At 63.2% G+C, this 54,282-nt stretch carries 61 protein-coding genes and 1 tRNA gene (1 of these 62 only partly in view); 26 read left to right on the top strand and 36 right to left on the bottom strand.

Annotated elements, in window-relative coordinates; translation table 11 throughout:
• The 9 genes from BLR94_RS28075 to BLR94_RS23415 form a co-directional block, all read right to left on the bottom strand.
• A protein-coding gene (locus BLR94_RS28075) for a phage tail length tape measure family protein (protein ID WP_084308328.1) crosses the window boundary here: on the bottom strand, positions 1 to 1,536 show its 5' portion. The gene continues 798 nt to the left of window position 1, outside the view; the window shows 1,536 of its 2,334 coding nt (coding positions 1-1,536); the start codon lies at positions 1,534 to 1,536; its stop codon lies beyond the left edge, outside the window.
• Positions 1,537 to 1,815: 279 nt separating this feature from the next.
• A complete protein-coding gene (locus BLR94_RS28345) occupies positions 1,816 to 2,049 on the bottom strand; it encodes a phage tail assembly protein T (protein ID WP_084308327.1) in 234 nt (77 codons plus the stop codon).
• Positions 2,050 to 2,075: 26 nt separating this feature from the next.
• Positions 2,076 to 2,480 carry a phage tail assembly chaperone family protein, TAC gene (locus BLR94_RS23455; RefSeq protein ID WP_084308326.1) on the bottom strand — a complete coding sequence of 135 codons (405 nt, stop codon included), beginning with the start codon at positions 2,478 to 2,480 and terminating at the stop codon, positions 2,076 to 2,078.
• Positions 2,481 to 2,490: 10 nt separating this feature from the next.
• On the bottom strand, positions 2,491 to 3,009 hold the full coding sequence (locus tag BLR94_RS23450; RefSeq protein ID WP_084308325.1) for a phage tail tube protein: 519 nt from the start codon (positions 3,007 to 3,009) through the stop codon (positions 2,491 to 2,493).
• A gap of 69 nt (positions 3,010 to 3,078) precedes the next feature.
• Entirely contained in the window at positions 3,079 to 3,444 is a 366-nt protein-coding gene (gene gp17 / locus BLR94_RS23445; protein WP_084308324.1) for a tail completion protein gp17, read from the bottom strand.
• 587 nt (positions 3,445 to 4,031) lie between these two features.
• On the bottom strand, positions 4,032 to 4,364 hold the full coding sequence (locus BLR94_RS23435; protein WP_084308322.1) for a phage holin family protein: 333 nt from the start codon (positions 4,362 to 4,364) through the stop codon (positions 4,032 to 4,034).
• On the bottom strand, positions 4,357 to 4,719 hold the full coding sequence (locus BLR94_RS23430; RefSeq protein ID WP_084308321.1) for a putative holin: 363 nt from the start codon (positions 4,717 to 4,719) through the stop codon (positions 4,357 to 4,359). Before BLR94_RS23430 ends, BLR94_RS23435 begins: the two co-directional genes overlap by 8 nt.
• Positions 4,720 to 5,290: 571 nt before the next feature.
• Positions 5,291 to 5,656: a PA0613 family protein gene (locus BLR94_RS23425; protein WP_167359802.1), complete on the bottom strand. Its 366-nt coding sequence runs from the start codon at positions 5,654 to 5,656 to the stop codon at positions 5,291 to 5,293.
• A 359-nt stretch (positions 5,657 to 6,015) separates the two neighbouring features.
• Complete coding sequence (locus BLR94_RS23415; protein WP_084308318.1) at positions 6,016 to 6,336, bottom strand: hypothetical protein; 321 nt, start codon at positions 6,334 to 6,336, stop codon at positions 6,016 to 6,018.
• A 527-nt stretch (positions 6,337 to 6,863) separates the two neighbouring features.
• Here BLR94_RS23415 and BLR94_RS23410 point away from each other — a divergent pair.
• The 3 genes from BLR94_RS23410 (at position 6,864) to BLR94_RS23400 (ending at position 8,836) form a co-directional block, all read left to right on the top strand.
• The gene (locus tag BLR94_RS23410) at positions 6,864 to 7,574 is read left to right on the top strand and encodes a LexA family transcriptional regulator (protein ID WP_084308317.1); all 711 of its coding nucleotides are present in this window, start codon (positions 6,864 to 6,866) and stop codon (positions 7,572 to 7,574) included.
• Between the two features lie 477 nt (positions 7,575 to 8,051).
• Entirely contained in the window at positions 8,052 to 8,525 is a 474-nt protein-coding gene (locus BLR94_RS23405; protein WP_084308316.1) for a hypothetical protein, read from the top strand.
• A complete protein-coding gene (locus BLR94_RS23400) occupies positions 8,522 to 8,836 on the top strand; it encodes a pyocin activator PrtN family protein (protein WP_084308315.1) in 315 nt (104 codons plus the stop codon). Before BLR94_RS23405 ends, BLR94_RS23400 begins: the two co-directional genes overlap by 4 nt.
• Positions 8,837 to 8,985: 149 nt before the next feature.
• Here BLR94_RS23400 and BLR94_RS27610 read toward each other — a convergent pair whose 3' ends face one another.
• The 6 genes from BLR94_RS27610 to BLR94_RS23365 form a co-directional block, all read right to left on the bottom strand.
• Complete coding sequence (locus BLR94_RS27610; RefSeq protein ID WP_167359801.1) at positions 8,986 to 9,567, bottom strand: lysis system spanin subunit; 582 nt, start codon at positions 9,565 to 9,567, stop codon at positions 8,986 to 8,988.
• Positions 9,564 to 10,049 (bottom strand): glycoside hydrolase family 24 protein, encoded by a 486-nt coding sequence (locus BLR94_RS23385; RefSeq protein WP_084308312.1) that lies wholly within the window; start codon positions 10,047 to 10,049, stop codon positions 9,564 to 9,566. Before BLR94_RS23385 ends, BLR94_RS27610 begins: the two co-directional genes overlap by 4 nt.
• Positions 10,050 to 10,100: 51 nt before the next feature.
• On the bottom strand, positions 10,101 to 11,237 hold the full coding sequence (locus BLR94_RS23380) for a glycoside hydrolase family 5 protein (RefSeq protein WP_167359800.1): 1,137 nt from the start codon (positions 11,235 to 11,237) through the stop codon (positions 10,101 to 10,103).
• 168 nt (positions 11,238 to 11,405) lie between these two features.
• Positions 11,406 to 11,732: a phage holin family protein gene (locus BLR94_RS23375; protein WP_084308310.1), complete on the bottom strand. Its 327-nt coding sequence runs from the start codon at positions 11,730 to 11,732 to the stop codon at positions 11,406 to 11,408.
• Positions 11,725 to 12,084, bottom strand: a complete 360-nt coding sequence (locus BLR94_RS23370; protein ID WP_084308309.1) for a putative holin — start codon at positions 12,082 to 12,084, stop codon at positions 11,725 to 11,727. The genes BLR94_RS23375 and BLR94_RS23370 overlap by 8 nt, the downstream gene beginning before the upstream one ends.
• A 573-nt stretch (positions 12,085 to 12,657) precedes the next feature.
• Positions 12,658 to 13,014 carry a PA0613 family protein gene (locus BLR94_RS23365; protein WP_084308308.1) on the bottom strand — a complete coding sequence of 119 codons (357 nt, stop codon included), beginning with the start codon at positions 13,012 to 13,014 and terminating at the stop codon, positions 12,658 to 12,660.
• A 188-nt stretch (positions 13,015 to 13,202) separates the two neighbouring features.
• Between BLR94_RS23365 and BLR94_RS23360 the strand changes: the two genes are divergently transcribed.
• Together BLR94_RS23360 and BLR94_RS23355 are read left to right on the top strand one after the other, a co-directional pair.
• Complete coding sequence (locus tag BLR94_RS23360) at positions 13,203 to 13,865, top strand: XRE family transcriptional regulator (protein ID WP_084308307.1); 663 nt, start codon at positions 13,203 to 13,205, stop codon at positions 13,863 to 13,865.
• A gap of 52 nt (positions 13,866 to 13,917) precedes the next feature.
• Positions 13,918 to 14,229, top strand: coding sequence for a pyocin activator PrtN family protein (locus tag BLR94_RS23355; protein ID WP_084308306.1), 312 nt, complete (start codon positions 13,918 to 13,920; stop codon positions 14,227 to 14,229).
• A 2-nt stretch (positions 14,230 to 14,231) separates the two neighbouring features.
• Here BLR94_RS23355 and BLR94_RS23350 read toward each other — a convergent pair whose 3' ends face one another.
• The gene (locus tag BLR94_RS23350; RefSeq protein ID WP_084308361.1) at positions 14,232 to 14,894 is read right to left on the bottom strand and encodes a GntR family transcriptional regulator; all 663 of its coding nucleotides are present in this window, start codon (positions 14,892 to 14,894) and stop codon (positions 14,232 to 14,234) included.
• A gap of 290 nt (positions 14,895 to 15,184) precedes the next feature.
• Here BLR94_RS23350 and BLR94_RS23345 point away from each other — a divergent pair, with 290 nt between their 5' ends.
• Genes BLR94_RS23345 through BLR94_RS23325 form a run of 5 tightly spaced genes read left to right on the top strand, consistent with a single transcriptional unit; the run spans position 15,185 to position 21,363 of the window.
• Positions 15,185 to 16,420: an NRAMP family divalent metal transporter gene (locus BLR94_RS23345; protein WP_084308305.1), complete on the top strand. Its 1,236-nt coding sequence runs from the start codon at positions 15,185 to 15,187 to the stop codon at positions 16,418 to 16,420.
• A 16-nt stretch (positions 16,421 to 16,436) separates the two neighbouring features.
• On the top strand, positions 16,437 to 17,207 hold the full coding sequence (locus BLR94_RS23340; protein ID WP_084308304.1) for a LamB/YcsF family protein: 771 nt from the start codon (positions 16,437 to 16,439) through the stop codon (positions 17,205 to 17,207).
• Positions 17,204 to 18,010 (top strand): putative hydro-lyase, encoded by an 807-nt coding sequence (locus BLR94_RS23335; RefSeq protein WP_084308303.1) that lies wholly within the window; start codon positions 17,204 to 17,206, stop codon positions 18,008 to 18,010. Before BLR94_RS23340 ends, BLR94_RS23335 begins: the two co-directional genes overlap by 4 nt.
• A 9-nt stretch (positions 18,011 to 18,019) precedes the next feature.
• Complete coding sequence (locus BLR94_RS23330) at positions 18,020 to 19,633, top strand: 5-oxoprolinase subunit B/C family protein (RefSeq protein ID WP_084308302.1); 1,614 nt, start codon at positions 18,020 to 18,022, stop codon at positions 19,631 to 19,633.
• Positions 19,630 to 21,363, top strand: a complete 1,734-nt coding sequence (locus BLR94_RS23325) for an acetyl/propionyl/methylcrotonyl-CoA carboxylase subunit alpha (RefSeq protein ID WP_084308301.1) — start codon at positions 19,630 to 19,632, stop codon at positions 21,361 to 21,363. The genes BLR94_RS23330 and BLR94_RS23325 overlap by 4 nt, the downstream gene beginning before the upstream one ends.
• Positions 21,364 to 21,978: 615 nt before the next feature.
• Here BLR94_RS23325 and BLR94_RS23320 read toward each other — a convergent pair.
• Positions 21,979 to 22,344, bottom strand: coding sequence for a hypothetical protein (locus BLR94_RS23320; RefSeq protein WP_244158252.1), 366 nt, complete (start codon positions 22,342 to 22,344; stop codon positions 21,979 to 21,981).
• Positions 22,345 to 22,417: 73 nt separating this feature from the next.
• Here BLR94_RS23320 and trmL point away from each other — a divergent pair, with 73 nt between their 5' ends.
• Complete coding sequence (trmL, locus tag BLR94_RS23315) at positions 22,418 to 22,891, top strand: tRNA (uridine(34)/cytosine(34)/5-carboxymethylaminomethyluridine(34)-2'-O)-methyltransferase TrmL (protein ID WP_084308299.1); 474 nt, start codon at positions 22,418 to 22,420, stop codon at positions 22,889 to 22,891.
• Positions 22,892 to 23,020: 129 nt separating this feature from the next.
• On the opposite strand, the gene secB is transcribed toward trmL, so the two are convergent.
• From secB to BLR94_RS23300, 3 genes are read right to left on the bottom strand one after another with little or no spacing between them, the layout of a single operon-like run.
• Positions 23,021 to 23,485 carry a protein-export chaperone SecB gene (gene secB / locus BLR94_RS23310; RefSeq protein WP_084308298.1) on the bottom strand — a complete coding sequence of 155 codons (465 nt, stop codon included), beginning with the start codon at positions 23,483 to 23,485 and terminating at the stop codon, positions 23,021 to 23,023.
• Positions 23,486 to 23,532: 47 nt separating this feature from the next.
• The gene (gene grxC / locus BLR94_RS23305) at positions 23,533 to 23,787 is read right to left on the bottom strand and encodes a glutaredoxin 3 (protein ID WP_084308297.1); all 255 of its coding nucleotides are present in this window, start codon (positions 23,785 to 23,787) and stop codon (positions 23,533 to 23,535) included.
• A 1-nt stretch (position 23,788) separates the two neighbouring features.
• Entirely contained in the window at positions 23,789 to 24,202 is a 414-nt protein-coding gene (locus tag BLR94_RS23300; RefSeq protein WP_084308296.1) for a rhodanese-like domain-containing protein, read from the bottom strand.
• A gap of 146 nt (positions 24,203 to 24,348) precedes the next feature.
• Between BLR94_RS23300 and gpmI the strand changes: the two genes are divergently transcribed.
• From gpmI to BLR94_RS23280, 4 genes are all read left to right on the top strand, one after another.
• A complete protein-coding gene (gene gpmI / locus BLR94_RS23295; protein WP_084308295.1) occupies positions 24,349 to 25,884 on the top strand; it encodes a 2,3-bisphosphoglycerate-independent phosphoglycerate mutase in 1,536 nt (511 codons plus the stop codon).
• Between the two features lie 246 nt (positions 25,885 to 26,130).
• A complete protein-coding gene (locus tag BLR94_RS23290) occupies positions 26,131 to 27,375 on the top strand; it encodes a murein hydrolase activator EnvC family protein (protein ID WP_084308294.1) in 1,245 nt (414 codons plus the stop codon).
• Positions 27,376 to 27,407: 32 nt separating this feature from the next.
• Positions 27,408 to 28,718 (top strand): S41 family peptidase, encoded by a 1,311-nt coding sequence (locus BLR94_RS23285; protein ID WP_084308293.1) that lies wholly within the window; start codon positions 27,408 to 27,410, stop codon positions 28,716 to 28,718.
• Positions 28,719 to 28,856: 138 nt separating this feature from the next.
• Complete coding sequence (locus BLR94_RS23280) at positions 28,857 to 29,405, top strand: hypothetical protein (RefSeq protein WP_084308292.1); 549 nt, start codon at positions 28,857 to 28,859, stop codon at positions 29,403 to 29,405.
• A gap of 11 nt (positions 29,406 to 29,416) precedes the next feature.
• Here the strand turns inward: BLR94_RS23280 and BLR94_RS23275 are convergent, their stop codons facing one another.
• From BLR94_RS23275 to BLR94_RS23235, 9 genes are all read right to left on the bottom strand, one after another.
• A complete protein-coding gene (locus BLR94_RS23275) occupies positions 29,417 to 30,169 on the bottom strand; it encodes a substrate-binding periplasmic protein (RefSeq protein ID WP_084308360.1) in 753 nt (250 codons plus the stop codon).
• A 182-nt stretch (positions 30,170 to 30,351) separates the two neighbouring features.
• The gene (locus BLR94_RS23270; RefSeq protein WP_084308291.1) at positions 30,352 to 31,107 is read right to left on the bottom strand and encodes a substrate-binding periplasmic protein; all 756 of its coding nucleotides are present in this window, start codon (positions 31,105 to 31,107) and stop codon (positions 30,352 to 30,354) included.
• Positions 31,108 to 31,321: 214 nt separating this feature from the next.
• Positions 31,322 to 32,092: an imidazole glycerol phosphate synthase subunit HisF gene (gene hisF, locus BLR94_RS23265; protein WP_084308290.1), complete on the bottom strand. Its 771-nt coding sequence runs from the start codon at positions 32,090 to 32,092 to the stop codon at positions 31,322 to 31,324.
• Between the two features lie 22 nt (positions 32,093 to 32,114).
• Complete coding sequence (locus tag BLR94_RS23260) at positions 32,115 to 32,411, bottom strand: chorismate mutase (RefSeq protein WP_084308289.1); 297 nt, start codon at positions 32,409 to 32,411, stop codon at positions 32,115 to 32,117.
• 43 nt (positions 32,412 to 32,454) lie between these two features.
• Positions 32,455 to 33,192, bottom strand: coding sequence for a 1-(5-phosphoribosyl)-5-[(5-phosphoribosylamino)methylideneamino]imidazole-4-carboxamide isomerase (gene hisA, locus BLR94_RS23255; RefSeq protein ID WP_084308288.1), 738 nt, complete (start codon positions 33,190 to 33,192; stop codon positions 32,455 to 32,457).
• 37 nt (positions 33,193 to 33,229) lie between these two features.
• Complete coding sequence (locus tag BLR94_RS23250) at positions 33,230 to 33,484, bottom strand: DUF2164 domain-containing protein (RefSeq protein WP_084308287.1); 255 nt, start codon at positions 33,482 to 33,484, stop codon at positions 33,230 to 33,232.
• Positions 33,484 to 34,122, bottom strand: a complete 639-nt coding sequence (hisH, locus tag BLR94_RS23245) for an imidazole glycerol phosphate synthase subunit HisH (RefSeq protein WP_084308286.1) — start codon at positions 34,120 to 34,122, stop codon at positions 33,484 to 33,486. Before hisH ends, BLR94_RS23250 begins: the two co-directional genes overlap by 1 nt.
• The gene (hisB, locus tag BLR94_RS23240) at positions 34,122 to 34,715 is read right to left on the bottom strand and encodes an imidazoleglycerol-phosphate dehydratase HisB (protein ID WP_084308285.1); all 594 of its coding nucleotides are present in this window, start codon (positions 34,713 to 34,715) and stop codon (positions 34,122 to 34,124) included. Before hisB ends, hisH begins: the two co-directional genes overlap by 1 nt.
• A gap of 183 nt (positions 34,716 to 34,898) precedes the next feature.
• Positions 34,899 to 36,557: an OFA family MFS transporter gene (locus BLR94_RS23235; RefSeq protein WP_084308284.1), complete on the bottom strand. Its 1,659-nt coding sequence runs from the start codon at positions 36,555 to 36,557 to the stop codon at positions 34,899 to 34,901.
• 718 nt (positions 36,558 to 37,275) lie between these two features.
• Between BLR94_RS23235 and BLR94_RS23230 the strand changes: the two genes are divergently transcribed.
• From BLR94_RS23230 to BLR94_RS23210, 5 genes are all read left to right on the top strand, one after another.
• Positions 37,276 to 39,507, top strand: coding sequence for an AsmA family protein (locus tag BLR94_RS23230; RefSeq protein WP_084308283.1), 2,232 nt, complete (start codon positions 37,276 to 37,278; stop codon positions 39,505 to 39,507).
• Positions 39,504 to 40,571, top strand: coding sequence for an A/G-specific adenine glycosylase (gene mutY / locus BLR94_RS23225; RefSeq protein WP_084308282.1), 1,068 nt, complete (start codon positions 39,504 to 39,506; stop codon positions 40,569 to 40,571). Before BLR94_RS23230 ends, mutY begins: the two co-directional genes overlap by 4 nt.
• A complete protein-coding gene (locus BLR94_RS23220; RefSeq protein WP_084308281.1) occupies positions 40,568 to 40,840 on the top strand; it encodes an oxidative damage protection protein in 273 nt (90 codons plus the stop codon). Before mutY ends, BLR94_RS23220 begins: the two co-directional genes overlap by 4 nt.
• Positions 40,841 to 40,930: 90 nt before the next feature.
• A tRNA-Phe gene (locus BLR94_RS23215) sits at positions 40,931 to 41,006 on the top strand.
• A gap of 182 nt (positions 41,007 to 41,188) precedes the next feature.
• Positions 41,189 to 41,374, top strand: coding sequence for a hypothetical protein (locus tag BLR94_RS23210; RefSeq protein ID WP_084308280.1), 186 nt, complete (start codon positions 41,189 to 41,191; stop codon positions 41,372 to 41,374).
• Between the two features lie 268 nt (positions 41,375 to 41,642).
• On the opposite strand, the gene BLR94_RS23205 is transcribed toward BLR94_RS23210, so the two are convergent.
• From BLR94_RS23205 to BLR94_RS23185, 5 genes are read right to left on the bottom strand one after another with little or no spacing between them, the layout of a single operon-like run.
• The gene (locus BLR94_RS23205) at positions 41,643 to 42,017 is read right to left on the bottom strand and encodes a response regulator (protein WP_084308279.1); all 375 of its coding nucleotides are present in this window, start codon (positions 42,015 to 42,017) and stop codon (positions 41,643 to 41,645) included.
• A gap of 56 nt (positions 42,018 to 42,073) precedes the next feature.
• Entirely contained in the window at positions 42,074 to 43,276 is a 1,203-nt protein-coding gene (locus BLR94_RS23200; RefSeq protein WP_084308278.1) for a hybrid sensor histidine kinase/response regulator, read from the bottom strand.
• A complete protein-coding gene (locus tag BLR94_RS23195) occupies positions 43,270 to 43,857 on the bottom strand; it encodes a chemotaxis protein CheB (RefSeq protein ID WP_084308277.1) in 588 nt (195 codons plus the stop codon). Before BLR94_RS23195 ends, BLR94_RS23200 begins: the two co-directional genes overlap by 7 nt.
• The gene (locus BLR94_RS23190; RefSeq protein ID WP_084308276.1) at positions 43,854 to 44,672 is read right to left on the bottom strand and encodes a CheR family methyltransferase; all 819 of its coding nucleotides are present in this window, start codon (positions 44,670 to 44,672) and stop codon (positions 43,854 to 43,856) included. The genes BLR94_RS23195 and BLR94_RS23190 overlap by 4 nt, the downstream gene beginning before the upstream one ends.
• 1 nt (position 44,673) lies before the next feature.
• Complete coding sequence (locus BLR94_RS23185; RefSeq protein WP_084308275.1) at positions 44,674 to 48,147, bottom strand: response regulator; 3,474 nt, start codon at positions 48,145 to 48,147, stop codon at positions 44,674 to 44,676.
• Between the two features lie 353 nt (positions 48,148 to 48,500).
• Between BLR94_RS23185 and BLR94_RS23180 the strand changes: the two genes are divergently transcribed.
• The 6 genes from BLR94_RS23180 (at position 48,501) to BLR94_RS23155 (ending at position 53,466) form a co-directional block, all read left to right on the top strand.
• Positions 48,501 to 48,896: a response regulator gene (locus BLR94_RS23180; RefSeq protein WP_084308274.1), complete on the top strand. Its 396-nt coding sequence runs from the start codon at positions 48,501 to 48,503 to the stop codon at positions 48,894 to 48,896.
• 340 nt (positions 48,897 to 49,236) lie between these two features.
• A complete protein-coding gene (locus BLR94_RS23175) occupies positions 49,237 to 50,010 on the top strand; it encodes an ABC transporter ATP-binding protein (protein WP_084308273.1) in 774 nt (257 codons plus the stop codon).
• A gap of 18 nt (positions 50,011 to 50,028) precedes the next feature.
• Positions 50,029 to 50,781: an ABC transporter substrate-binding protein gene (locus BLR94_RS23170; RefSeq protein ID WP_042555479.1), complete on the top strand. Its 753-nt coding sequence runs from the start codon at positions 50,029 to 50,031 to the stop codon at positions 50,779 to 50,781.
• A 46-nt stretch (positions 50,782 to 50,827) separates the two neighbouring features.
• On the top strand, positions 50,828 to 51,523 hold the full coding sequence (locus BLR94_RS23165) for an ABC transporter permease (RefSeq protein ID WP_084308272.1): 696 nt from the start codon (positions 50,828 to 50,830) through the stop codon (positions 51,521 to 51,523).
• Positions 51,520 to 52,209 carry an ABC transporter permease gene (locus tag BLR94_RS23160; RefSeq protein WP_084308271.1) on the top strand — a complete coding sequence of 230 codons (690 nt, stop codon included), beginning with the start codon at positions 51,520 to 51,522 and terminating at the stop codon, positions 52,207 to 52,209. The genes BLR94_RS23165 and BLR94_RS23160 overlap by 4 nt, the downstream gene beginning before the upstream one ends.
• A 27-nt stretch (positions 52,210 to 52,236) precedes the next feature.
• The gene (locus BLR94_RS23155; protein WP_084308270.1) at positions 52,237 to 53,466 is read left to right on the top strand and encodes a methyltransferase; all 1,230 of its coding nucleotides are present in this window, start codon (positions 52,237 to 52,239) and stop codon (positions 53,464 to 53,466) included.
• A 30-nt stretch (positions 53,467 to 53,496) separates the two neighbouring features.
• Here BLR94_RS23155 and BLR94_RS27345 read toward each other — a convergent pair whose 3' ends face one another.
• Both BLR94_RS27345 and BLR94_RS23150 read right to left on the bottom strand, forming a co-directional pair.
• Positions 53,497 to 53,832, bottom strand: a complete 336-nt coding sequence (locus tag BLR94_RS27345) for a hypothetical protein (RefSeq protein ID WP_139207497.1) — start codon at positions 53,830 to 53,832, stop codon at positions 53,497 to 53,499.
• A 142-nt stretch (positions 53,833 to 53,974) separates the two neighbouring features.
• On the bottom strand, positions 53,975 to 54,282 hold a 308-nt coding region (locus BLR94_RS23150; RefSeq protein WP_139207451.1), incomplete at its 5' end, for an IS3 family transposase.

The following is a 54,282-nucleotide window of genomic DNA, read 5'->3' as shown; positions in this document are numbered from 1 at the left end:
CGCGTCCGCCCCCTGGTAATGGGGCGTCTGTGCAGTAGCATGGTCGACGATCCGTGCCGCCCTCTCGTCATGCTCGTCATGCTCGCCATCGCTCAACCCCTTGATGGCCTCCATCACCGCCAGGCGCTCACGCATCTGGTCGGTCAGCACATCCTCTTGAGAAAGCGGGCGAGTTGAGGTGGGTAGATCCGTTTGCGTCTGCACCCCGTGCGCCGTAGCCACCTGCGCGGCCGCGTCGCTCTTGCGTGGCAATGCCCGCAGCGGCTTGTCGGCCACCGCAGGGAGAGCGCTGGCCGCTGCCGCCGAGGCCTTGGGCCGATCAGGCACGGCAGCCTCACGTAGCACATGCTTCGCTTGCTCGGCCTGCTTCACCAGGTCGGCTATGGCCGAGCCTTTGAGCGGCCTCTCGAGGTTCTCGCGAATGGCTGCCGCCGCCTGCGCGGCAACCTCTAGGTTGAGCTTCGCATCGGCCCGGTATTGCGCGGCTCGCTGCGCGAATTCGGCTCCCCCCGCGAAGTCAGGGAGGTACGACAGCGCGGTGGCTGAATCGGCAGCCAGACTCTGTATTTTTGCCGCTGCCGTGGCATACATGCCGACCAGCGTGTTGCCGAGCACATCGAATACGCGAACCGCACCGTCACCGGCATCGATGATGAACGGGATGGACTCGATGACCTTGGAAGCCACGCCGGCCATGGCATCGGTGAGTGCCACCACGCCCGCCTTGGTCGCGGGGTCAGTCAGCGCCGCGTTGAGCGCCTCGATACTCAGGCGTGCAGCCTCAAGGCTACCGTCCTGCCCAGTCAGCAGGCCGTCGACTGTGTTCTGCAGAGCGGTCAGGGCGCCACTGAAGGTGTCGCGTGCCGCCTGTGCCGCACCACCGTATGACTCACTCAGCGCGTCCAGGATGATGCCTTGCGCATCGGCCATCTTGCCAGTGGTTTTGAACTGCCTGGCCAGCGCCTGTTGTTCATCGGTAACTTGCAGGCCTTGCTTGCTCAGCTCGCCAAGCCCTTGCGACGGCGCACGCAACGCCTGTCCGATGGTCTCGGCCGCCTGGGCCACCGTCATTCCCGTTCGCGCCGCCATGTCCATGGCACTCTGCATGGCCGTGCTGAACTGGTCGCCGGCGACATCAGTGAACGCCAGCAATGCGGTCTGTGCGGTGTTGATGTCACCCGTGGAGAAAATGCTGCGTCCTTCCATGACCGCAGCCATATCGTTGAGCTCGGCGCGGGTGAAGCCCGCCGCTTCCCCCGTCGAGCGAAGCACGGCCGCCAGTTGGGCCTGCTCGGCCTCGGCGGCTCTGGTCTCGGCCACGAACTTGCTGAAAATGTCCCCTATGGACACACCCACGAACGGCTTGGTGAGCACACCAGACAGTCCTGACCAGGCTTGGGACGCAGACTTGGCCGCGTCCGAAATACTCTTGGCACTCTTTTGTGCATGCCGCTCGGCCTGGTCGAGCGGCGCCGTGAATCCGCCGATCCGCACGACCAAGTCGAGTTTCAGGGCTCCGAGCGAGTTGCTTGCCATGCCTTTCTCCTGGCAATAAAAAACCCGCCGAAGCGGGTTATGGGTCTAGCGGAAAACCAGCCGTTGCTCCACCAGGCACCGAAGCGCCCAGGGGAGCAAACGCCCAGCCCAACAACGTATGCACCGCCTGTCTTCAGAGAAGACCCGCGAAACGACGCCGACACGACAGATGATCACACCAACCAGCATACGGCCCTCGTGGCGCTTGGATGCCTGCTCTGTAACCACTGGCTTCATGCCGCTCCCCTGCCGGGAGAGTCGCGATCTACCCGTGCAGCATCACCCCCACGCCGCCATCGCATCTTCCACCGTCGGTTCACGCTGTTCCGCGAACGGCATGAAGTCAGCGACGCTGTAGCCTCCCTCCTTGATTCTCAGGTTCGCATAGAGGGTCGCCAGCAGGGCAGCCCCCCGATCCACGCGCATGCCCAGGTGCAGGGTGCCACGCGTGTTGCGAAAGCGTATCCAGGACAGAAACTCGGGGTAGCTGAGCCGTTCCTTGGCCTCGGCGATAGTGCGCCCACCGACTCCGTTAAGTACTAACTCGTGCCAGAGTTCGTCTTCTTCGCAGAGGACTTGCGTGGGGGCTTCGCTTCCGGCATGGGCTTTCCCAGCCCATTGACCTCGCCGATCACGGCCAGTAACGCGATGGTCAGGTTGCCGTCGAGCGGGCCGCGAGCAGGGTCGGCCTCGCCGGTTATGTCGGCGATGGTGAACACCGGCTTGCCGTCTGCGTCGACGATGCTGCTGGCGATCCGCCCGGCCACGCCATCCAGCCCGTCGCGCCGAGCCAGCAGATCGACCACAGTGGAGCTGTAGGACAGCGGCCGTACATGAACGGTCGCCGTGTGGTCCTTGCCAGCCATGGCCCAGGTAATGGTTTTCTCGACCGGGGCGCCGGTGAAGGCGCCCAGGGTTTTCAGGGTATCGAGGTTGAGCTGCATGGTAGCTACCTTAGGCCTTGCGAATCCACGCGCCCTTGCCGGAGCGTTGAATGGATACGGCGGTTTTCACGGTGGTATTGGCGGCGAAGTCGAAGGGGAAATCGCCCACGTAGCCGTCGAACAGGAACCAGGTGCGCGAGGTCGGCAACACGAAATCGTCGCCCTCTGCATTCAGCGTCGGCAAGGCGGTCGAACCACCTTGCGCATCTTTCGGGCCGTCCGACCAGCCCAGCACCCAGCGGATCGAGTCGTAGACTTCGTCATCCGACTCGGCGGCCTGGTGCAGGCGCGCGTGCGACTCGTTGCGCGGGTCCGCATCGATGGTAAAGGTTGCCTGGCCAGGCGTGCGCAAGCCCTTTAGGTACTCGCGGCTGGTCTTGTCCAGGCTCTCGATGGTGATCTGGTCGGCCGGGTTGCCGCCCCCATTGAAGTTGTTCATGTTCTCGACCTGCAAGACGACGAAATCGCCGGGCGTGGTCAGGGATGGGAACAGCCCGAACAGCTGACTACCTTGGGTTTTAACTGCCATGGTTACTTCTCCTAGTGTGTTTCAGGTACAAAAAAACCGCCTGAGCGGTCGGGGGTGTTAACGGTGTGTTCAGCGATCGACCTGCCAGTCCAGGTCGAAGGACAGGCAGTAATAGCCGGTCTCGGTATCCTTGCGTTCACTACGCCAGCGCGTGATGTGGGCCTGTGGCTCGATGGCGTCGCGTAGCGCTGCCGCCACCTGACGAATACTGTCGATGGTGTCGCCATACACCCTTACTCGCAGGGTGAACAGGTCGATGTCCGGGCGGCCGTCCAGATAATTTTTCGGCGCACCGCCGATGGTTTGCCAGACCGCATAGGGATGAATCACTCCCTCTGGGACGTCGCCAAAGGTATAAAGCCGGGTGGGGCTCGAGCCCAGGGTTGCCAGCACGGCATCTGAGGCGATGGCGGTTTCGAATATCGGTGGGTACATACTTACTCCTGGGCAGCGTTCCTGACGGCACGCTTGATGGCCCGATCTATGGCGGTTCTTGGTCTGTGATAAAGGTTCAGGATGCGTGCTCTCGGCAATGGACGCCCACGGGAGGCCCATCGACCAGAGCTGGCCGTTGGCCAAGATGCAGGGTTCATCGGCGAGAATGCGGCCGGCACTGCTACCGAGCAGCGTGTCGCTCGCTCGACGTACTCGTCAGCGGTATCTGCTGTTCTTGTCGGCTTGCCGTGCTGCGATGCTCGGTAGGCAGTATCGCGACCATGGCCTGGAGCGGTGTATGGGGACAAGGCCCTCGCTGCTCACGGCGTGGTGAAGCATTGCTGGTGATGCTCCGCGGCGAACTCGACCTCGGATGGCAGGCATCGCGCCCAGCGGCACGCCATGATCGAGTTCGCAACCGGCGTCCTGCACCACCGGGCATTCACGACGTTTACACTAGGCGTGCGCAGCCGCATTTCAAACCACAGCGTGCGTCATCGGGTAATCTGGCGTTCAACGAAAACGCCCATGCCGGTGCATCGGACCGACCCGGTTTCAGGTTCGAGCCGCGCCGCTTCGACCGGCGATTACTTATCACTCGCCACATCGGCACGTCGCCGATCAACACCATTCCAACAAGGGCCTTCGGAGCGCAGCACGCCAGCCAGGTTGCCGCGCGCTCGCCACACCAGCCAGGTGAACACAGCCAGCAGCGCCACCAATGGCCAGGCAGGCCGCGGCAGGGTCAAGTCACCTCGAGCGATGTGGATGACGGCTGCCCCAGCGCTCGCCATTGTCACCCACGCCAGGCACGACATACCCCGACGAAAGCGCAGCGTACCTCGCTGGAAAGTGAACAACCGCATGAACAACGCCATGCACAACCAGAACGTGACCTGCGTCATGATCAAGCTAGCCATCAGCCTCTCCCGTTGCGGGTGGGGCCGGTCCACGCCGCTTTATCGCGACCACCGTGACGGTCACCACAAGAGCCGCTGAAGCGAATGCTGCCGGGCCTGAGTACGCGAAGGGGCGGATGCCCTGGAACTCCAAGTCGGTCAACGCCGGGCTGAACAGGTAGCCCATCACGAAGCTGACAACGAAGTACACCCATCGCTCGATCAACCCCAGATCCGGGCGCGCCATGACGAAGACCAAAGCGCCACACAGCGCCCCGGTTGCCGCATCGCCGTCGACACCTGCAAGAAAACCAGCGAGCCCTGCACCTGCAGCGCCGGCAACCGTGAAAGCAGCAGCGCTTGCCGGGTCGCTCATATGAAATCTCCCTGCCGGCAAACGGCTATAAACAAAGAAGCCCCGTTTCACACCATCTGTTCGACGAGGCTTTCCTTTAAGTATCCCGCTCATGGGCACTGCGCACCCACTGTCGAGCATCACAAACAAAAAACCCGGCGCTGGGGCCGGGCTTTAGATCCGAGGGCTGGTAACGCACCTCGTTGAAGATGACTAATTTATACCCCTCCATTCCGGTGCCAGCAAGCGAGAGGTCGAGCCGTACTGCGATCAGCGGAAACGTACCGAGAAAAAACGGACATACAACGTTTTAAGTGCTCCCGGCACAGAGAGACGGCCTACCGCCCCCGCCGACCCGGAACCGAGAGGGACGATTGAAAACCATCAGAATCAACGACTTGCCCTGCCGTCTCAGTTCTCACGCGCTTCTCCCGCAGGGAGAGTGAGAAATAATGCTGCACGCGATACACGCGCACTGCCCTGCGCGTGCGTATGGGGAAGTGGGGAAGCGGGACGGCGCCACGGTCGAAGCGGGCCAGGGGCGTCCCACCCGCTCAAAGCGTAGGTGGGACGAGCAAGGAAGGTACGCCGATTACACGGCGCGAGCGAGTAGCATGCCTGCGACGGCAAGGTGCGCGCTGTGCAGGCGCTGATAGAACTGCGAACGACCACAACCACATGCCGTGTACTTCTGGCTGTCCAGTCGATCCGGGTCACGACACAAGTAGTGCTCGCGCAGCACCAGGGCGAGCTGCGCGTCCAAGTGCTTATTGATGATCAATTCGATATCGGCACTCCACGGCAGCAACATGCGCGATCCGCCACGCGAGCCCCGGATCACGTCTCCCTTGCAATCCATCAGTTGCCCCAATACCGAACTGCCGGCGCCCCCTGTATCGGGCCCGCCGTGCATATCACGCGCCCACAACTTGAGCATCTCATCCATCTCGGGAATCAAAATGCATACTCCTTTCTGTGCTGGCCAAGAGCAACAGGCCCGCTCTTCCATTCGGCAGGCCTGATGTACGCATGACCACGCGTGTAGCCCGGCCCGCTACCGGTGTCATCCTTCAGGTACTCATGCTGGTTGACGGGTGTGTTTACGCCCACGTTTCACCTCCGCGCCGCTCATGCAAGTCCTGGCACTCAACGCAACGAAGGCAGGGCATCTTGGCCAGCGCCTGTACGCGCTCGACAGGAATGACATCGCCGCACTCCTCACACGCCTCAGCAACCGGGCATTGCCTGGCCAGCCTGAGACTTGCCAGTTGATGATCCAACCGCAACTGCATCAGGTCATTCGCGATATCCGCTATATCAGCCATCCGTGCGGTCCTCCGTGTGCTTTTCATGCACGAGTACTGCCCGTCGCCCGTGCTCGGCATGGCCAGTCGACAGTGGCACCGCGTCGACGATGCACCGGTCACGGGTCGCCTCCGAAAACGCACCATCGCGAATGCTCGGCTCAACGCCCATACGGGCGGTACTGGCCCCGTCGGGATCGAGCGTCGTGAGGTTGTAGCCACCAACGGCGGTCACGCCGCCCGGATGATCGCCTGCGGCATTGCGCAGTGCCTGAAAGGGTGTCAGGGTCGGACGCTTGACGCGTTCGACACTGCACCGACTTGAACGGTACATGGCAGTGCTCCTCTATAAGCTGCCAGTGACCTCGGTACCTCTGCTTGATACAGTTGCGTCGTGGTCACTCGTCATGTGGTCACGTGCAACGGCCGATCTGTGGTGGAGAGACCTTTGCACCCAAGTAGCGAGGCCCATGCTCCGCATGAGCCCCGCAGCTCCAGCCCGCCCGATCTGTGGTGGAGACGGCAGGCAACCCAGGGCATCCGTGCACTGGCGGTTACCGCGACAGCGGCACCGGGAATCAGGGCGCCCATGGCGCCTTTTTTCTATGTGACTTCAGGTTCGGCGGCGGGCTCTGCAGCGAATGGCCGGAAAACCCACGACCTCGGTCAGGCAGCATTCTCGACAAAGCGGAGCGGCCCCTGGTGGTACCTGCAGCCACGGCGAACGCTTCGGCCATGAACGGCATAGAAGTCCCCGGTATAAACCTCTTGTGAAGCCCGAGCCAAGCTACAAGCAAAACTGTAGGCAATCAACAGTTTTTTTTGTTTTCCTGTCTACAAATAAATTTGTAAACTGCAGCGATGAATACTCAAGCCGAACGCCAGAAGGTCATCGCCGGCCTTTTCACCAAACGCCGTAACGAACTCAAGCTGTCACAGGGCGAGGTCGCTTCCCGGGTCCGCGCATTGCTGGGAGGCGTTGCATTCACCCAGCAGTCCTACGCTGCGATTGAAAGCGGCAAGACCAAGCACTCGAAGTACCTGACACAGATTGCGCGCGTTCTCGGCATCCCGCCTCAGGCAATAGACCCCGTCGGCCTTGGCCCTGACACGGCCCAGGAAACACCGCCCCACTACGCCAGCGCGGTAGTGGTTGGAACAGCAGAAAGGAAACTGCCCGTGATAGGTTCAGTAGCCGCAGGCACCTGGTGCGAAGCTGTCGATAACTTCCAGCCTGGCGACGCGGAGGAATGGATTGACGCGCCTGGCCCTGTTGGGCCGAATGCGTTCGTGCTGCGAATCGAGGGGTTCAGCATGCACAGCCCAACCGATCCGATCAGCTTCAACGACGGCGACAAGGTGGTCATCGACCCGAGCCGCGAAGCCACGCCCGGCGACTTCGTGGTCGCCAAGCTGACCAGTTCCAACTCGGTCACCTTCAAGCGGCTGCGCCAGGAAGACGGCATGTGGTTCCTTGAAGCGCTGAATCCCGACTGGAAGCCGCGCTACATCCAGGTCACCGAAGAGTGGCAGATTTGTGGCCGGGGGATGTGGAAAGTGCAACAACTATAACAAGCAAAACTGTTGACCAAGTAACAATCCAGCCTGTAGATTTATCTCGTCTCTTCATCACGGAGCCGAGGTAGCCCGCCATGTCTGTAACAGCCCCTTCGTATCCACGCAGCCCAGCCAAGTTGATCTTCGCCCCCGGCCAGGCTGGGTCCAAGGCAGGCGCACGCTACGGACCAGCCAAACCGATTGGGTCGCTGTGTACGCGTAATGCCCTGTTCAGCGTGCATGGCAGCGAGCCCGAGTGCGTCAAACCCTTGCTGATGGCCATCGAACGGACTCACACCAGCGCCACCGCGAAACGCGGCCGCAGCATGAGAGACCGCCATGAACCTCAGCCAGCCTTTCGAAGAGCCCGCCAAACGGCCTGGCCCCATGCGGCGCTCGATGCTCAAAGCAATGCCTGAAAAGGGCGCAACACCTGAGCGCCCTGGTGCACGCACGTAGAGATCGCCTGGGAACACCCGAAGAGGAAGCAGCATGGACACTGAATTGATTGAGACCTTGTTGATCGAGTTGCTGCAACTCGAGCGCGAACGTTTCACGCCAGAGAAGGTTCTGGCCAACCTGACGCTAGCCGCCACGGCAGCCGGCGTGTCGCTGTCCAGCAGAAGAGCGTCCCTGCAGCGCGAGCATATGCTGCTCAAGGCGACCCTGGACCACATGCGTAAAGACCTGGGTGACCAATACCGTGTCCGTGCGGTGCTGCGCCTGGGCGATGGACTGGAGGGGGTGGAGCTTGGTGCCATCGTCGAACCGCACACCAGCACATCCCCGCTGCCTCGTTTTGTTGCGTTCGGCTCGACCGCCCGCACATGCGTGGCCACCCTCAAGCGCGATATTGCGAGTACCCAACAGTCAACACCCGCGCCGATGCCCGGCCGGCGAAGCGGCACGCTGCCCCTGCAACGCCTGGCAAGCCAACTGGCCGCGACCAGTAAGGACGTGGCATGAGCCAGCATGCGCTGTGCCCACCACCAGTGCCGCGTGCGCAGACCGTCGAGATGCTGTTTCGCACATTTGGCGACGTGCTCGCTCCCGTCCAACTGGTACGCGACCGCTACTTTCGCAACCTGAACGGCGACAACTTCACCCGGGCCCTGAACACTGGCCGACTCGGCTTGCCCGTTGTCACGCTCGACAGCAGCGCCAAGGCCCCCAAGTTCATCGACATCCGCCACCTGGCCATCTTCATCGACAGCCAAGCTGATGTGGCCGGCACGGCGATAGCCGAACAAATCGTCGAACACCCCGGCAACCCCTGATCGGCATCAGTTGCACCTGGCTTGGTACGGGACGCAAGGCTGGCCTCGAGCCAGCCGAAGCCTCTTGGCACAAGCGGATTCCCGACGTCCGCCCCGGGCAGCAGGCGCCGCCATTGACGGCCGGGCGGCGCTCAGCGGATAGCCATGCGCTAAGGCGCCTGGCTGAGCGTCCTTGCGTATGCCTGGCACATCCCTAGGGCGATGATCGCCCGGTCTCCTCGTTCGACGATGCCGACAATTCGTTGAGCAGATCCTGCGTCAATGTCGGCTCGACGGGTTCCATCCACCAGGCGTCCGGCACTGGTGGTGGGGGACACTGCGCCGGCACCGGCATCTGCGGCACCGGGGCTGGCGAGTAGGACTGACAGCCGTAGCTCAGCAGTAGCCAGGCGATCACGCAGGCGCGTAGCAGTTGATTGCGCATCGGTAAGTCTCCGGTGTTGGTTCTGGGATATGGCCTGCAGTTGCCGCTCCAGCGTCAGACGTCTGTCATGCGCCAGCCGCACCTCGCTGGCAGCGGCGCTCTGGGCCGTGGCCAGGGTGTCGGCGTAGCGTTTGTCGCGCTGGGCGATCTGCTGCTCGAATTCCCGCCCCTGCTCGGCCATCCGCTCGCCCAGCCTCCAGCCCTGGACGAGCCAGCCGAGGCCCGCGGCGCCGACCAGCAAGGTCAGGGCCAGGCCGGCCGCCATGAGCAGCCGGTAGTTCGACGGGATCAGCGATAACACGCTCATGCCTCCACCTGCCCACCGCTTGCGCGGTACCTGGCCAACAGGTCGCTGAGCCTGTGCTCACGCTGGCCGTAGCCGGCTCCCGGCAGGCTGGCCCAGATCGGCGCAGCAGCCATGATGGCGTGTTCGATTCGCCCATCACGGAGATGCCCGAGTGCACCACACTCATCCAGCAATTTCACCGCGCCCATATCCTGCGCCTGCGGTGTGAAGCGGCCTTGGAAGTGGTGCACACTGGCGATCGAATCCCAGGTGCCAGCCAGGAACTGGTAGCGCCCGGCCGCCGTGGACGTGATGCCGTAGCGCGGCAGGTCGATCCGTTTGCGCGGGTGCGCGCTGTAGTCGCTGAACAGCGTGCCTCCCACCAATACGTTGTAACCGTCGTCACTGTGGGGAACGGTCGAGGTGCCTTCGCTCCAGGCGAGCATGTCGAGAAAGGCGAGTACGTTGGTGCCGCCCGCCTGGGCAGCGGTGATACGAGCCATGAGAATTCTCCTGCCCGACATGGCCCGCCGAAGCGGGCCATGTCGATGGCTTCAACGAGGGCCGTAGGCCGTGGTGGTGTTGCCGATACGCGCCATCAGCGAGCGTGTATTGGGCTTGAGGGTGCCGTCCTTGCGATCCATGCCGTTGGGCGCGTCGTCGGCATCACCGGGGCCGGCCAGCCACTGGAAACGCAGGACGTGGTTGGCATCGAAGTATTTGTGCAACGCCGTGAAGTAGCTGCGCATACCCGATACGTGATCCGGCCCGCCGAACTCACCCGCGATCCCCTGCTTACCGTTGGCGATGAGCCAGTCGATGTAGGGGTGCCAGTCAGCCACCCGATCGCGGTAGCTGACCGACTCGTTGGCCTGCGTCCACTTGCCGCCGCCAACGCCCTCCTTGTCGGGGTACTGATGCGCCTCATAAAGCAGGCGATTGGCGGGATCGACCAGGTCCTTGAGCATGTCGGAGCGATCCGGCCAGTACAGCGCCGAGCTGAAGGCATTGCCCGCCACGGTGATGAAGTGCCGAGAATCCACGGCACGCACGGCGCTGATCAGGCGCTGTGCATTGGCGGCCCATAAGGCCTCGACGTCCACCCCCCCATCGGCCTCGGTACCGGCATTGTGCGGCTCGTTCATCAACCCGTAGCCAAATAGCCCGGGCTCGTCCTGGAACGCCTCGGCGATGGCTGCCCAGATACTCGCCAGCAAGGGGTAATCGACCGGACAATCCGGGGCGCCAATCGACGTCCACAACGCGTAGCCGTCTGCGAACGACTGCACGGTGCGCTCGGCGACCGGGCCCGATGCGCGCACGTACCAGCGGGCGTAGTTGTGCATGTCGAGCAAGCAATAACCACCCCAGCTGTGCACATGACGGATGGCCTTGCGAATCTCCTCGATGTAGCCCGAGCGCAAGGTGAAACCACCTGCGCCGTCGAGAATGGCGATGCGCTCACCGGCGAACGGCAGGCGCACGGCGAACGGCTTGCCATCCAGGCCGCCCGCATAGGACTGGATGTAGTCGGGTTGATGCCCTCGAGGCGCGATGGTGCGGTAGTGCGTATCGAGTGCAGCGGTGGTGATGGGGTCCACGTAAGGGTTGTTGCCCAGCCCCGCGGCGCTGAAGCCAATCAGCGGGAATTCGCCGGCTGCGACCATCTGGTCGAAGGTTTTAATGCTCATGGTATTTCCTCCAGACGAAAAAAAGCCCGCATGACAGCGGGCGTTGGTGAAACAGGTCATTGGGTAAGGGGCCGGCAAGCGGCCCTGGGGTAATGCATGTGATCGCAGCGCAGTGCGGCGCCACACGCTCGTTATGAAACGATGCCGCTAGTTCGGCCCGATACGGTGTCAGGTTCGCTCATTGTCCTGGCTGGCATGCACCGGCGGGCCCTGGGGGTGGCTCTCGCGGATGACCCCGGCCAGGTTGCCTCCCGAGCGAAACACCGCCACGGCGAATACCGCCAGCAGCAACACCAGCGACCACGCTTGTGCCGGCAACCTCAGGTCGCCCAGCATGATCTGTAGCATTGCCGACCCCGAGCTGCCCATCAGCAGCATCGCCATGCAACTCATGCCGCGCCTGAACCGGGCACCCTGCCGGCGGTAGGTGAACAAGCGCACGAAAACGGCGCCACACAGGCAGAACGTCGTGTGTGTGAGTACGACACTAATCATCGTTGCCTCCCCGCGTGCCGACCCCGGGTGGAGCCCCGCGACGCTTGATTGCCGCCAGCATGATCGTCACCACCAGCCCCGCTCCGGCGAATCCCGCCGGCCCGGAATAGGCAAAAGGACGCATGCCATACAGTTCGAAATCGACGATCGCCGGCGTGAACAGGTAGCCCATCACGAATGAGGTCAAGAAGAAGGCCAGGCGGTTCCATAGCGGCAACTCGTGTGTGGTGGTGAAGTACACCAGTGCTCCAAACAAGGCGCCTACCGCCGCCTCTCCGTTGATGCCATTCAGCATGGTGGGCAGGTCGACGCCCAAGGTGCCGGCTATCAACACGCTTACGGGCTCGCTCATTATCAAAATCCTCCCCGTGGCCAACGGCCACGACGACGTCCCCGATCTACAGGGTTGTTATTGGAAGCCACGGCAACCGGCTCATGCCTGCCTGAGGACAGTCGCGAGTCTCGCTGCGGACGGAAGAAAGAGGCCCGCGCGCGTGCGCGGCTCTGGGTCACGAATTGCCCGATCAGGTCAGTCGATGACGGCAACGAAGAGTCGCCGTGCACGATCTTTGACGCCGTTTGCGGCGCCCCGCAGGATGCCCGCCAGAGGGCTGGCAACAAAAAGCCCGGCCGTGCCGGCCGGGCTCCGCCAAGCTGGCGACGGGCCCAGCTCGTTGACGTTGATGAATTTATATCCCCCGATTCCCGGTGTCACAACACACCGCCCGCCATCAGCGGAGACCCGCCGAAAAAAAACGGACACGATCGGGTCTGGTAAGCGCAGCCCCACGAAACAGGGGCGTACGCACTGGCCGACACGGTGATCGAAGCGTGTCGCCAGGACATCCAGGTGTCAGGAGGGAAAACGTGCGCCGGGCGGCGCTGCAGGCTGGAGAATCGGCAGGCGCAGAAATGAGACGCGCGCTCAGGCGGCGCGCTTCAGGAGTTGAGAGTGGATGATCGTGTGCGCCTTCCCCAGGCGCCGATAGAACTGTGAGCGACTGCAGCCACAGGCTGACCACTTATGACTCGGCAACGAGCCAGCACAATACTGCTCGATGACCACCTGTCGCAGCTCCGGCGACAGGTGCTTGCCGACGATCCATTCGATCTCCGCCGCTCTGTCGAGCAGCACACGGCTACCCGGCGAGCCACGGTAGAGCACACCCTGGGACGCCATCAGCGAGGCGATGACGTTGCAGCCCAGTGAAACAGCATCGTTGTCGCCGGCTCGGCGCTCATCGGCCCACAGCTGCAATGCCTCGTCGATATAGGAAATCACCACGCTCCTCCTGCCACCCTGCCGGTGGCGATAACGGCTCGGCCCCTGACGCTCATGACGCCCGACGGGTTGAAGGACGGTACCGGCCTTTGCGGTAACCGACACCCTGAAAATAATCACAAACCGTGTTTTATTCAAGGTGGGTTTACGCTATAAGTATTTCACATCGTGATTAACGGAGCGTCACCATGGAAACCCTCGGCAAACGCATCAAGCACCTGCGTAAAGGCATGGGGCTCAGCCAGCAAGCGCTGGCCGAAGCGTGCGGCTGGTCATCCCAGTCGCGCATCGGCAACTACGAAAGTGACTTGCGCGAGCCCAGCCTCGCGGACCTGCTGCTGCTCGCGCCAGCACTGGGGGTGAGCCTCGCCGAGCTGGCAGGTGGCGACGCGCTGCCCTCGGCACTCGCGCCACGGGCAGACACCCTGGACGTGGGCCACGCCCGCGGCGGCACGGTGCCGGTGGTGGGGCATGCGCAACTGGGCACCCATGGGTATTTCGAGGAAATCGACTTTCCCGTCGGCCATGGCGACGGCTACCTGCGTATCCACAGCGACGACCCCAACGCCTATGGCCTGCGGGTGAGCGGCGACAGCATGCACCCGCGGATCAAGAACGGCGAGTACGTGTTGATCGAACCGAACAAGGCCTTCCACACGGGCGATGAAGTGATGGTGCGCACCTCGGACGGGCAGACGATGATCAAGGAGTACATCTACCTGCGCGACGGTGTGTACCGCTTCGACAGCGTCAACCAGAACCACCCGCCCCTCCACATACCGCAGGCCGGAGTCAGCAAGATCCACCTGGTGGGCGGCATTCTCAAGTCGTCGCGCTTCGCCGAAGAATGATCACCCGACCTGTCAACCGGAACGAGCGTCATTACCCACATCGAGCCTTGCCATGAACACTCAGCCTGAGCAGCCAGTGCCGCTACAGACGCTGGAGCTACTTTTCCGCATCCACGGCGACGTGCTGGTGCCCATCGACCGGGTCCGCACGGTTTACTTTCGCCACCTGAGTCCGGACAACTTCATCCGCGCCATCACCTCGGGGCGCCTGAACCTGCCGGTGACCACCCTGGACAGCAGCGCCAAGGCGCCCAAGTTCATCGAACTGCATCACCTGGCGACCTACATCGACAACTGCGCGACCGCCGCCAACAGTAGCGGCAGCTTGTGCGCGGAGGATCGAGGCAGCTACACGGTCGACTGATCTCAGGCGCCACGCCGCGCATAAGCCGCCAGGATGGTGCGCTCGGATTGCACCAGGTAGCTGTCCAGCGCTTTGGCCGCCTCCTCTGGCCGCCCCGCTTCCAGGCGCTCGAGAATCGCCGCATTCATCTCGATGTAGGGCGCATGCAGGAATTCGGCGTCGTTGAGCAGGCCGAACACCAGGCGCAACTCGGCGGACAGGTGCCCATAGAAGGTGTTCAGCCGCTGACTATCGGCGAGTTCGACGATGGCGGCATGAAAGGCCATGTTGGCCGTGCCTACCGCGCCCCAGTCAGGCACTTCGGCGCTGCGCTGTGCCGAGGCCACCGCTTCGCGCATGCGCTTGACCGCCGGATGCTTGGGGTAGGCCTGTACCAGGGCCTGGCACTCGATGAATCGACGCGCCCGGTAGATTTCGATGATCGACGCCATGTCCGGCACCGACACGAACACCCCGCGATTCGGTTCATGCTTGAGCAACCCTTCCTGGGTCAGCACCCGAAAAGCCTCGCGCAGGGTGTTGCGGGAAATATCCAGGCTTTCGCTCAGCGCCGCCTCGGAAAGCCGTTGCCCAGGCACCAGCTCGCCATCGACCAGCTTGCGACGAATTTCCGCGGTCACGGTTTCGCCAAGCGTTCGCGGGTTGTCAGGCACGTCTTTGTTCATCACCGGTCCACCGAGCATTGGCGGCTCCACGCAAACGAAGCAGAGCCGAAGAGCAACGATGGTCTCCGAGCGGCGCGCTTCAGGCAAGAGGCTACAGTGTCACCTGGCGCACCATGGCGAATCACTACGGAGTAAAGAGGTAACAAAAAGGTGCAGATAGATCATCAATCAAATAATTATTGTTGAACAATAAAAGCAAATAAAATCAACAATTACAGCGCACAGACTGTCATTTGGCACGCTGATTGCCTGACAACCTGCATACGTCACCCAGCCACCAGGAGTGTTCCATGCAGGCCCAGACCACCGGCGACTTCGCCCGCTCACGTCGTTCCTCCCTGATAGCGGCCATCTTCCTGATGGCGACCTCGGCCATCGGCCCTGGCTTCATCACCCAGACCGCTACCTTCACGGCGAACATGGGTGCAGCGTTCGCGTTCGGTATCCTGGCCTCGATCCTCATCGACTTCGTGGTGCAACTGAACGTCTGGCGCATCGTCACCCTGACCCGCATGCGCGCGTCGGACATCGCCAACGCGGCGATTCCCGGCAGTGGCTATCTGCTGGCGGTGCTGGTGATCTCTGGCGGGCTGGTCTTCAATATCGGCAACATCGCAGGCTCGGGTCTGGGCCTCAACGCACTGATGGGCCTGGATACCAAATGGGGCGGCGCACTCAGTGCCCTGGTGGCCATCGGCATCTTCATGTCGCACCGCGCCGGCATCGCCGTGGACCGGATCATGGTGGTACTGGGGGTGATGATGATCGCCCTGACCCTTTTCGTGACCTTCGCTTCCAACCCGCCGCTCGGTGAGGCGCTGCGCCAGACGGTATGGCCGGACGAAATCAACTTCGCGACCATCACCACCATCGTAGGCGGCACGGTCGGCGGCTACATCACCTACGCGGGCGCCCACCGCCTGCTGGATCGTGGCACGGTCGGCGTGGAAAACATCAACGAGGTATCCAAGGCTGCACTGAGCGGCATCATGGTCACCGGGGTGATGCGCTACATCCTGTTCCTGGCCATTCTTGGCGTCGTCGCCAGTGGCGTGGTCATCGATACCTCGGGCCAGGGCGCCAACCCGGCGGGTCAGGCCTTCCAGGCCGCAGCGGGTGAATTCGGGCTGCGTGCCTTCGGCCTGATCCTCTGGGCAGCGGGCATCACCAGCGTGATCGGTGCGGCCTACACCTCGATGTCCTTCATCACCATCTTCAACCAATCCATCGACGAGCGCGGCCGCAACCTGGCGACCGTGGCATTCATCGCCCTATCCTTGGGCGTCTACCTGATGCTCGGTACACCACCTGCCGCCCTGCTGGTCTTCGCAGGCGGCTTCAACGGCCTGATCCTGCCGATCGGCCTGAGCATTTTCATCTACGTGGGCTGGTGCCGCTCCGACCTCATGGAGGGCTACCACTACCCGCGCTGGCTGCTGGTACTCGGTGCGCTGACCTGCGCATTGACTTGGTACATGGCGGCCAAATCGGTCGTCCCGATCTTCGCTTTCCTCAACGTGGCCTGACTCAAGGAGACCCGACATGCCGAACATCGACCTCAACAGCGACCTGGGCGAAAGCTTTGGCCAGTGGCGCATGGGCGACGATGCCGCAATGCTCGACATCGTGACCAGCGCCAACGTCGCCTGCGGTTTTCACGCTGGCGACCCGGCCGGCATCCTGCGCACCCTGAAAGCCGCCACGGCCAAGGGCGTGACCATCGGCGCCCACGTGGCCTATCCGGACCTGGTCGGTTTTGGCCGCCGCAACATGGACGTGGCCAGTGACGAACTGACCGCCGATGTGATCTACCAGATCGGCGCACTGCAGGCGCTGGCCCATGCCGCCGGCACGTCGGTGCGCTACGTGAAGCCCCATGGTGCGCTGTACAACACCATTGCCCATGACCAGCGCCAGGCCCTGGCGGTGATCGAGGCGATACGCGTCGTCGACCCCAGCCTGGTGCTGGTCGCCCTGGCCGGTTCCAGCCTGGTCGATCTGGCTCGGGGCGAAGGCCTGACCTGCGTTGCCGAAGCTTTCGCCGACCGTGCCTACACCCCGCAAGGCACCCTGGTGTCACGCCGTGAGCCGGGCGCCGTGCTGCACGATGCAGAGAACGTCGCGCAGCGCATGCTGCGTCTGGTCGAAGACGGCAGCATAGAAGCCATCGACGGTAGCCTGACGCGGATCGAGGCCGATTCCATCTGCGTGCATGGCGACAGCCCCGGCGCCATTCAGATGGCCCTCGAGGTCCGCCAGCTGCTGGAGAAGTCCGGCGTGGCCCTGCAATCCTTTGCCGGAGCCGCCCGATGAACGCCCTGCAACGCGCCCGACAGGCCGCCATCGCCGCCGCACGCGAAGCCCGCGCTCGGTACCGTAACGGCCTGATCGCGCCCTCCGCCGGTATCGCTCCCGGCATGACCCAGGCCAACCTGATCGCCCTGCCCCGCGACTGGGCCTACGACTTCCTGCTCTACGCCCAGCGCAACCCGAAGGCCTGCCCGGTGCTGGACGTCAGCGACGCCGGCAGCCCGCGTACCGTATTGGCCGAAGGCGCCGACCTGCGTACCGACATTCCGCTGTACCGCATCTGGCGCGACGGCAAGCTGGCCGAAGAGGTCAGCGATGCGAGCGCAGCCTGGGCGGAGCACCCGGACCTGGTGGCCTTTCTGATCGGCTGCAGCTTCACCTTCGAAACCGGCCTGCAGGAAGCCGGCATCGAAGTACGGCATATCGCCGATGGCTGCAACGTACCGATGTACCGCACCAACCGCGCCTGCCGCCCCGCAGGCCGTCTGCACGGTGAGATGGTGGTGTCGATGCGGCCGATCCCGGCGGATCGCGTCGCCGAAGCGGCCGGGATTTCCGGGCGCTACCCCTCGGTGCATGGCGCCCCGGTGCATATCGGCGAGCCACAACGCCTGGGTATCGCCGACCTGCAGAAACCGGATTTCGGCGACCCCGTGCGTATCGACGCAGGTGAGATACCCGTGTTCTGGGCCTGCGGCGTCACGCCCCAGGCGGCCGTCATGGCTTCCGGCGTGCCGTTCGCGATTACCCATTCGCCAGGCCATATGTTCATCACCGACGTGCCCGACAGCACGTACCACGTGTAGGAGCTTGCAGTGCGTTTTCTCCCCGTCAATCTGGATGCGTTGCTGGTGGAACTGGCCGATCTGGACGAAACCCTGGCGCTGTTCGACTCGCTGCAGGCCACCCCCATAGCCGGCATCGAAGAAATCGTCCCGGCAGCGCGCACCTTGCTGATCCAGTACCGACCCAGTGCTGTCGACCGGCAGGTGCTGATCAACCACATCGCCCGCCGCGACCTGAGCCAGCGCAGCACGCGGGAAAGCCGCCGCGTGGAGATCCCCGTGCATTACAACGGCGAGGATCTCGACGAGGTCGCCAGCTTGTTGGGCATCAGCCGTGAAGAAGTAGTCAGCCGCCATACCAGCGCAGACTACGAGGTCGCCTTCTGCGGCTTCGCGCCGGGCTTCGGTTATCTCACCGGGGGCGCGGGCTTTCAGGTACCGCGCCGAGCAACCCCGCGCACGCGCATCCCGGCTGGTGCGGTGGCGCTGGCGGGCAACTTCAGTGGCATCTACCCGAAAGCCAGCCCCGGCGGCTGGCAGATCATCGGCGTCACGCCCTTGCAGATGTGGGATCTGGGGCGCGACGAACCGGCCCTGCTGCGCCCCGGCTACAAGGTGCGCTTCACGGATGCCGGGCCACTACCGCCCGGCGGCCTGCCAGCGCACGAACAGCCCGCGGCCAGCGAAACATGCAGCGGCGCCCACCTGGAAATTCTCACCCCCGGCCTGCAGAGCGTGCTGCAGGATCTCGGCCGCGCCGGTCACACCGACCAGGGCGTGTCGATGTCCGGCGCGCTGGATCGTGGCGCCCTGCGCGCGGCCAATCGCGCCGTGGGCAACGACTCCGCCAGCGCCGGCCTGGAAGTGGTGCTCGGCGGCCTGAGCTTCGTCTGCCATGGACGCACCATCATCGCCGTCACCGGCGCGCAGACGCCGCTGACCGTGACCACCGCCAGCGGCCTGCAGTGGCAGCCTGACAATTACCAGCCCATCGAACTGGAAGACGGCGACCGCGTCAGCCTGGGTCCCCCCAAGGCGGGTTTGCGCAGCTACCTGGCGATTCGCGGCGGCTTCGCTGTCGCGCCCGTGCTGGGCAGCCTGGCCACCGACACCCTGGCCCAGGTCGGCCCCCCGGCCCTGGCTGCCGGCGACCGGCTGGGCTTCAACGAAACCAGCGGTGGCGGCAGCGTATCGGTGCAGGAAGCGCCCGCCTTCGCGCTACCGACCGCTAACGACGTGATCACCCTGGATGTGGTCATGGGCCCGCGCAGCGACTGGTTCACCCAAGCCGCCATCGAACGGCTGAGCAGCCAGCTATGGCGCGTCACCCCGCAATCCAATCGGGTGGGCATTCGCCTCGCCGGTGAGGTGCCGCTGGAGCGTTGCAACCCTGACGAGCTGCCCAGCGAAGGCACCTCGCTCGGCGCCATTCAGGTGCCTGCCAGTGGCCAACCGGTGCTGTTTCTTGCCGACCATCCGCTGACCGGCGGCTACCCGGTGATCGCCGCCGTGGCCAGCCACCATCTGGACCTGGCCGGGCAGATACCGATCAATGCGCAGATCCGCTTCAATCCGATCGATGCGTTCGCCGAGCTGCAGGCCGACGCCCTCCTTTCCACTGCCGACGTGAAAGAGATCCCATGAAAAAAGTACTAATCGCCAACCGTGGTGAAATCGCCGTGCGCATTGCCCGCGCCTGTCGTGATCACGGCGTGGGTTCGGTGGCCGTGTACGCCAACGCCGACATCGACGCCCTGCACGTCCGCCAGGCCGACGAAGCCTACGCCCTGGACGGCGAGCGCCCTGCCGACACCTACCTCGACATCGGCAAACTGCTGGCCATCGCCAAACGCGCCGGTGCCGATGCCGTGCACCCGGGCTACGGTTTTCTCTCCGAGCGTGCCGACTTCGCCCGTGCCGTGCAGGACGCCGCGCTGATCTGGATCGGCCCCAACCCGGAAACCATCGACGTGCTCGGCGACAAGGTCGAGGCCCGCAAGCTTGCCCAGCAGGTCGGCGCGCCCCTGGTCGCCGGTACGCCCGGCCCGGTGCAAAGTGCTGCCGAAGTGCTGGCCTTCGCCGAGCAGCATGGTCTGCCAATCGCCATCAAGGCCGCGTTCGGCGGCGGTGGGCGGGGCATGAAAGTGGCCTGGCGCATGGATGAAGTCGCCGAGCTGTACGCCTCGGCAGTACGCGAAGCCGAGGCGGCGTTCGGGCGTGGCGAATGCTTCGTCGAGCAGTTCCTCGACCGTCCACGGCACATCGAGGCGCAAGTGATCGCCGATACCCATGGCAACGTGGTGGTGGTCGGCACGCGGGACTGTTCGTTGCAGCGGCGTAACCAGAAACTGGTGGAAGAGGCACCTGCGCCCTTCATCAGTGACGAGCAACGCCAGCGCATCCACCAGGCCGCTCACGCCATCTGCACCAAGGCTGGCTACGTCGGCGCCGGTACCGTGGAGTTCCTGCTCAGCGCCGATGGCACCCTGTCGTTCCTGGAGGTGAACACCCGCCTGCAGGTCGAACACCCGGTCACCGAAGAAACCACCGGCATCGATCTGGTGATCGAACAACTGCGTGTCGCCGACGGCCTGCCGCTGTCGTTCAGCGAAACGCCAACACCCCGTGGTCACAGCTTCGAATTCCGTATCAACGCAGAAGATGCCGGCAAGGGCTTCCTGCCCACCCCGGGGCAGATCGCTGCATTCCGCCCCCCGAGCGGTCCCGGCGTGCGCCTGGACAGCGGCGTGCAAAGCGGCTCGAAAGTGCCCGGCAGCTTCGACTCGATGATGGCCAAACTGATTGTCACCGGCGCCACCCGCGAACAGGCCATCGCTCGCGCCCGCCGTGCGCTGGCCGAATTCCAGATCGAAGGGATCGCCTCGGTGCTGCCGTTCCACCAGGCCGTGATGGCCCACGACGACTTCACCGGCCCCGAGCGCTTCGCCGTGCACACGCGCTGGATCGAGACCGATTTCGCCGAACAGATCACCCTGGCGCCACGCACCTTGCCGGCCGCTGATGCCGCCGTGCTGCGCACCTTCATCGAGATCGACGGCAAACGCCATGAACTGGGTTTGCCCAGTGCATTGCTGCAAGGCCTGGCACCGCTGGCCGGTGAAACCCAAGCGGCTCCCCAGGCAGCGGCCCCCGCAGCGGAAGAAGGCCTGGTGACAGCGCCGATTTCCGGCAACCTGCATGCCTGGCTGGTCGAAGATGGCGCCCAGGTGGCAGCCGGCGAGGTGATCGCCGTGATGGAAGCCATGAAGATGGAAACCCAGGTCACCGCTCCAACGAGCGGCAAACTGACCCTCCGCGAACAGGCCGGCGCCTACCTCGATGCGGGCGCCGCGCTGGCCAAACTGCAAGCCTAGCGGGGCGGTGCGGCCCCCGGACGCGCTCGGTTGATGCCGATCGACTGAGCGCACCCAGCCCATGCCCGCCGATCCGCCCCGACCACCCGGTTTCGCGGATGGCCTCGACGTCATCACCGTGGCTCTTGCCGGCCGTCATCTGATCCGGCATACGTGGCGCAGCCTACCCTGGGCCGCCCACCACCGGGCGCTTGTCTGTTGGCGATGACCATGACCCTGTGGTTGCCAGCCTGGCGCAATGTGGCGTCCCTGCACGTGCGGCATGAAAATGCACGCGATCGGCGCACGCAATGCGCGCCCATGCACCCGAGCGGATCACCCGTCCCCGGCTCGACACCTGGCAGAAAACCGCGACACGCGCCGGCAGGCCAGTGAACACGGTACCTGCAGGGAAAAAACTGAAACTGGCACGCCCCCTGCAATGGTATCGATAACCCAGTTTCGGGGACCTTGGTACAGGCAGGCCGGGGATTCCCCTCTTTCTTTGGGAGCCTCGGTACAGGCAGGCCGAGACCTCCCTTCTTTCTTAGGGGGCTCTGATACAGGCAGGTCAGAGAACCCCCATTTTCTTCGGGGCCCTGGTACAGGCAGGCTGGGTGTCCCCTCTTTTATCCCCTACTGCGGCGCCAGACGAACCGTCAGGCGCCAACGCCCCTCGACCTCCTCGGCAATCGACTCCCCGCGCAGCGGGCGAGCCGCCACCACACGCAGCTCCAACTCGCGCCCCTCCCGTACCACGCGCCAATTGGCCGTGCGCCCGGCAACCTGTAACTGGCCCCGCTGCTCGCGGCCCAGTCCCTCGAAACGCAGCAGCAAGGTGCCCTGGAATTCACCGATGCGTACCTGCGGCTCGACGTTGAACCACAGCACCAGTCGCTCATCGCCCGCTTCCACTTCCTTCAGATGCATCGCATCGGGATGGAACAGGCGGCCGATCATCAAGCCGACCAGAAAGCCGAAGATCGCCAACGAACCGATCACCCGCACCCATGGGCGCGGTCTTGGCGGCTTATCGGGCGTAGAATGTCGGCCATCTTCTGGCTCGGAGCCGTGCATGTTTCATGTGATCCTTTTTCAACCGGAAATCCCGCCCAACACCGGCAACATTATCAGGCTCTGTGCCAACAGCGGCTGTCACCTGCACCTGATCGAACCCCTCGGTTTCGAACTGGATGACAAGCGCCTGCGCCGGGCCGGCCTGGACTACCACGAATACGCCCCCCTGCAGCGCCATGCCAGCCTCGAGGCCTGCCTGGAAAGCCTCGGCCAGCCACGCGTGTTCGCCTTCACCACCAAGGGCTCGCAGCCGTTCCACGACGTGCGCTACCAGCCGGGCGATGCCTTTCTATTCGGCCCGGAAAGCCGCGGCCTGCCTCAGGAAATCCGCGAAGCCCTGCCTCAACAGCAACGTGTGCGCCTGCCGATGCGCGAAGGGTGCCGCAGCCTCAATCTGTCCAACACGGTGGCGGTGGCCGTTTACGAAGCCTGGCGCCAGCACGGTTTCAGCATGGCTGAGCCAGCTCGATAACCCGGCGTCGAGCGCAGAGAAACCCGGGACGGCATCCTTGGGTATCGCTGCGCTCAACCGTAGGCTACGAAGCATATGCCCATAAAAAAACGCCCCGAAGGGCGTTTTTTTTATGCAGCAGCCGATAACTCAGTTGGCCGCTTGCTGGCGCTGCAGTTCCTGAGCGTACAGGGCATCGAAGTTCACCGGCGCCAGCATCAGAGCAGGGAACGAACCGCGAACGACCAGGTTGTCCAGGGCTTCACGGGCGTACGGGAACAGGATGTTCGGGCAGAACGCGCCCAGGGTGTGGCTCATCGAGCCGGCATCCAGCCCCTTGATCAGGAAGATACCTGCCTGCTGCACTTCGGCGATGAAGGCGGTTTCTTCACCGTTCTTCACGGTCACCGACAGGGTCAGCACCACTTCGTGGAAGTCGCCCTCCAGGGCTTTCTGGCGGGTATTGAGGTCCATCGCGACGCTCGGGGTCCACTCCTGACGGAAGATCTCGGGGCTCTTCGGCGCTTCGAAGGACAGGTCGCGCACATAGATGCGCTGCAGGGAGAACTGAGGATTCTGGTCGCCTTGGGCGGCGCCGGTAACGTGTTCGGTCATGGGCAAAGCCTTCTGCTGTATGGACTTAAAGAAAGGTTCTGGGTCTATCAGGCACGGAGCAGTGCATCAAGCTTGCCTGCCCGTTCCAGGGTAAACAGGTCGTCGCAGCCACCCACATGGGTATCACCGATCCATATCTGCGGCACCGATGTGCGACCGGCCTTGCGGGTCATCTCTGCCCGCAGGTCCGGTTTACCGTCGACGCGGATCTCGTCGAACGCCACGTTTTTGTTGGTCAACAGCTGCTTGGCGCGGATGCAGTAGGGGCACCAGTCGCTGGAATAGACGACGACCTTGGCCATCTCACTTCACCACGGGCAGGTTGTCGCTGCGCCAGGTGGCGATACCACCGCCCAGACGCGCGGCCGTGAAACCGGCCTTTTTCAGGTCGCGGGCGGCGGTGCCGGCCTGCTGGCCCAGGGCATCGACGATGATCAGGGTCTTGGCCTTGTGCTTCTCGAGCTCGGCGATGCGCGAGGTCAGCTTGTCGAGGGGAATGTTCAGCGCGCCGACGATATGGCCGCTGGCGAAGTCCTTCTTGTTGCGGATGTCGATCACTACGCCTTCGTCGCGGTTGATCAGCGCGGTGACTTCGCGGCTGCTGAGGCTCTGACCACCCTTTTGCAGCTCAGTGAAGATCAGCAGCGCGAGGATGATGACGAACAGGCCGCTGAGGATGAAGTGGGTGGTAGCGAATTCAATCAGGTTGGCAAGCATCACGCGGTTCCGGGGACGGTAAAATGCCGGCCAGTATACACAGCCACGAGAGTCCCACCAAAGGCCGTACGGCGGTGACGGGATCTTTCCAGGGTCGTAGAATGTCTGATCATTTTTACGCGTCCCTCAAGCAGAGCGAGCCCCGTATGAGCGCAACGCCCAAACCCTTGGTTCTGGTCATTCTCGACGGCTTCGGCCATAGCGACACGCCCGAGCACAATGCCATATTCGCCGCCAACACACCGGTCTACGACCGCCTGCGTGCCACCCAGCCCCACGGGCTGATCTCCGGCAGCGGCATGGACGTCGGCCTGCCGGACGGCCAGATGGGCAATTCCGAAGTCGGCCATATGAACCTGGGGGCCGGGCGCGTGGTGTATCAGGACTTCACCCGGGTGACCAAGGCGATCCGCGATGGCGAGTTCTTCGACAATCCGGCCATTACCGGCGCTGTGGATAAAGCCGTCGGCGCCGGCAAGGCCGTGCACATCCTCGGCCTGCTGTCCGACGGCGGTGTGCACAGCCATCAGGATCACCTGGTGGCGATGGCCGAGCTGGCCGCCCGCCGCGGCGCCGAAAAGATCTACCTGCACGCCTTCCTCGACGGTCGTGACACTGCACCGAAAAGCGCCCAGGGCTCCCTGGAGCTGCTCGATGCCACCTTCGCCAGGCTCGGCAAGGGTCGTATCGCCTCGCTGATCGGCCGCTACTTCGCCATGGACCGTGACAATCGCTGGGATCGCGTCGCCCAGGCCTACAACCTGATCGCCGCCGGGCAGCGCCAGTTCAGTGCCGATACCGCCGTCGCCGGCCTGCAAGCCGCCTACGCCCGCGGCGAAAGCGACGAATTCGTCAAGGCCACCGGCATCGGCGAGACGGTCAGCGTCGAAGACGGCGACGCCGTGGTGTTCATGAACTTCCGCGCCGACCGCGCCCGCGAACTGACCCGCGCCTTCGTCGAGCCGGGTTTCGATGCCTTCGAGCGCGCCCGCGTGCCGCAGACCGCCGGCTTCATCATGCTCACGCAATACGCGGCGAGCATCGACACGCCGAGTGCTTACAAGCCTGAGCCGCTGGTCAACGTGTTAGGCGAATACCTGGCCAACAACGGCAAGACCCAACTGCGTATCGCCGAGACCGAGAAGTACGCTCACGTGACCTTCTTCTTCTCCGGCGGCCGCGAAGAGCCCTTCCCGGGTGAGGAACGCATCCTCATCCCATCGCCGAACGTTGCCACCTACGATCTGCAGCCGCAGATGAACGCCCCCGAGGTTACCGACAAGATCGTCGATGCCATCGAGAACCAGCGTTACGACGTGATCGTGGTCAACTACGCCAACGGCGACATGGTCGGCCACACCGGCGTGTTCGAGGCCGCCGTGGCCGCCGTGGAGTGCCTTGACACTTGTGTCGGACGCATCATCGAAGCCCTCGACAAGGTCGGCGGCGAGGCGCTGGTCACCGCGGACCACGGCAACGTCGAGCAGATGCAGGACGAGTGTACCGGCCAGGCGCACACCGCTCACACCTGCGAGCCGGTGCCATTCATCTATGTCGGCAAGCGCGACGTCAGCATCCGCGAAGGCGGCGTGCTGGCCGACGTGGCACCGACCCTGCTGACGCTGATGGGCATGCCGGTTCCCAGGGAAATGACCGGTACCAGCATCGTCACCATCAAGTGAACGCCACATTGATCCGGGCAGGCAGCCGCCTGCGATAGCCGGGAGTGATGAAAAGCATCGCCCGAGCCCCACCGGTCGACCACCAGACGCCTTGAGTCGGCATTCGCCACGCAAGGCGTTTTTTTTACCCCGCACCACGGGCATACTAGGCTCCGTTGACGTTTCAGCACGGCAGCGCCGGGCCCTGCGGCTGGCCCTGAAGCATCGACAGCCCCTAACGTTCCCCCGCCAGGTACCGCCTGCCCCATGTTTCGTGCCCTCTTCCTTGTCCTCCTGACCAGCCTGCTGGTGCCGGCCTTTGCCGACCAGAAAGCCGATACGCAAAAACAGCTGGAAGCCGCGCGCTCCGACGTCGCCGAGCTGAAAAAGCTGCTGGAGCAACTGCAGCAGGAAAGATCCGGCGTACAGAAGCAGCTCAAGTCCACCGAAACCGAAATGGGTGACCTGGAGAACCAGGTCAAGAGCCTGCGTGACGAGTTGAATGAAAGCGAAAAGGAACTCAAGCGCCTCGATCAGGAGAAAAAAAAACTCCAGGACGCGCGCCTTGAGCAGCAGCGCCTGATCGGTATCCAGGCCCGGGCGGCCTATCAGGGGGGCCGTCAGGAATACATCAAGCTGCTGCTCAACCAGCAGAATCCGGAAAAATTCTCCCGCACCCTGACCTACTACGATTACCTCGCCGAAGCCCGCATGGAACAGCTGACGACCTTCAATGAAACGCTGCGCCAACTGGCCAACGTCGAGAAGGACATCGGTCATCACCAGGCTCAGTTGCAGGAGCAGAAAGGCCAATTGGATCTGCGCAGCAACGAACTGGCCGCCGTGCGCAAGGAACGCCAGGTCGCTCTGGCCAAACTGAACAAGGATTACGCCGCCCGCGGAGAACGCCTCAAGGCCCGCGAGCAGGAACAGGCAGATCTCGGTCGAGTACTCAAGACCATCGAGCAAACCCTGGCCCGCCAGGCCCGCGAAGCCGAGCAGGAACGGCAGCGCGCCCTCGCCGCCGCCCGTGAGAAACCCGCCGCGCCGACCACCAGGAAGCAGGTCGATGGCCCACTGGTGAGCTCCGGCGCGACTTACGGCGGCCCTTTCGGCAGTGCCAAGGGCAAGCTGCCGTGGCCGGTGAACGGCCGCCTGGTGGCGAGATATGGAACCCCGCGCGGCGAAGACGCTCGGACTAAGTGGGACGGCGTACTGATCGGCGCGTCCGCCGGCAGTCAGGTACGCGCTGTGCATGGCGGTCGGGTGGTCTTCGCAGACTGGTTGCGCGGATCCGGGCTTCTGGTCATCCTCGACCATGGCAATGGCTATCTGACCCTGTACGGGCATAACCAGAGCCTGCTCAAGGACGCCGGGGACATCGTCAAGGCCGGTGACCCCATCGCCACCGTTGGTACCAGCGGCGGGCAGGACACGCCAGCCCTGTATTTCGCGATTCGCCAGCAGGGCCGCGCCAGCGATCCGGCCCAATGGTGTCGGGCGCAAGGATAAGCGCCATCTCATTGTCGTAGGAGTTAGCTCGAATGCCGCAACTGTCTCGCTTCACCTCCCTGGCCCTGGCGATCGCCCTGCTCGGTGGAGCACCCGTGCTGCATGCCGACCAGGCTCCGATCACCCCTGCGCCGGCCGCCGACCAGAACGCCGCGCCGCTGCCGCTCGAGGAGCTGCGCACCTTCGCCGAGGTGATGGATCGCATCAAGGCCGCCTACGTGGAGCCGGTGACCGACAAGGAGCTGCTGGAGAACGCCATCAAGGGCATGCTCAGCAATCTCGACCCGCACTCGGCGTATCTCGACCCGAAAGCCTTCGCCGAGCTGCAGGAAAGCACCAGCGGCGAATTCGGCGGCCTGGGCATCGAAGTCGGCACCGAGGACGGCTTCATCAAGGTGGTTTCGCCCATCGACGATACCCCCGCCTCCAAGGCCGGCATTCACCCCGGCGACCTGATCGTCAAGATCGACGGCAAGCCGACCAAGGGCCTGTCGATGATGGAAGCCGTGGACCGGATGCGCGGCAAGGCCGGCAGCAAGATTCTGCTCACCCTGGTGCGCGAAGGCGGCAAGCCGTTCGACGTGCAACTGACCCGCGCGGTGATCAAGGTCACCAGCGTGCGCAGCCAGTTGCTCGACCCGGGCTATGGTTACATCCGCGTCACCCAGTTCCAGGTCAACACCGGCGAAGAGGTCGGCAAGGCGCTCAACAAGCTGCGCAAGGAGAATGGCAAGAAGCTCAGCGGCCTGGTGCTCGACCTGCGCAACAACCCGGGCGGCGTGCTGCAGTCGGCCGTCGAAGTGGCCGACCACTTCCTCAAGAAAGGCCTGATCGTCTACACCAAGGGCCGTATCCCCAACTCCGAGCTGCGTTTCTCTGCCGATCCCCTGGACGCCAGCGAAGGCGTGCCACTGGTGGTGCTGATCAACGGTGGCAGTGCCTCGGCATCGGAAATCGTCGCCGGCGCCCTGCAGGATCACAAACGCGGTGTGGTGATGGGCACCGACAGCTTCGGCAAGGGCTCGGTGCAGACCGTCCTGCCGCTGAACAACGACCGCGCGCTGAAGATCACCACCGCGCTGTACTTCACCCCTAACGGCCGTTCCATCCAGGCCCAGGGTATCGTCCCGGACGTGGAGGTGGCGCGCGCCAAGCTGACCCGCGAGAGCGACGACCCGAGCCTCAAGGAAGCCGACCTGCAGGGTCACCTCGGTAACGGCAACGGCGGCGCCGACCGCCCGAGCCAGGGCGGGGCCGGCAAGGCCGCCCGCCCACAGGATGACGACTACCAGCTGAGCCAGGCGCTGAACCTGCTCAAAGGTTTGAACGTCACCCGCAACTAGCGCCCCCGCGCTCGGCAAAAGCCCCATTGCAGCTCTCTGCAATGGGGCTTTTTCATGGAATCGGCCACTGACCGCAGCAGAGGATTCTTGTTAGATTCCACCATTGAACGGCAGCCCCACCATCGCCAGGAGCCCTGCATGTCGAAATCGATCGTCGATGCCAACTACCGTTTCATAGCCGCCTACCAGGAAGTCAATGCGCGCATCGCGCAACGCCAGCAGGCGTTGGCGCTGTATGTGACCATAGTGGTCAGCCTGCTCGCCGCGCTGGTGGCCCTGCGCCCGACCACGGCCAGCAACCCCGCCCCCATCGAATGGCTGATGCTCGGTTTTCCCGTCGCGGCGATCTGCTTCGCCTTTCTCAACTACAAGGCCGAACGGGCGATCACCAACCTGCGCACCTTCCTCTCGCTACTCGAACGCCTGGGCGACGCCAACCTGAGCCTGCCCAGCTACAATACCGACCACAAGTGGTCGCACAGCGCCAACAAGGCGCGGCGCTTCCATGATTACGCCGCTGCGGTGCTGGTTGCCGGCGGCAACTTCATCGGCCTGGGTGCGGCGCAAAGCATCTACCCTCAGCGCCTGTCCGAACAGCCAGTGTTCTGGTACGTGGCGGCGGCACTGGCATTGGCATCGTTTCTGGTGGTGCTGCTCAGCTCCCGCTGGAGCTATTCGCCGCAATAGCCGCGCGGCGCCTACAGATAGCTGTTGGTCATCTCGTCGACGAAGCCTTCGCTGCGCAACTGGTCGAGCGCCTTCTGCAGGCGTTGCACGACTTCGTCCGGGGTGTCCTTGTTCAATGCCAGGTAAAGCTCGGCCTCATTGAAGCGCAACACCGTGATCAGGCCACTCACCCCCTCCTGCTTGGCCAGGTAGCGGCCGACCGGGTCGGTGGTGGCCCATAGATCGATCTTGCCGGACGTGAGCTTCTTGACGTTTTCCTGGTCGCGCAGGGCGTTGACCGGTACCAGGCCCTGGCCTTCCAGGTGTTGGCTGACCGCATCGTTCTTGTAGGCGCCGATGCTGTACTGGCCAGCTTCCTTCAGGCTGTTGACGGTCAGGCGGCTGCCGGGCGCGGCCAGCAGCACCCAACTGGTCTTGGCCAGCGGGCCGACCCACTTGAACAGTGGCTGGCGCTCAGGGGTGAAGGTGGTGGAAAACAGACCGTAATTGGGCTTGTCGAGGGTCAGCTTGTAAAGGCGATCCCAGGGGAAGCGCAGGGTAAGGGTGTAATCGATCTGTGCGCGCTTGAACATCTCGCGCACCAGGTCGGCACTGATACCATCGATGGCGTCTTCGCGGGCGAAATTCTTGTCGTCCACCGCCATGTTGAACGGCGGGAAGTTCTCGGTCAGCAACACCATCTTGTAGTCGGGTGGCAGCTCGGCCCTGGCGGCACTTGCCGCGAAAGCGAGCAACAGCACAAGCGCTTTCAACGTATTCAACATCAGTCGTCCCGCCGTGGTCATGGTTATGTTGGGCGGCCTCCTGCCGAATCCCCATCACCACCTTCCATGGCAATGACTGGCGCATGCCGCGCCAAGGCACGCATTGCTGCATGAAAACCAGTCATCGACCCCGCGCAGGCGACCTCGGCAGCCGACGCGGTACTTTCCAACGGCCTTCATGCCTACAGATAGCTGTTGAGGATGGAGTCGACGTAACCCTCAGCACGCATCTTGTCCAGTTCCGACTGCAGCTTCTGTACCACCTCGTCCGGCACGTCCCTGTTGAGGGCCAGATACAGTTGCGCACTATTGAAACGCATCACCGTTTTCAAGCCGCTGACGCCTTCCTGGCGTGCCAGATAGCGGCCGGCTGGATCACCGGTGGCCCACAGGTCGATCTGGCCATTGACGAGTTTCCTGGCATTTTCCTGGTCACGCAGCGAGGTGATCGGCTGCAGCCCCTGCTTATCCAGATACTCGGCGATGGCATCGCCTTTGTAGGCACCGATGCGGTACTGCCTGGCCTGCTGCAGATTGCTCACCACCAGGTTGCTGTCGCCACGCGCCAGCAGCACCCAGTCGTCCGGGCCGATTGGCCCGACCCATTTGAACAGTTGCTCGCGCTCAGGCAGACGCGCGGTCACGAACACACCGTAGCCGGGCTTCTCCAGGGCGAGTTTATAGATACGATCCCAGGGGAAACGCAGGGTGAGGCTGTAGGATACGCCGGCGCGCTTGAACATCTCGCGCACCACGTCCACGGCGATGCCATCGATGTTGTCTTCCTGCGCGAAGTTCTTGCCATTGATCGCCATGTTGTAAGGCGGAAAGTTTTCCGTCAGCAACACCACGTTGTAGTTCGGGTCGATTTCGGCGCGTGCCGCCGATGCCATCACGAGCAGGGCCGTCGCCGCTGCCCACCACAGACGTTTGTACATGAACTCGACTACCTGCCAATTCAGAGCGTTGACGGGCGGCCGGAAAGGTGACGCCCGGAGCGAACAGGCGGTTCGGTCATAAATACCGGGCTAAACGCCCTGGCTCGACCGGTCCCTGTCACACGGCGGCTAGCTTAGCGCCATTAAAGGGCATCCCAAAGCGCAAATGCACCCTGGATGAGCAACCATTACCTCCAGGCGCTGCGTGTGCGGTTCAGCGCACCACGATGCCGCGGCTGGCCAGGTAGGCCTTGGCTTCTGGCACCGTGTATTCGCCGAAATGGAAGATGCTCGCCGCCAGCACCGCCGCCGCCTTGCCTTCGATGATGCCATCGGCCAGGTGCTGCAGGTTGCCGACGCCGCCGGAGGCGATCACCGGGATGCCCACGGCCTCACTGATGGCACGGGTCACGCCCAGGTCGTAGCCGCTCTTCACGCCATCCTGATCCATGCTGGTCAGGAGAATTTCGCCAGCACCCAGGCCCTCCATCTTCTGCGCCCAGGCCACCGCATCGAGGCCGGTGGGCTTGCGACCGCCATGGGTGAAGATTTCCCAGCGCGGCGTTTCGCCCGGGGCGGAGACCTTCTTGGCATCGATGGCGACGACGATGCACTGCGAGCCGAAGCGCGAGGCAGCCTCGCCGACGAACTCGGGGGTGAACACCGCGGCGGTGTTGATCGATACCTTGTCGGCACCGGCATTGAGCAGGTTGCGGATGTCCATCACGGTGCGTACGCCACCGCCCACGGTCAACGGGATGAACACCTGGCTGGCCATGCGCTCGACGGTATGCAACGTGGTATCTCGGCCGTCGACGCTGGCGGTGATATCGAGAAAGGTGATCTCGTCGGCGCCCTGCTCGTCGTAACGGCGTGCGATCTCCACCGGGTCGCCGGCATCGCGGATGTTCTCGAACTTGACGCCCTTGACCACACGGCCGTTGTCCACGTCGAGGCAGGGGATGATGCGTTTGGCCAATGCCATAGGGTCTCTCCGGAATACGACGTCAGGCGGATGGATTCAAGCCGGCGTGCTCGGTCAGTTCGGTCTCGATGAAGGCAGCGATCATGGCACGGTAGACGTGCTCGATCACCTCGGGAGAGGCCCCCGACTCACGCGCCAGCTCTCTGACCTTGGCAACGACCTGCTCGACCCGCTGTGGCGCCCGTACGGCATCGCTGTCACGCTTGAACCGAGCGGCTTGGCGAACATAGCCACCGCGCTCGGCCAGCAACTGGACGATGTGCCGATCAAGAGCATCGATCTGCGTACGCACCTCGTCGATTGAATGGCATTCGATCATTGCAGGTTCCCTGTACCGAGCCAGGCTGTCGCCTGACGTAACGTCAACCGTTGAAGGAATCGCAAAAGGCCTGGGCCTCGGCGACGTCCAGGGTGCCTTCATAGATGGCCCGGCCGGTGATGGCGCCGATGATGCCCGGCGAGCGGGCCAGCAGCAGCTTCTCGACGTCGCCCAGGTTGTGGATGCCACCCGAGGCGATCACCGGAATGCGGCTGGCAGCGGCCAGGGCCGCGGTGGCCTCGACGTTGCAGCCTTGCATCATGCCGTCCTTGGCGATGTCGGTGTAGACGATCGCCGAGACGCCATCGGCCTCGAAGCGACGCGCCAGGTCGGTGGCCTGCACGGTGCTGACTTCAGCCCAGCCGTCGGTGGCGACGAAACCATCCTTGGCATCCAGGCCGACGATCACCTTGCCTGGGAAGGCCTTGCAGGCATCGGTCACGAACTGCGGATCTTTCACCGCCTTGGTGCCGATGATCACGTAGCTGACGCCCGCCCTGACGTAATGCTCGATGGTTTCCAGGGAGCGGATACCGCCGCCGATCTGGATCGGCAGGTTCGGGTAGCGTTTGGCGATGGCAGTGACCACGTCGCCGTTGACGGGCTTGCCTTCGAACGCACCGTTGAGGTCGACCAGATGCAGACGACGGCAACCGCCTTCGACCCACTTGGCAGCCATGCTCACCGGGTCATCGGAGAACACCGTGGAATCTTCCATACGGCCCTGACGCAAACGCACACAGGCGCCGTCCTTGAGGTCGATAGCGGGGATAATCAGCATCTGTACACCTTGTTCAGTTCAATCAGCGTGGCTGGGATCAATCTTTCTCGAGCGCCCACAGGTCGACTTCGAGGCTTTCGAAGCGTTCGCGCAGCAGGCCGTGCGCGTCGTTGACCGCCCGGTTGTAGTAATGCGGCGCCACTTCGCGGCCAAACAGTTCGAGCAGCTCCAGCACCTCGAAAGACCCCAACTGCAGCTCGTAGCGGTCGGCCAGGAAGCGCTGCAGCTTGTGCACCGCGTCGCTTTCCTGCTCGGGCGTGAGCGTGAGGATCGGGCTCTTCAGCCTGGCCATTACCAGCGGCCATCCCAGGCGGCGAAGTTCTGCAGCAGTTGCAGGCCGTGGGTGTGGCTCTTTTCCGGGTGAAATTGCACGGCGAAGCGCGAGCCGTCGGCCAGGGCAGCAGCGAAATCCTTGCCGTAATGCCCACGGCCAACGACCTGCTGCGCCTTGCCGGCTTCGATGTAGTAGCTGTGCACGAAGTAAAAGCGCGCCTGGTCGGGAATGCTGTGCCACAGCGGGTGCTTGACCGCCTGGGCAACCTCGTTCCAGCCCATATGGGGGACTTTCAGAGGCTCGCCGTCTTCGACCATGCCTTTGCCGAAGAAGCGCACCTGGCCGGGGAACAGGCCGATGCAGTCGACACCGTCGTTCTCCTCGCTACGCTCGAGCAGCGCCTGCATGCCCACGCAGATGCCCAGGAACGGACGATCCCGGCTGACTTCGCGCACCAGCTCGTCGAAGCCCAGGCGGCGGATCTCGGCCATGCAATCGCGGATCGCGCCAACCCCGGGGAACACCACGCGGTCGGCCTCGCGGATCACCTGGGCATCGCTGGTCACCACCACCCGGCCGGCACCGACGTGCTCCAGTGCCTTGGCCACAGAGTGCAGGTTGCCCATGCCATAGTCGATGACTGCAACCGTCTGCATCAGAGCACGCCCTTGGTCGACGGCATCTGGCCGGCCATGCGTGGATCGAGCTCCACGGCCATGCGCAGGGCACGACCGAAGGCCTTGAACACGGTTTCGATCTGGTGGTGGGTATTCACGCCACGCAGGTTGTCGATGTGCAGGCTGACCTGAGCATGGTTGACGAAGCCCTGGAAGAACTCCTGGAACAGGTCGACATCGAATCCGCCGACCACGGCGCGGGTAAAGGGCACGTGCATCTGCAGGCCCGGACGACCGGAGAAGTCGATGACCACACGCGACAACGCTTCATCCAGCGGCACGTAGGAATGGCCATAGCGGGTCATGCCCTTTTTGTCGCCGACGGCTTTGGCGAAGGCCTGGCCGAGGGTGATACCGACGTCTTCGACGGTGTGGTGGTCGTCGATTTCAAGGTCGCCCTTGCAGAAGATGTCGAGGTCGATCAGGCCGTGGCGGGCGATCTGGTCGAGCATATGCTCGAAAAACGGCACGCCGGTATCGAACGTGGCCTTGCCGGTGCCATCCAGATTGATCGAGACCTTGATCTGGGTCTCCAGGGTATTGCGCTCGACGGATGCCGTACGTTCGGCCATCACCTGCTCCACAAAATCGTTGGGCGAAAGGGTCGCCATTATAGGCTGATAAGCAGCGAACCTATAAAGCCACACGGCAAAAATGGACGAAAAACGCGTGAGGCCTGGCTGGAAAAAATGACACCCACAAAAAATCCCGCGGGCGCACAGGGCACCGGCGGGATTCTTGCGAACGACGGACCGTTACTGGAACAGCACGACGGTCTTCTGCAGGGTCACCCAGACTCCCCATGCCAGCGGTATACCCACGGCCAGCCAGGCAGCGATGACCAGCGGTTTGCTCGACGGATCGGCAGCCCACTCCAGCTCGTTGGCGGTGGGCCTGGATTTCTCGCCGTGCGCGCGCTCGGCAGCCAGCTGTTCTTCGCTCATGAAGTACTTGGGATCCACCGGACGAACCAGCAGGTTGCAGATGAAGCCCAGCACCAGCAGGCCAGCGAGAATATACAGGGTGATGTCGTAGGCAGCAGCGCGCTCGACGCCGATGCTCAGCTGATATTCACGCAGGTAGTTCACCAGTACCGGACCCAGCACGCCAGCGAACGCCCAGGCAGTCAGCAGGCGGCCATGGATCGCGCCGACCATCTGGGTACCGAACAGGTCCGCCAGATAGGCCGGCACGGTCGCGAAGCCGCCACCGTACATGGACAGGATCAGGCAGAAGGCGAACACGAACAGGGCCACGCTGCCCAGGTGACCGGTCCATGGAACCAGCGCGTACAGGCTGAAACCCAGGGCGAAGAACACGAAATAGGTCGCCTTGCGGCCGATCAGGTCGGAGAACGATGCCCAGAAGAAGCGCCCGCCGATGTTGAACAGGCTCAGCAGACCGGTGAAGCCGGCAGCGATGGCAGCGATCTGGCTCAGTTGTGCGGCATTCAATTCGCCGAAGGAAAGGCTGAGGCCGATCAGCTTGCCACCGAATACTTCCTGCAGCATCGGCGAAGCCATGCCGATGATGCCGATACCGGCAGAGACGTTCAGGCAAAGTACGGCCCACACCAGCCAGAACTGCGGGGTTTTCCACGCGGTGTTCACGTGTACGTGCCCCTTGGTGATCATCGCGTTGTTGGCCTTGGCTGTCGGAGCCACCCAACCGGCAGGCTTCCAGCCGGTCGGCGGAACGCGATAGGAAAGAGCCCCGCCGACCATGAAGATGAAATAGATCACCGCCATCACCACGAAGCTCTGCCACACGCCGACGTCGGTTTCACTGGCAAAATGGCCCATCAGCGCAGCCGCCAGCGGGGCACCGACCATCGCGCCACCACCGAAGCCCATGATGGCCATGCCGGTCGCCATGCCGCGTTTGTCCGGGAACCACTTGATCAGGGTCGATACCGGGGAGATGTAACCCAGGCCCAGCCCGATGCCACCGATCACCCCGGAGCCGATCCACATCAACCAGATCTGGTGCGTGTAGATGCCGAGCGCGGAAATCAACAGGCCACCACACCAGCACACCGCCGACACCAGGCCGGCCTTGCGCGGGCCGGCATGTTCCAGCCAGCCGCCCCATACGGCAGCCGAACAACCCAGGAAGACGAAGAACAGCGTGTAGATCCAGCCCAGCATGGAGATCTGCCAATCGCAGTTGCTGGCGAAGATCTGCTCGAAGAAGCCGATCTCCGGGGCACAGGCGACGGCGGTACCGATCCCGATGGCTTTCGACAACGGCAGCCAGAATACGGAAAATCCGTAGGCCATACCGATGCACAGGTGGATGGCGAGGGCAGCTGGCGGAACCAGCCAGCGGTTGAAACCGGGCTTAGCGATGATGCGCGCTTTGGACAAGAACGCGGGGGTCACCGAAGCACCGTTTTGCACGATGGCGTCAGTCATTTTTCTTCTCTGATTTTAGGTTGGCAAACAAATCACTACCGGCAATACGGGTAGTGATGGGGCGACACAGCAAACATGTTTCAGCGAGTCATTCGCAGCCAGCAGGACGCCAGCGTCTGTCGAGGATTCAGCACAAGCCGCGCGCTGGACCGCCAACAGACCCTAAAGATCCCGCGACATTGTGTCACACAGCCATAGCGCTTGTGCAGCCGTCCAGGCAGCACAATTAGCCGCCCGGGGCAACTTTTGCATGGCATCGATGGCCCGGCGTCCGCAGGCCACGCCCTAGCCGATGGCAATCTGCCCGTCGGCAAAGGCGTTACCACCCTTGAGCCTTCCCGATAACGGGATGAGCCAGCCCTGCTCAGGTGCGGGCGATACGCGCCTGAGCAGGCGGCACTGCCACGACAGGCATGCGCCGTTGAGGGCTCGGCCACACGGCATTGCCCTGGGCTGCAGAGCCGCCGACTCGCCGCTCAAGCCGCCATTCAGCAGATAGGTACCGGCCAAGACTCGGTTGGCCAGCTACCGCGCAATGAGACGACCTGCTGCACATAGCGCCGAGTCGCGGTCTACCTCGGCGAGCGAAGCGATTCGGCAGCCAATCCGGCCAGGCCAAGGGCGTTCGCCAAACATCGCCCACAGGCTTTGGCCGCGGGCCCGCCGTCGGCGTTATACTCGCGAATCCACATTTCTCGTCACTGCATAGGACTCGTCCATGAAAGCGCTCGGCAAAATCCTGGGTCTGTTCTTCCTCGGACTGCTGCTGATCATCGTGGCGTTGGGCTTTGCCCTGACTCACCTCTTCGATCCCAACGACTACAAGGATGAAATCCGCCAATTGGCGCGGGACAAGGCCAACCTGGAGTTGACCCTCAACGGCGATATCGGCTGGAGCCTGTTCCCCTGGCTGGGCCTGGAACTGACCGACGCCACGCTGGCCAGCGCCAGCACGCCGGACAAACCCTTCGCCAACCTGCGCCTGCTCGGCCTGTCGGTGCGTGTGCTGCCGCTGCTGCGCAAGGAAGTGCAGATGAGCGACATCCGCGTCGATGGCCTCAACCTCGACCTGCAGCGCGACGAGAATGGCCATGGCAACTGGGAAGATGTCGGCCGCCCTGCCGCCAAGCCAGGCGAAAAGCCGGCCGAGCAGACCGCCGCTGGCGACCCGCAGCAGCCGCAATCCGAACCCGCCCAGGAAAGCAGTGCCCAGCCGATCAAGCTGGACATCGACAGCCTGATCGTCAACGGCGCCCGGGTGGACTACCGCGACGCTCAGAAGGGCCAGCAATTCAGCGCCGAAAGCATCCAGCTCACCACCGGCGCGATTCGCGAGGGCGCTGGCGTGCCGATCAAGCTCAGCGCCTTCTTCGGCAGTAACCATCCGGTGATGCGTGCACGCAGCGAACTGCAGGGCGAGTTGCGTTTCGACCGCGTGCTCAAGCGTTATCAGCTCGAAGACGCGCGCCTGTCCGGTGAGGCCTCCGGCGAGCCCTTCAACGGCCAGACCCTCACCTACGCTGCCCAGGGCCAACTGCTGGTCGACCTGGCGGCCCAGGTGGCCGAGTGGAACGGCCTGAAGCTCTCGGCCAACCAGCTGCGCGCTCTGGGTGAATTGAAGATTCGCGACCTGCAGAGCGATCCCAAGGTGTCTGGTGGCCTGTCGGTCGCTCCGGTCAACCTGCGCGAATTCCTTGCCAGCCTCGGCCAGAAGCTACCGCCGATGAGCGACGAGAAGACCCTGGCGCAGTTCGAACTGGTGACCCAGCTCGGCGGCACGCCAAACAGCCTGTCGCTGGATGAACTGACCCTCAAGCTCGATGACAGCACCTTCACCGGCAAGATCGCCGTCGCCGATTTCGCCAAGCAGGCACTGCGTGTACAGCTCAAGGGCGACAAGCTGAATCTCGACCGCTATCTGCCAGCGCAGAGCAAGGACAAGAAGGACAGCGATACCGCCCGCAAGGCCGAGGTGCGCGAAACCGTCGCCAACGCCGGGCAGGCAGGCAGCACGCCAGTGCCCGACGCGCCGACCCAGCAGGCCTGGAGTTCGAGCGAAGTGTTGCCGATCCCCACGCTGCGCAAACTGGACCTGCAAGCCACGCTGAACCTCGACCAACTGACCGTGCAGAAGCAGGCCATCGACACGTTCAGCGTCAAGGCTCGTAGCCAGGGCGGCATGCTGAATCTGGAAGAACTGCGTGGCAACCTCGGCAGCGGCAACTTCACCATCAAGGCCGACGCCGACGTGCGTCCGGCCGTACCGGTGCTCAGCCTGCATACGCAGTTGAACGGCATCCCGGTCGAACCCTTCCTCAAGGACGAACAACGTCCTTCGCCGCTCAAGGGCCTGCTCGACCTGAAGAGCGACCTGACCACCAGCGGCAACAGTCAGAAAGCCTGGGTAGATGCACTCAACGGCACCGCCAGCTTTTTGCTCAAGGATGGCGTACTGGTCGATGCCAACCTCGAGCAGCAGCTATGCCGTGGCATCGCCAGCCTCAATCGCAAATCGCTGAGTGGCGACCCGCGCAGCAAGGACACCCCGTTCGAGCGCCTGCAGGGCAGCCTCGACATCCGTAACGGCGTGGCCAGCAACCCGGATCTGCAAGCGCGCATCCCCGGCCTCAGCGTGACCGGCGACGGCGACCTCGACCTGCGCGTGCTGGGCATGGACTACCGCGTGGGCATCACCATCGAGGGCGATCAGCGCGAGATGCCGGATCCGGCCTGCGAGGTCAACCGTCGCTACGTTGGCGTCGCCTGGCCGCTGCACTGCCGCGGCCCGCTGGAACTGGGTGCCAAAGCCTGTCGCCTGGATCAGGCGGGGATGGGCAAGGTAGCCGCCAAACTGGCCGGAGACCGGATCAACGAAAAACTCGAGGAGAAGCTTGGCGACAAGGTCAGCCCCGAACTGAAAGACGCACTCAAGGGCCTGTTCAACCGATGACCCCCGAGCAATTCTCCAGCGCGGTACTGAGCTGGTACGACACCCATGGACGCAAGGACCTGCCCTGGCAGCAGGGCATCACGCCCTACCGCGTATGGGTATCGGAAATCATGCTGCAGCAGACCCAGGTCAGCACCGTGCTCGGCTACTTCGATCGCTTCATGAGCTCGCTGCCCACCGTGCGCGATCTGGCCGAGGCCCCCGAAGACGAAGTGCTGCACCTGTGGACCGGCCTTGGCTACTACACCCGCGCCCGCAACCTGCAGAAAACCGCACGGATCATCATGCGCGAGCACGGCGGCGAATTCCCCCGGGATGTCGAAGCGCTCACCGAACTGCCCGGCATCGGCCGTTCCACGGCCGGAGCCATTGCCAGCCTGAGCATGGGCCTGCGCGCGCCGATTCTCGACGGTAACGTCAAGCGCGTGCTGGCCCGCTACGTGGCCCAGGAAGGCTATCCGGGCGAACCCAGGGTGGCCAGACAGCTGTGGGCCGTGGCCGAGCGCTTCCTGCCGGACGAACGCGTCAACCACTATACCCAGGCGATGATGGACCTGGGCGCCACGCTGTGTACCCGCAGCAAGCCCACCTGCCTGCTTTGCCCGGTGCAGAGCGGCTGCGAAGCACACCTGCTGGGCCTGGAGATCCGCTACCCGGTGGCCAAGCCGCGCAAGGAGCTGCCGCAAAAGCGCACCCTGATGCCGATGCTGGTCAGCCGCGACGGCGCCATCCTGCTCTATCGGCGCCCTTCGACCGGTCTGTGGGGCGGCCTGTGGAGCCTTCCTGAACTCGATGACCTGGAAGCCCTGGCAGCGCTCGCCGATCAGCACCAGTTGCGCCTCGGTGAACGCCGCCAGCTCGACGGCCTGACCCACACCTTCAGCCACTTCCAGTTGGCCATCGACCCCTGGCTGATCGAAGCCGACGGCGTTGCCGGTCACGTGGCCGATGCCGACTGGCTCTGGTATAACCTCGCCACCCCGCCGCGCCTGGGGCTCGCCGCCCCGGTGAAGAAACTGCTGAAACGCGCGGCCGACGCACTGCATACAGGAGAAATGGCATGACCCGCACCGTGATGTGCCGCAAGCACAAACAACAACTGCCCGGCCTGGATCGCGCGCCCTACCCTGGCGCCAAAGGCGAAGACATCTACCAGAACGTCTCCAGGCAAGCCTGGGAAGAATGGCAGAAGCACCAGACCCTGCTGATCAACGAACGTCGCCTGAACATGATGAACGCCGAAGATCGCAAATTCCTGCAGGCCGAGATGGACAAGTTCCTGTCCGGCGAAGACTACGCACAAGCGGAAGGCTACGTTCCCCCGAGCGAATAAGGGCCGAAGACGTAAGCGCCCGGAATATTTAAATATTTTCCAAAAAAACGTTTGACACTAAAAAGCGAAAACCGTCTAATACGCCCCGTTGCCCAGGTAGCTCAGTCGGTAGAGCAGGGGATTGAAAATCCCCGTGTCGGCGGTTCGATTCCGTCCCTGGGCACCACCTTTCTTCTCAGGTGGTGCCAGCATCACATGAGAAAATGGAAAACCGGCCTTGGCCGGTTTTTTATTGCCCGCGAAAAAGTACCGTCCAGCCGACAGCCTGAACACGCCTGCGCAACGCCTCCTCCAAATGCACAGACCTCGCGCCTTTCATGCCGAGCCTTAACGCAGCCGGAGCCAGCCATGCATGTCCAAATTGCCTTGAATGCCGCCAACGATCCAAAGCAACCACCCGCCGACCCGCACGAGACGCCGATCAACGATCCGGGTAATGAAGACCCGGGCTCCATCGTCGATGACCCGGATAGCCCGTTCAGCCCGCAGCGGCCCATCGAGGAACCCGGGAAGCCGGCTCCGGAAAAGCGCTGAACGACACACGGCCCGGGTTGAGCGAAGCAATACCCGGAGTCGCATTTATATATGGAAGGGTACGGGCATTCGTTGGAATGCCTGATGGGTTGCGGCGCGCGAAGATGTGCACAGGACATCAGATCGAGGAGCGCCTTCACCCATCCTACGGGCTATCAGGCCACCCTGAGATGGGTTTGCGAGAGCGGGCGGGGACGCCTGGTCCATGCCCGCGAATTCACGGTATGGCCCGCTCCCACATTGGATGGACGCGTGGCCGTCTCGCCCCTCAATCAAGCAGATGGTCGATCTGTGCACTCAGGGTTTCGAGGGTGAACGGCTTGCTCAGCAGAGGAGCGGAGTCGAGCAGCGCACTACCGGTTTCGCGGACTTCGGCGGGGTGGCCGCTGATGAAGATCACCTTGAGTTCCGGGCGCAGCAGCAAGGCCGGTTCGGCGATGCGCACGCCGGACACTCCGCCGGTGAGGCGAAAGTCGGTGATCAACAGGTCGAGGTGCGGCTTGGTGGCGAGGATGGCGAAGGCACCGGTGGCGCAGTCGGCCTGCAACACGCTGTAGCCCTCGCCCTGCAGGTATTCAACCAGCAGCATGAGCAGGAGCGGATCGTCCTCGACGATCAGTACGGTTCGCGTGGGTTGCATCATTGCCCTGCTCCTGGCTTTTTTCATTCCTTCGCTTCGACCTTGCCGGTGCAGCGAGTTCAACCTATATCTGCACGCTTGCTCCGGGGCAGCCACAGGCTGAACAGCGAGCCCTGGCCCAGGCTGCTGTGTACTTCGATATGTCCACCATGGGCCTTGACGATCTGGTCGGAGATGAACAGCCCCAGCCCCAGCCCTGCCACTGCCTCGCTGCTCACGGCACGCTCGAACTGCTGGAAGATGCGCCGCTGGTTTTCCACGGAGATGCCGATGCCGTGGTCGCGGACCTCGATACGCACGCCACCTTCGTCGGAGCGCGCCCGTACTTCGATGGGACGTCCCGAGCCGTAGCGCAGGGCGTTGCTGAGCAGGTTGCTGATCACCTGTTCGATCCTGAACTGATCCCAGCTGCCGCGCAGCACTTCGTCGCTGTCGAGCTGCAGGTCGCAGCCTGCCACGGCCATCTGCTGGGCAAAGTTCTCGGCGACGTTGCGCACGGTCTGCCCGAGATCGAACTCCACCGGGCGGATCGACAGCTTGCCGGTGCGAATGCGCGACACGTCGAGCATGTCTTCGATGAGACGGATCAGGCTGTGGATCTGCCGCTCATCGCGGTCGAACATGGCGCCAAGCTTGTCTTCGCTGAACGCGGTCATATTGCCTTTGGCCAGGTGCATCTTGCGCAGCTGGGTGTCCAGGCTCAGGCCGTTGAGCGGTGTGCGCAACTCGTGGGAGACGATGGACATGAAGTCGTCACGCATGCGTACCGCATGCTGCAGCTCGCTCTGGGTAGAGCGCAGCTCGGCAAGCAGGGCGTCCTGCTCCTCGCGAGAGCGTTTCAGGGCATCCAGCTGCTGCGCCATGACCTTGCGCTGGCGATAGAGATCGACGAACACCGCCACCTTGCTTTGCACCGCCTGGATATCCAGGGGTTTGTAGAGGAAGTCGACGGCACCGCTCTCGTAGCCTTTGAACGCGTAGTTCATTTCCCGCCCCGCCGCACTGACGAAGACGATGGGGATGTGCTTGGTCTTTTCCGTGCCGCGCATCAGCTCGGCCAGCTCGAAACCGTTCATGCCGGGCATCTGTACATCGAGGATGGCCAGAGCAAACTCATGCTCGAGCAACAATACCAGTGCGTCATCGGCGCACTGGGCCTGGAACACCTCACGGTCTTCTCGGCGAATCAGCGCGTCCAGTGCCAGCAGGTTTTCCGGCAGGTCATCGACGATCAGCAGTTTGCATCCGGTGCTACTCAGCATGGGCGAGAGTCCAGTTCGGCTAACAACGCGAGAATCCCTCGCAAAGAAAGAAGGTAATCGGGGCGATGCAGCGCCAGAGCCGCTTCGGGCATGGTTGGAACCTGCGCCTCCTGCGGATCCTGCACCACGGTCACACCACCCCGCTGCTTTATTGTGTTTAGGCCGGCGGCACCATCCTGGTTGGCGCCGGTCAGCAATACGCCCATCACATTGGCGCCATAGGTATCGGCGGCCGACTCGAACAGGTAATCGATCGAGGGACGCGAGTAGTGACGCGGCTCGTCGCGGCTGTAGGAGAAACGCCGGTCGGATTCGATGCACAGGTGGTATCCCGGTGCTGAAAAGTATAGCGTTCCCGGCTGTAACGCCTCCTTGTCCTGCGCCTCCTTCACCCGCAGGGCCAGGCGCCTGGCGAACAGGTCGGGCAGCAGGCTGTCGCGGCCGTCGGGCAGGTGCAGCACGACCACCAGGGGCAACCCGTAATTGGCCGGCAACCCCTCGAACAGGGTCAACAGCGCCTCGACGCCGCCTGCCGACGCGCCGATCACCACCGCTTCGAGCACCCGTGGCCGCGCGCTCATAGCTTGCGAAACACCCGTTGCTGCCGATTCAGCGCCTCGAAATGCCCGGCATACGCGGAGAAATCCAGGCTTTCCTTGCTGCCCAGACCGAGGAAGGCGCGGTGTCCCAGGGACTCGTGGAACAACCCGAAGGCGCGGTCCTGCAGGGCCTTGTTGAAGTAGATCAATACGTTTCGACAGGAGATGAACTGGGTCTCCGAGAACACGCTGTCGGTCGCCAGGCTGTGGTCGGCGAAAGTCACGTTTGCACACAGGAAGCGCTCGAACAGCGCGCCGTCGTAGGCGACCGTATAGTAGTCGGAGAGCGAACCCTTGCCGCCCGAGCGCTGGTAGTTCTCGCTGTACAGACGCATGCTGTCGACCGGAAAGATGCCCCGCTTGGCCTTTTCCAGCGAGTGGGGATTGATGTCGGTGGCATAGATGATCGAGCGCTCCAGCAGCCCTTCCTCGTGCAGCAGGATGGCCAGCGAATACACTTCCTCGCCGGTGCTGCAACCCGCGACCCACAGTTTCAGGGACGGGTAGGTGCGCAGGAAGGGCACCACCTCCTGACGCAGCGCCAGGAAGTAGCTCGGGTCGCGGAACATCTCGCTGACCGGAATGGTGAGAAACTGCAGCAACTGCATGAACGCGGTCGAGTCATGGATGATCCGCGCCTGCAGCTCGGAAATGCTCGCGCAGTCGAACTGGTGCATGGCATGCACGATCCGCCGCTTCAGCGAAGAGCCGGAATAGTCGCGAAAATCGTAGCTGTACTGCAGGTAGATCGCCTCGATCAGCAAACGTAGTTCGATATCCTGCGTACGGTCGGACATCTCAGATGCGCTCCAGCTTCGGCAACCAGACGCGGATCAGCGAGAACAGGCGATCCAGATCGATGGGCTTGGCCAGGTAATCGTTGGCACCGGCTTTCATGCACAGATCCTGGTCGTCCTTCATCGCCTTGGCGGTTACCGCGATGATCGGCAGCTTGCGCCAGCGCGGATTCTCGCGGATGCGGCGGGTGGCTTCGTAACCGTCCATTTCCGGCATCATCACGTCCATCAGCAGCAGGTCGATATCGCCCACGGCCTCGAGCTTGTCGATGGCCTCGCGACCATTGCGCGCCACTTCGACCTGGGCGCCCTTCTGCTCCAGCGCACTGGTGAGGGCAAAAATGTTGCGCACGTCGTCGTCGACCACCAGGATGCGCCGTCCTTCGAACACCCGGTCACGGCTGCGTGCGGTCTTGAGCATGCTCTGCCGCTCGCTGGACAGCTCCGATTCGACCATGTGCAGGAACAGGGTGACCTCGTCGAGAAGGCGCTCCGGCGAGCGGGCCCCCTTGATGATGATCGAGCGCGAATACTTGAGCAGCTCGGCCTCTTCGGCACGGGTCAGGTTGCGCCCGGTATAGACGATCACCGGCGGGAAGCTGCGAATGTTCTCGCTGCCCATGCGCGACAGCAGCTCGTCGCCCTGCATGTCCGGCAGTTTGAGGTCGATGATCATGCAATCGAAGATATGGTGACGCAGTTGCTCCAGCGCCTGCTCGCCGAATTCGACCGCGACGATTTCTATGTCGTCATCGCCGATCAGACGGGCGATGCTGTCACGCTGCAGCTTGTCGTCCTCGACCACCAGCACGCGTCTCATCTTCTGGGTCAGACGGGCCTCGAGCTTGCTGAACACGCCCTTGAGCTGGTCGCGGGTGGCGGGTTTCAACGCGTAACCGACGGCGCCCATGTGCAGCGCGGCCTCGGCCATGTCCTCGACGGAAATCACATGCACCGGAATGTGCCGGGTGCCAGGATTTTCCTTGAGGCGCTGCAGCACAGACAGGCCGGAAATATCCGGCAGGCGCATGTCCAGCAGGATGGCGTCGGGGTGATGGGTGGTCGCCAGGTTCAGGCCATCTTCCGCACAGTGGGCGACCAGGCAGCGGTAATCCAGCTCGTGGGCCAGGTCGTAGAGGATGTGGGCGAACTGCGGCTCGTCCTCGATGACCAGCACGCTGCGGCCGCCCAGCACCGACATGCCCCGGTCGTCCGGGAAGCTAGGAATGGTGTTTTCCGCGACGACATGCTTGACCGGCTCGGGCGCACGTGGCGTGAAACTGCGGGCAACCACGGCTAGCTCGGCTGGCGCCGCTTCGTCTTCCTGTTCCAGCGGCGAATAGCTTAGTGGCAACACCAGGGTGAATACGCTGCCCTCGTCCGGCACGCTGGAAACGCTGATCGAGCCGCCCAGCAGCACGGCCAGGTCACGGGAGATCGACAGGCCCAGACCGGTGCCGCCGAAGCGCCGGTTGGTGGTGCCATCGGCCTGGCGGAAGGCCTCGAAGATGTACGCCTGCTGATCGGCCTGGATGCCGATGCCGCTGTCGCGCACCGCGAAGGCCACGCCTTCGTCGACCCGGCTGACGCTCAGGCTGACCGACCCTTGCTCGGTGAATTTGATGGCGTTGGAGAGCAGATTCTTGAGGATCTGCTCGACGCGCAGACGGTCGGTGTACAGCGAACGCGGCACGTCTTCGGCGACCTGCACGTTGAAACCCAGGTGCTTCTCGCCGGCCAGCGGCTGGAAGGTGCTCTCCAGGCTTTCGGCGAGGCGCACCACGTTGGCGTTCTCAGGGCGCAGGTCGAGCTTGCCGGCCTCGACCTTGGAGATGTCGAGGATGTCGTTGATCAGGTTGAGCAGGTCGTTGCCGGCCGAATAGATGGAGTCGGCGAACTTGACCTGCTCGGCGTCCAGATTGCCCTTGGGGTTGTCGGACAGCAGCTTGGCCAGGATCAGCGAACTGTTCAGCGGCGTGCGCAGCTCATGGGACATGTTGGCGAGGAATTCGGACTTGTAGCGGCTGGCACGCTGCAGCTCTTCGGCGCGTTCCTGCAACTGCTCCTGGGCAATACGCAGGGCACTGTTGCGGTCGTCCAGGGCATCGCGCTGCGAGGACAACTGCTCGTTGGTCTGCTCCAGCTCCGCCTGCTGGGTTTCGAGGTGCGCCTGGGACTCCTTGAGTGCGCGCGACTGCTCTTCCAGCTCTTCGTTGGCGGTCTTCAGTTCTTCCTGCTGCACCTGCAGTTCTTCGTTGAGCTGCTGGGTTTCGGCGAGGATTTCCTGCAACCGGTTACGATAGCGGGCCGCTTCGACCGAGGCGCCGACGCTGGGGGCGATCTGCTGGAGAAACTCGCCATCGCGCTCGGTCAACGGACGCAGGAAACCCAGCTCGATCACGCCATTGACCTCGCCATCGTTGTCGATGGGCAGCAGTGCGACGGTCAGCGGGTCGCCATGGCCCAGCCCCGAGCTGACCTTGAGGTAATCGACAGGCAACTGATCGAGCGTCAGCAGGCGGCGGCCCTGGGCCACCTGGCCGACCAGACCTTCGGCGCTGTAGAAGGATTGCTCGGCGTTTTCCTGCTCGCGGGAGAAGCCGTAGGAGGCGACACGAAGCAGGCCGCCGTGCTCCTCGCGCACATAGAGGGCACCCACCGCAGCCCCCAGATGGCCAGCGAGAAACTCCAGCACGTTGCGCCCCAGCACCGGCAGTGCCAACTGTCCGATCAGCCGCTCGGACATCTCGGTCTGGCCGTTGCGCAGCCAGGCCTGAGCCTGCAGACGTTCGTTGTGTTCGTCCTGCTTCCTGAGGATGGCACCGTAGGTATTGGTCAGGCTCAACAGTTCACGACGGCCGAACAGCGCCAGCGAGCCGCTGAACAGCAGGGTGAAGAGCAGAAACAGGCCGATGGTCACGGTGGCCGTGGTAGTGGCGGCGTCGTTGCGCTCCTTGCGCAGGCGCTGTTCGTGGCCGATGAACTCGGCGTATTCCGCGCGAATCGCGTCGGTCAATTGCTTGCCTCGGCCATCGCGGACCGGATCGAGGAAATTGCCACCGTCGCGCTTGGCAGTGATCGCCGCCTGCGCGAACAGGTTCCACTCGTCCTGCAGGGCCGCGATGGTACGCAGGCGGTCGACCTGCGCCGGGTTATCCGCCACCAGATCGGCGAGCACGCCCATCTCCGCCTTGATCCGCGGCCTGGCGACTTCGAAGGGCTGCAGGAAGCGCACATCGCCAGACAGCAGATAACCGCGGAAACCGGTTTCCTGGTCGATCGACAGCTTCAAGCCTTCATTGGCGTTATTGAGCACCCGGTCGGTGTGCTGCACCCAGCCGAGCACGTTGAGCAGGTAGCCGATCAGCACCACGAAGAAGATCGCGCTGGCAACGCCAACGCCAAGCGGCAAGGCGACGTTGCGCCTGAGAATCCGCTTGAAGCTGTTCTCATCGATCGGAGAGCTGTTGGTCATCGAAAATTCCTGGCCGCGATGGGCTGATGCAGGGAGCTGCACGGTTGTCTTGGGAAGGCGCGATGGTAATGCGCCAGCTGAACTTAATCCAACGCCCGGCGCTCAACGGCCCGCGCGCTTGGACAGGCTGCGGGCAGGCAGGGTTCGACTTATCTTCCGCGCCCCTGGCTGGCGCCAGTGCTGGCACGCCACCGCGCCAGGGCGGTACTTTCAGCCCAGCGGCACGCCCACGGTGCAGATCAAATAGCTGATTCGTGCCATGCTAGCCGGGCTGCCGCGCAACCGCTGCCAAGGCCCGATCGACAACGAGCCAGACGCTGTGCGGTTTCATCATCCCTTACAGAGGTAACGCTGTGTCCGACCAAGCTCCCCACGCACCGCATACCGGCCAGCGCATCCTGCTGGTGGAAGATTCCGATGTGGTGCGCATGCTCACCGTGGAAGTGCTCGAAGAACTCGATTACCGCGTGAGTGAAGCCAGCGAGGCGCAACAAGCCCTGGACATACTGCGTAGCAATGAACCCATCGACCTGCTGATGACCGATATCGGCCTGCCCGGCATGAACGGCCAGGAGCTCGCCGTCGCGGCGCGCCAACTGCGCCCTGAGCTGAAGGTGCTGTTCGCCAGCGGCTACGCGGAAAGCGTGGAGATCGACGAGGGCGAACCCGCCACCCGCACCGACATCATTGGCAAACCCTTTTCCCTGGATGCCCTGCGCGACAAGGTGCAGGGCATGCTCGGCAACTGACTCTACAGCCCGCGAATCGGCAAAACCACCTGCTGGCACTGGAATTGCGAAGCGGATGTGGGTAGGGTTCGCGTCTTTTTTGAACATGCAACCTGCCTCCCCTGCTTACAGGCGCCCCGCTCCCATCGCTGGCGGCCGGGGTCGGCGCCGCCGGGGAGCGGCTTGCGCGCATTTTTGCGGCGCGGCGACAACCCGCTGCACTGATGCGACACCCCCCGTGAACGCAGCGGCAGCGGGCCGGCAGTACCCTTGGCGACCCCAGGGGCCTATGCTAGGTTTGCAGCCCACAGCCCTGCCATACCCGGATCCCGATCCGCACAAGAACCAAGAGGACTGCTCGATGGCCGAGGCCCCGCCCGCGCTGGAAATCCGCAATCTGCACAAACGCTATGGCGACCTCGACGTGCTCAAGGGCGTTTCCCTTACCGCACGCGATGGTGACGTGATTTCCATCCTTGGCTCGTCCGGCTCGGGCAAGTCCACCTTCCTGCGCTGCATAAACCTGCTGGAGAACCCTCATCAGGGCCAGATCATCGTGGCCGGTGAAGAACTCAAGCTGAAGAGCCAGAAGAATGGCGAACTCATCGCCGCCGACAGCCGACAGATCAATCGCCTGCGCAGCGAAATCGGCTTCGTGTTCCAGAACTTCAACCTGTGGCCGCACATGACCGTGCTGGACAACATCATCGAAGCGCCGCGCCGCGTGCTCGGCAAGAGCAAGGCCGAAGCCACCGAGATCGCCGAAGCGCTGCTGGCCAAGGTCGGCATCACCGACAAGCGCCATGCCTACCCCAACCAGCTTTCCGGCGGCCAGCAGCAACGCGCGGCCATCGCTCGCACCCTGGCCATGCAGCCGAAGGTGATCCTGTTCGACGAACCGACTTCGGCGCTCGACCCGGAAATGGTACAAGAAGTGCTTAATGTGATCCGCGCGCTCGCCGACGAAGGTCGCACCATGCTGCTGGTGACCCACGAGATGAACTTCGCCCGCCAGGTTTCCAGTGAAGTGGTTTTCCTGCATCAGGGCGTGGTGGAGGAACAGGGGTCGCCGCAGCAGGTGTTCGACAACCCCGTATCGGCGCGTTGCAAACAATTCATGTCCAGCAATCGTTAAAACACGGAGCAATCACGCATGCATAGCTATAAGAAGATTCTGCTGGCAGCTGCCGCCACCCTGGCTTTCGGCACCAGTGCCGTCGCTGCCGACAAACTGAAGATCGGTACCGAAGGCGCCTACCCGCCCTTCAACCTCATCGACGCCAGCGGCCAGGTCGGCGGCTTCGACGTGGAAATCGCCCAGGCCCTGTGCGCCAAGATGAAGGCCGAGTGCGAAGTGGTCACCTCCGACTGGGACGGCATCATCCCGGCACTGAACGCCAAGAAGTTCGACTTCCTGGTCGCTTCCATGTCGATCACCGAAGAGCGCCAGCAAGCGGTCGATTTCACCGACCCGTACTACACCAACAAGCTGCAGTTCATCGCGCCCAAGAGCAGTGACTTCAAGAGCGACAAAGCCAGCCTGAAAGGCAAGGTCATCGGTGCCCAGCGCGCGACCATCGCCGGTACCTGGCTGGAAGACAACCTCGATGGCGTGGTCGACATCAAGCTCTACGACACCCAGGAGAACGCCTACCTCGATCTGGCCTCCGGCCGCGTCGACGGTGTGCTGGCCGACACCTTCGTGAACTGGGAATGGCTCAAGAGCGACGCTGGCAAGGACTTCGAATTCAAGGGCGACCCGGTATTCGACAACGACAAGATCGGTATCGCCGTGCGCAAGGGCGATGCCCTGCGCGAGCGTCTGAACAAGGCCCTGGCCGAAGTCGTCGCCGACGGTACCTACAAGAAGATCAACGACAAGTACTTCCCCTTCAGCATCTACTAAGCAGCCTGCCCGCGTTGCCCATGGCGGCGCGGGCGCTTGAGTTTCCATGAATTTCGACCTTTCCGGATTCGGCCCGGCCCTGGCCGCCGGCACCCTGATGACCATCAAGCTGGCGCTCAGCGCACTGTGCCTTGGTCTGGTGCTCGGCCTGCTCGGCGCCTTCGCCAAGACCTCGCCCTACAAACCACTGCAGTGGCTTGGCGGCACCTATTCGACCATCGTGCGCGGCGTGCCCGAGCTGCTGTGGGTGATGCTCATCTATTTCAGCACGGTGAACGTACTGCGCGAACTGGGCGAAACGCTGGGTGTCGGCAGCCTCGAGCTGAGCCCTTTCGCAGCGGGTGTGATCGCCCTTGGCCTGTGCTTCGGCGCCTACGCCACCGAAGTGTTGCGCGGCGCCATCCTGGCGATTCCCAAGGGCCACCGTGAGGCCGGCCAGGCCCTGGGCCTGTCCAAGGTGCGTATCATCTGGCGGGTGATCATGCCGCAGATGTGGCGTATCGCGATGCCAGGCCTGGGCAACCTGTTCATGATCCTGATGAAGGACACCGCGCTGGTTTCGGTGATCGGCCTGACCGAAATCATGCGCCAGGCGCAGATCGCCGTTACCGCGACCAAGCAAGCCATGACCTTCTACCTGGTCGCCGCCATCATCTACCTGAGCCTGACCATCCTCTCCATGATCGGCCTGCACCTGCTCGAGAAGAGAGCCTCGCGCGGCTTCGCAAGGAGCACGCAATGAATTGGGAACTGATCCTCAAGTATTTGCCGAAAATGGCCGAAGGGGCGCTGCTGACCCTCGAGTTGCTAGCCGTCGCGGTGGTGGCCGGCCTGATCCTGGCGCTGCCGATGGGTATCGCCCGCGCCTCGCGCCACTGGTACGTGCGCGCCCTGCCCTACAGCTATATCTTCTTCTTCCGTGGTACGCCGATGCTGGTGCAGCTGTTCCTGGTCTACTATGGCCTGGCGCAGTTCGAGGCCGTTCGCCAGGGCCCGCTGTGGCCCTACCTGCGTGACCCGTACTGGTGCGCGGTGATCACCATGACCTTGCACACCACCGCCTATATCGCCGAGATCCTGCGCGGTGCGATCCAGGCAGTACCACCGGGCGAGATCGACGCCGCACGGGCGCTGGGCATGTCGCGGGCGCAGTCGATGCTGCACATCATCCTGCCGCGCGCCGCGCGAATCGGCCTGCCGGCGTACAGCAACGAAGTGATCCTGATGCTCAAGGCCAGTGCGCTGGCCAGCACCGTCACCCTGCTCGACCTCACCGGCATGGCCCGCACGCTGAACGCGCGCACCTATGTGAACATGGAGTTCTTCTTCACCGCCGCCGTGTTCTATCTGGTGATCACCTTCGTGCTGATCAACGCCTTCAAACTGCTGGAGCGCTGGCTGCGCGTCGACGCCTGCCAGGGCCGCTGAAGTGACGGGGCTGGTGCCCCCCTCGTCATGAACCAACCTCAACCTCTCCAGCCACTCAGTGGCGACGCCCTGCTCCAGCGCTTCCAGGCGCTGGACGCCTTTCTCTGCGCGCACCAGGCATTGTGGAGGCCACGCCCCTTCACTCACCGGACGCTGGCCTGGGAAACAGGCTACCCCGAGCTGGGAGGCTGGCTGCGCGGTCGTACCCTTGAACAGGCCGAAGCCGCCCACACTCAACCGACCGCACTGCAGGCCGCACCGGCACCCTTTGCAGAGCTGGCCGCCCAGGCGGCACTGCTGAACGAAATGGGCGACCTGCCCCAGCAGGCGCCTCACGCGCTGCCGTCACGCTTTTCGGTGGACGTACCAGGCCGCAAATGGCAGCAGATACGCGCCTTCAGCGACAGCCTGCAGTTCCAGCGCACGCCCCGGCACTGGCTGGACTGGTGCGCCGGCAAAGGCCACCTGGGCCGCGTGCTGGCCCATGACGGTTCGTTCCTGACCTGCCTGGAGCACGATCCCGCGCTGGTGACCAGCGGCAGCGAGCTGAGTCAGCGCCTGGGGATAACTGCACAACACATCGAACAGGACGTGCTCGCCGGCACCGCCAGCAAACGGGTGCTCGCCACCCATACCCCCGTCGCCCTGCATGCCTGCGGCGACCTGCACGTGCGCCTGATGCAGTTGGCCAGCGCGGCAGGCTGCCAGCAACTGGCGATCGCTCCGTGCTGCTACAACCGCACTGCAGCGAGCAGCTACCGAGCGTTATCCACAGCAGCCCAGAACTCGCCTCTCGACCTGTCGCTGGACGACCTGGCCCTGCCCATGAGCGAAACCGTCACCGCCGGCAACCGAGTGCGCCAGCAACGCGATCAGTCCATGGCCCGGCGCCTGGCCTTCGACCTGCTGCAACGGGAATTGCGTGGCGTGGACGACTATCTGCCCACCCCATCACTGCCACCCGCCTGGCTGAAGAAAAGCTTCGCCACCTACTGCCACGACCTGGCAGAACTGAAAGGACTGCCGACACCCGAAGAGCACGATTGGCAGCGTCTCGAAGCAGCCGGCTGGCAGCGCCTGGCCGAAGTGCGCAATCTGGAATTGCTGCGCGGCCTGTTCCGTCGCCCACTGGAGCTCTGGCTGGTGCTCGACCGCGCGCTGTACCTGCAGGAACAGGGCTACAGGGTGCGCCTCGGCCAGTTCTGCCCGGCGCACCTCACGCCACGCAACCTGCTACTGCTCGCCGAACGCGCCTGAGTTGCGCACACAATCTGTGGATAACTCTGTTCACAGATTCTGAGCAACAACCGCCAAGCCCCCTCCAGCAAGGCTCAATTCAAGCTGATCGTTTTTTGAACAGCCAGAAAAACCATATAAAACAGTTGCTTGCAAAATAGCTGAAACGCTGCGCAGGAAACTTCGAAAACGATCTATCCGGCCCGCATTTGTGCATAAGCCGCGCCAGAGCGCCTGAAAAAGAGCAGCGAAAAACCTGCCGCAAGCGGCATTACTCGAGCGAACCAATGGATATGAAAATGGCACCTCAGCAGGGAGTAATTCCGCCCCGGTCAAAACGAAACTCGAATAACCGACTCGCCACCACTTGAGACATGAATGCTTCATTAACGTTAATCTGCACTACTCATGCTTCATCAACGTCTAAATGAAGCATGTAAAATTCACACCCAAAAAATGAACGACAGAAGCTTCATTTAAAATAGGTGAAGCATGGATGTTTCAAGGATGTTGAATCGCCCCGGCTTTCCTAGACACTTTCCAAGCTCTGGAAATAGCGCTTTTCAAAATCCACTGGCGATAGCTGCATAGCGCTGCTGTGCCGGCGTTTAGGGTTATAAAACATCTCGATGTAATCGAACACATCAGCGCGTGCTTCTTCACGAGTGCCGTAGGTTTTCCGCCTGATGCGTTCGCGCTTCAGCAGTTGGAAAAAGCTCTCTGCCACGGCGTTGTCGTGACAGTTACCGCGCCGGCTCATGCTACTGATTAGGTTGTTGGCCTTGAGGAAACTTTGCCAGTCCAGGCTGCTGAACTGGCTGCCCTGGTCTGAGTGGA

It is taken from the genome of Phytopseudomonas flavescens, assembly GCF_900100535.1.
GTDB lineage: Bacteria > Pseudomonadota > Gammaproteobacteria > Pseudomonadales > Pseudomonadaceae > Aquipseudomonas > Aquipseudomonas flavescens.
Note: the sequence above shows the minus strand (reverse complement) of the source record. Positions and strands in the feature narration are given on the sequence as shown.

What these genes read in the sequence shown, in the direction of transcription:
- BLR94_RS23285 (WP_084308293.1), top strand. Translation starts at nt 27,408, where the DNA reads ATGCCGCAACTGTCTCGCTTCACCTCCCTGGCCCTGGCGATCGCCCTG.
- BLR94_RS23170 (WP_042555479.1), top strand. Translation starts at nt 50,029, where the DNA reads ATGCATAGCTATAAGAAGATTCTGCTGGCAGCTGCCGCCACCCTGGCT.
- hisB (WP_084308285.1), bottom strand. Translation starts at nt 34,715, where the DNA reads ATGGCCGAACGTACGGCATCCGTCGAGCGCAATACCCTGGAGACCCAG.
- BLR94_RS23345 (WP_084308305.1), top strand. Translation starts at nt 15,185, where the DNA reads ATGCAGGCCCAGACCACCGGCGACTTCGCCCGCTCACGTCGTTCCTCC.
- BLR94_RS23290 (WP_084308294.1), top strand. Translation starts at nt 26,131, where the DNA reads ATGTTTCGTGCCCTCTTCCTTGTCCTCCTGACCAGCCTGCTGGTGCCG.
- BLR94_RS23435 (WP_084308322.1), bottom strand. Translation starts at nt 4,364, where the DNA reads ATGGCTAGCTTGATCATGACGCAGGTCACGTTCTGGTTGTGCATGGCG.
- BLR94_RS23185 (WP_084308275.1), bottom strand. Translation starts at nt 48,147, where the DNA reads ATGACCAACAGCTCTCCGATCGATGAGAACAGCTTCAAGCGGATTCTC.
- BLR94_RS23430 (WP_084308321.1), bottom strand. Translation starts at nt 4,719, where the DNA reads ATGAGCGACCCGGCAAGCGCTGCTGCTTTCACGGTTGCCGGCGCTGCA.
- BLR94_RS23335 (WP_084308303.1), top strand. Translation starts at nt 17,204, where the DNA reads ATGAACGCCCTGCAACGCGCCCGACAGGCCGCCATCGCCGCCGCACGC.
- BLR94_RS23300 (WP_084308296.1), bottom strand. Translation starts at nt 24,202, where the DNA reads ATGCTTGCCAACCTGATTGAATTCGCTACCACCCACTTCATCCTCAGC.
- BLR94_RS23155 (WP_084308270.1), top strand. Translation starts at nt 52,237, where the DNA reads ATGAACCAACCTCAACCTCTCCAGCCACTCAGTGGCGACGCCCTGCTC.
- gpmI (WP_084308295.1), top strand. Translation starts at nt 24,349, where the DNA reads ATGAGCGCAACGCCCAAACCCTTGGTTCTGGTCATTCTCGACGGCTTC.
- BLR94_RS23250 (WP_084308287.1), bottom strand. Translation starts at nt 33,484, where the DNA reads ATGGCCAGGCTGAAGAGCCCGATCCTCACGCTCACGCCCGAGCAGGAA.
- BLR94_RS23370 (WP_084308309.1), bottom strand. Translation starts at nt 12,084, where the DNA reads ATGAGCGAGCCCGTAAGCGTGTTGATAGCCGGCACCTTGGGCGTCGAC.
- BLR94_RS23235 (WP_084308284.1), bottom strand. Translation starts at nt 36,557, where the DNA reads ATGACTGACGCCATCGTGCAAAACGGTGCTTCGGTGACCCCCGCGTTC.
- BLR94_RS23410 (WP_084308317.1), top strand. Translation starts at nt 6,864, where the DNA reads ATGAATACTCAAGCCGAACGCCAGAAGGTCATCGCCGGCCTTTTCACC.
- mutY (WP_084308282.1), top strand. Translation starts at nt 39,504, where the DNA reads ATGACCCCCGAGCAATTCTCCAGCGCGGTACTGAGCTGGTACGACACC.
- BLR94_RS23210 (WP_084308280.1), top strand. Translation starts at nt 41,189, where the DNA reads ATGCATGTCCAAATTGCCTTGAATGCCGCCAACGATCCAAAGCAACCA.
- BLR94_RS23280 (WP_084308292.1), top strand. Translation starts at nt 28,857, where the DNA reads ATGTCGAAATCGATCGTCGATGCCAACTACCGTTTCATAGCCGCCTAC.
- BLR94_RS23165 (WP_084308272.1), top strand. Translation starts at nt 50,828, where the DNA reads ATGAATTTCGACCTTTCCGGATTCGGCCCGGCCCTGGCCGCCGGCACC.
- hisF (WP_084308290.1), bottom strand. Translation starts at nt 32,092, where the DNA reads ATGGCATTGGCCAAACGCATCATCCCCTGCCTCGACGTGGACAACGGC.
- BLR94_RS23450 (WP_084308325.1), bottom strand. Translation starts at nt 3,009, where the DNA reads ATGGCAGTTAAAACCCAAGGTAGTCAGCTGTTCGGGCTGTTCCCATCC.
- grxC (WP_084308297.1), bottom strand. Translation starts at nt 23,787, where the DNA reads ATGGCCAAGGTCGTCGTCTATTCCAGCGACTGGTGCCCCTACTGCATC.
- BLR94_RS23340 (WP_084308304.1), top strand. Translation starts at nt 16,437, where the DNA reads ATGCCGAACATCGACCTCAACAGCGACCTGGGCGAAAGCTTTGGCCAG.
- BLR94_RS27610 (WP_167359801.1), bottom strand. Translation starts at nt 9,567, where the DNA reads ATGAGCGTGTTATCGCTGATCCCGTCGAACTACCGGCTGCTCATGGCG.
- BLR94_RS23375 (WP_084308310.1), bottom strand. Translation starts at nt 11,732, where the DNA reads ATGATTAGTGTCGTACTCACACACACGACGTTCTGCCTGTGTGGCGCC.
- BLR94_RS23415 (WP_084308318.1), bottom strand. Translation starts at nt 6,336, where the DNA reads ATGTACCGTTCAAGTCGGTGCAGTGTCGAACGCGTCAAGCGTCCGACC.
- BLR94_RS23325 (WP_084308301.1), top strand. Translation starts at nt 19,630, where the DNA reads ATGAAAAAAGTACTAATCGCCAACCGTGGTGAAATCGCCGTGCGCATT.
- BLR94_RS23160 (WP_084308271.1), top strand. Translation starts at nt 51,520, where the DNA reads ATGAATTGGGAACTGATCCTCAAGTATTTGCCGAAAATGGCCGAAGGG.
- BLR94_RS23190 (WP_084308276.1), bottom strand. Translation starts at nt 44,672, where the DNA reads ATGTCCGACCGTACGCAGGATATCGAACTACGTTTGCTGATCGAGGCG.
- BLR94_RS27345 (WP_139207497.1), bottom strand. Translation starts at nt 53,832, where the DNA reads ATGAAGCATTCATGTCTCAAGTGGTGGCGAGTCGGTTATTCGAGTTTC.
- hisH (WP_084308286.1), bottom strand. Translation starts at nt 34,122, where the DNA reads ATGCAGACGGTTGCAGTCATCGACTATGGCATGGGCAACCTGCACTCT.
- BLR94_RS23350 (WP_084308361.1), bottom strand. Translation starts at nt 14,894, where the DNA reads ATGAACAAAGACGTGCCTGACAACCCGCGAACGCTTGGCGAAACCGTG.
- BLR94_RS23195 (WP_084308277.1), bottom strand. Translation starts at nt 43,857, where the DNA reads ATGAGCGCGCGGCCACGGGTGCTCGAAGCGGTGGTGATCGGCGCGTCG.
- secB (WP_084308298.1), bottom strand. Translation starts at nt 23,485, where the DNA reads ATGACCGAACACGTTACCGGCGCCGCCCAAGGCGACCAGAATCCTCAG.
- gp17 (WP_084308324.1), bottom strand. Translation starts at nt 3,444, where the DNA reads ATGTACCCACCGATATTCGAAACCGCCATCGCCTCAGATGCCGTGCTG.
- hisA (WP_084308288.1), bottom strand. Translation starts at nt 33,192, where the DNA reads ATGCTGATTATCCCCGCTATCGACCTCAAGGACGGCGCCTGTGTGCGT.
- BLR94_RS23275 (WP_084308360.1), bottom strand. Translation starts at nt 30,169, where the DNA reads ATGTTGAATACGTTGAAAGCGCTTGTGCTGTTGCTCGCTTTCGCGGCA.
- BLR94_RS23230 (WP_084308283.1), top strand. Translation starts at nt 37,276, where the DNA reads ATGAAAGCGCTCGGCAAAATCCTGGGTCTGTTCTTCCTCGGACTGCTG.
- BLR94_RS23220 (WP_084308281.1), top strand. Translation starts at nt 40,568, where the DNA reads ATGACCCGCACCGTGATGTGCCGCAAGCACAAACAACAACTGCCCGGC.
- BLR94_RS23405 (WP_084308316.1), top strand. Translation starts at nt 8,052, where the DNA reads ATGGACACTGAATTGATTGAGACCTTGTTGATCGAGTTGCTGCAACTC.
- BLR94_RS23380 (WP_167359800.1), bottom strand. Translation starts at nt 11,237, where the DNA reads ATGAGCATTAAAACCTTCGACCAGATGGTCGCAGCCGGCGAATTCCCG.
- BLR94_RS23385 (WP_084308312.1), bottom strand. Translation starts at nt 10,049, where the DNA reads ATGGCTCGTATCACCGCTGCCCAGGCGGGCGGCACCAACGTACTCGCC.
- trmL (WP_084308299.1), top strand. Translation starts at nt 22,418, where the DNA reads ATGTTTCATGTGATCCTTTTTCAACCGGAAATCCCGCCCAACACCGGC.
- BLR94_RS23400 (WP_084308315.1), top strand. Translation starts at nt 8,522, where the DNA reads ATGAGCCAGCATGCGCTGTGCCCACCACCAGTGCCGCGTGCGCAGACC.
- BLR94_RS23200 (WP_084308278.1), bottom strand. Translation starts at nt 43,276, where the DNA reads ATGCTGAGTAGCACCGGATGCAAACTGCTGATCGTCGATGACCTGCCG.
- BLR94_RS23270 (WP_084308291.1), bottom strand. Translation starts at nt 31,107, where the DNA reads ATGTACAAACGTCTGTGGTGGGCAGCGGCGACGGCCCTGCTCGTGATG.
- BLR94_RS23360 (WP_084308307.1), top strand. Translation starts at nt 13,203, where the DNA reads ATGGAAACCCTCGGCAAACGCATCAAGCACCTGCGTAAAGGCATGGGG.
- BLR94_RS23205 (WP_084308279.1), bottom strand. Translation starts at nt 42,017, where the DNA reads ATGATGCAACCCACGCGAACCGTACTGATCGTCGAGGACGATCCGCTC.
- BLR94_RS23355 (WP_084308306.1), top strand. Translation starts at nt 13,918, where the DNA reads ATGAACACTCAGCCTGAGCAGCCAGTGCCGCTACAGACGCTGGAGCTA.
- BLR94_RS23260 (WP_084308289.1), bottom strand. Translation starts at nt 32,411, where the DNA reads ATGATCGAATGCCATTCAATCGACGAGGTGCGTACGCAGATCGATGCT.
- BLR94_RS23455 (WP_084308326.1), bottom strand. Translation starts at nt 2,480, where the DNA reads ATGCAGCTCAACCTCGATACCCTGAAAACCCTGGGCGCCTTCACCGGC.
- BLR94_RS23175 (WP_084308273.1), top strand. Translation starts at nt 49,237, where the DNA reads ATGGCCGAGGCCCCGCCCGCGCTGGAAATCCGCAATCTGCACAAACGC.